Annotated in this window: 37 protein-coding genes, 1 tRNA gene and 4 pseudogenes; 15 read left to right on the forward strand and 27 right to left on the reverse strand. The window is 59.5% G+C overall.

Annotated features, from left to right (window positions below; translation table 11 throughout):
- Nucleotides 1-296: 296 nt before the first annotated feature.
- A complete protein-coding gene (locus IVA92_RS01345) occupies nucleotides 297-950 on the reverse strand; it encodes a histidine phosphotransferase family protein (RefSeq protein ID WP_247275789.1) in 654 nt (217 codons plus the stop codon).
- Between the two features lie 203 nt (nucleotides 951-1,153).
- Here IVA92_RS01345 and IVA92_RS01350 point away from each other — a divergent pair, with 203 nt between their 5' ends.
- A complete protein-coding gene (locus IVA92_RS01350; RefSeq protein ID WP_247275790.1) occupies nucleotides 1,154-1,978 on the forward strand; it encodes a 3'(2'),5'-bisphosphate nucleotidase CysQ in 825 nt (274 codons plus the stop codon).
- Between the two features lie 7 nt (nucleotides 1,979-1,985).
- On the opposite strand, the gene IVA92_RS01355 is transcribed toward IVA92_RS01350, so the two are convergent.
- Nucleotides 1,986-2,480, reverse strand: coding sequence for a YHS domain-containing (seleno)protein (locus IVA92_RS01355; protein ID WP_247275791.1), 495 nt, complete (start codon nucleotides 2,478-2,480; stop codon nucleotides 1,986-1,988).
- Nucleotides 2,481-2,619: 139 nt separating this feature from the next.
- Between IVA92_RS01355 and IVA92_RS01360 the strand changes: the two genes are divergently transcribed.
- From IVA92_RS01360 to IVA92_RS35905, 5 genes are all read left to right on the forward strand, one after another.
- The gene (locus tag IVA92_RS01360) at nucleotides 2,620-3,225 is read left to right on the forward strand and encodes a DUF1134 domain-containing protein (RefSeq protein ID WP_247275792.1); all 606 of its coding nucleotides are present in this window, start codon (nucleotides 2,620-2,622) and stop codon (nucleotides 3,223-3,225) included.
- Between the two features lie 118 nt (nucleotides 3,226-3,343).
- Entirely contained in the window at nucleotides 3,344-4,642 is a 1,299-nt protein-coding gene (locus IVA92_RS01365) for a hypothetical protein (RefSeq protein ID WP_247275793.1), read from the forward strand.
- Nucleotides 4,643-4,799: 157 nt separating this feature from the next.
- Nucleotides 4,800-4,874: transfer RNA gene (locus tag IVA92_RS01370), tRNA-Val, on the forward strand.
- A gap of 1,396 nt (nucleotides 4,875-6,270) precedes the next feature.
- Nucleotides 6,271-7,035, forward strand: a complete 765-nt coding sequence (locus IVA92_RS01375) for an outer membrane beta-barrel protein (RefSeq protein WP_247275794.1) — start codon at nucleotides 6,271-6,273, stop codon at nucleotides 7,033-7,035.
- A gap of 132 nt (nucleotides 7,036-7,167) precedes the next feature.
- Nucleotides 7,168-7,386 (forward strand): hypothetical protein, encoded by a 219-nt coding sequence (locus IVA92_RS35905; protein ID WP_346658109.1) that lies wholly within the window; start codon nucleotides 7,168-7,170, stop codon nucleotides 7,384-7,386.
- Nucleotides 7,387-8,588: 1,202 nt separating this feature from the next.
- Here the strand turns inward: IVA92_RS35905 and IVA92_RS01385 are convergent.
- From IVA92_RS01385 to IVA92_RS01395, 3 genes and pseudogenes are all read right to left on the reverse strand, one after another.
- A pseudogene (locus tag IVA92_RS01385) lies at nucleotides 8,589-9,338 on the reverse strand (IS6 family transposase); the annotation flags it as partial.
- 652 nt (nucleotides 9,339-9,990) lie between these two features.
- A complete protein-coding gene (locus IVA92_RS01390) occupies nucleotides 9,991-12,378 on the reverse strand; it encodes a hypothetical protein (RefSeq protein ID WP_346658110.1) in 2,388 nt (795 codons plus the stop codon).
- A gap of 2,298 nt (nucleotides 12,379-14,676) precedes the next feature.
- A complete protein-coding gene (locus IVA92_RS01395) occupies nucleotides 14,677-15,060 on the reverse strand; it encodes a hypothetical protein (protein ID WP_247275797.1) in 384 nt (127 codons plus the stop codon).
- A 407-nt stretch (nucleotides 15,061-15,467) separates the two neighbouring features.
- Between IVA92_RS01395 and IVA92_RS01400 the strand changes: the two genes are divergently transcribed.
- The 3 genes from IVA92_RS01400 to IVA92_RS01410 are packed head-to-tail and all read left to right on the forward strand — an operon-like array spanning nucleotide 15,468 to nucleotide 18,325.
- Nucleotides 15,468-16,202 carry a response regulator transcription factor gene (locus tag IVA92_RS01400; protein WP_247275798.1) on the forward strand — a complete coding sequence of 245 codons (735 nt, stop codon included), beginning with the start codon at nucleotides 15,468-15,470 and terminating at the stop codon, nucleotides 16,200-16,202.
- 28 nt (nucleotides 16,203-16,230) lie between these two features.
- Entirely contained in the window at nucleotides 16,231-17,652 is a 1,422-nt protein-coding gene (locus tag IVA92_RS01405; RefSeq protein ID WP_247275824.1) for a type II and III secretion system protein family protein, read from the forward strand.
- A gap of 10 nt (nucleotides 17,653-17,662) precedes the next feature.
- Nucleotides 17,663-18,325: a CpaD family pilus assembly lipoprotein gene (locus IVA92_RS01410; RefSeq protein WP_247275799.1), complete on the forward strand. Its 663-nt coding sequence runs from the start codon at nucleotides 17,663-17,665 to the stop codon at nucleotides 18,323-18,325.
- 43 nt (nucleotides 18,326-18,368) lie between these two features.
- On the opposite strand, the gene IVA92_RS01415 is transcribed toward IVA92_RS01410, so the two are convergent.
- From IVA92_RS01415 to IVA92_RS01465, 11 genes are all read right to left on the reverse strand, one after another.
- Nucleotides 18,369-19,406 (reverse strand): EscU/YscU/HrcU family type III secretion system export apparatus switch protein, encoded by a 1,038-nt coding sequence (locus tag IVA92_RS01415; protein ID WP_247275800.1) that lies wholly within the window; start codon nucleotides 19,404-19,406, stop codon nucleotides 18,369-18,371.
- Nucleotides 19,403-20,224, reverse strand: coding sequence for a type III secretion system export apparatus subunit SctT (gene sctT / locus IVA92_RS01420; RefSeq protein WP_247275801.1), 822 nt, complete (start codon nucleotides 20,222-20,224; stop codon nucleotides 19,403-19,405). The genes IVA92_RS01415 and sctT overlap by 4 nt, the downstream gene beginning before the upstream one ends.
- A gap of 12 nt (nucleotides 20,225-20,236) precedes the next feature.
- The gene (locus tag IVA92_RS01425) at nucleotides 20,237-20,512 is read right to left on the reverse strand and encodes an EscS/YscS/HrcS family type III secretion system export apparatus protein (protein WP_247275802.1); all 276 of its coding nucleotides are present in this window, start codon (nucleotides 20,510-20,512) and stop codon (nucleotides 20,237-20,239) included.
- Nucleotides 20,513-20,514: 2 nt separating this feature from the next.
- The gene (gene sctR, locus IVA92_RS01430) at nucleotides 20,515-21,180 is read right to left on the reverse strand and encodes a type III secretion system export apparatus subunit SctR (RefSeq protein ID WP_247275803.1); all 666 of its coding nucleotides are present in this window, start codon (nucleotides 21,178-21,180) and stop codon (nucleotides 20,515-20,517) included.
- The gene (gene sctQ, locus IVA92_RS01435; RefSeq protein WP_346658111.1) at nucleotides 21,173-22,051 is read right to left on the reverse strand and encodes a type III secretion system cytoplasmic ring protein SctQ; all 879 of its coding nucleotides are present in this window, start codon (nucleotides 22,049-22,051) and stop codon (nucleotides 21,173-21,175) included. Before sctQ ends, sctR begins: the two co-directional genes overlap by 8 nt.
- A gap of 233 nt (nucleotides 22,052-22,284) precedes the next feature.
- A complete protein-coding gene (locus tag IVA92_RS01440) occupies nucleotides 22,285-22,818 on the reverse strand; it encodes a hypothetical protein (protein ID WP_247275805.1) in 534 nt (177 codons plus the stop codon).
- A complete protein-coding gene (gene sctN / locus IVA92_RS01445) occupies nucleotides 22,794-24,062 on the reverse strand; it encodes a type III secretion system ATPase SctN (protein ID WP_247275806.1) in 1,269 nt (422 codons plus the stop codon). Before sctN ends, IVA92_RS01440 begins: the two co-directional genes overlap by 25 nt.
- An 89-nt stretch (nucleotides 24,063-24,151) precedes the next feature.
- Nucleotides 24,152-24,772 carry a type III secretion system stator protein SctL gene (sctL, locus tag IVA92_RS01450; RefSeq protein WP_247275807.1) on the reverse strand — a complete coding sequence of 207 codons (621 nt, stop codon included), beginning with the start codon at nucleotides 24,770-24,772 and terminating at the stop codon, nucleotides 24,152-24,154.
- The gene (locus IVA92_RS01455; RefSeq protein WP_247275808.1) at nucleotides 24,769-25,401 is read right to left on the reverse strand and encodes a nodulation protein NolU; all 633 of its coding nucleotides are present in this window, start codon (nucleotides 25,399-25,401) and stop codon (nucleotides 24,769-24,771) included. Before IVA92_RS01455 ends, sctL begins: the two co-directional genes overlap by 4 nt.
- A gap of 13 nt (nucleotides 25,402-25,414) precedes the next feature.
- A complete protein-coding gene (gene sctJ, locus IVA92_RS01460) occupies nucleotides 25,415-26,281 on the reverse strand; it encodes a type III secretion inner membrane ring lipoprotein SctJ (protein ID WP_247275809.1) in 867 nt (288 codons plus the stop codon).
- A 9-nt stretch (nucleotides 26,282-26,290) separates the two neighbouring features.
- Nucleotides 26,291-26,770 carry a nodulation protein NolB gene (locus IVA92_RS01465; RefSeq protein ID WP_247275810.1) on the reverse strand — a complete coding sequence of 160 codons (480 nt, stop codon included), beginning with the start codon at nucleotides 26,768-26,770 and terminating at the stop codon, nucleotides 26,291-26,293.
- A 185-nt stretch (nucleotides 26,771-26,955) separates the two neighbouring features.
- On the opposite strand from IVA92_RS01465, the gene IVA92_RS01470 reads away from it, so the two are divergent.
- Complete coding sequence (locus tag IVA92_RS01470) at nucleotides 26,956-27,651, forward strand: nodulation protein NolW (RefSeq protein WP_247275811.1); 696 nt, start codon at nucleotides 26,956-26,958, stop codon at nucleotides 27,649-27,651.
- Nucleotides 27,652-28,078: 427 nt separating this feature from the next.
- Here the strand turns inward: IVA92_RS01470 and IVA92_RS01475 are convergent, their stop codons facing one another.
- From IVA92_RS01475 to IVA92_RS01505, 7 genes are all read right to left on the reverse strand, one after another.
- Complete coding sequence (locus tag IVA92_RS01475; RefSeq protein ID WP_247275812.1) at nucleotides 28,079-28,222, reverse strand: NEL-type E3 ubiquitin ligase domain-containing protein; 144 nt, start codon at nucleotides 28,220-28,222, stop codon at nucleotides 28,079-28,081.
- Between the two features lie 1,299 nt (nucleotides 28,223-29,521).
- Nucleotides 29,522-31,672 (reverse strand): type III secretion system export apparatus subunit SctV, encoded by a 2,151-nt coding sequence (gene sctV, locus IVA92_RS01480; RefSeq protein WP_247534114.1) that lies wholly within the window; start codon nucleotides 31,670-31,672, stop codon nucleotides 29,522-29,524.
- The gene (locus IVA92_RS01485) at nucleotides 31,653-32,096 is read right to left on the reverse strand and encodes a histidine kinase (RefSeq protein WP_247275814.1); all 444 of its coding nucleotides are present in this window, start codon (nucleotides 32,094-32,096) and stop codon (nucleotides 31,653-31,655) included. The genes sctV and IVA92_RS01485 overlap by 20 nt, the downstream gene beginning before the upstream one ends.
- A 2-nt stretch (nucleotides 32,097-32,098) precedes the next feature.
- Nucleotides 32,099-32,635, reverse strand: a complete 537-nt coding sequence (locus IVA92_RS01490) for a hypothetical protein (RefSeq protein ID WP_247275815.1) — start codon at nucleotides 32,633-32,635, stop codon at nucleotides 32,099-32,101.
- A 36-nt stretch (nucleotides 32,636-32,671) separates the two neighbouring features.
- Nucleotides 32,672-33,562, reverse strand: a complete 891-nt coding sequence (locus IVA92_RS01495; protein ID WP_247275816.1) for a hypothetical protein — start codon at nucleotides 33,560-33,562, stop codon at nucleotides 32,672-32,674.
- Between the two features lie 126 nt (nucleotides 33,563-33,688).
- The gene (locus tag IVA92_RS01500; protein WP_247275817.1) at nucleotides 33,689-33,973 is read right to left on the reverse strand and encodes a hypothetical protein; all 285 of its coding nucleotides are present in this window, start codon (nucleotides 33,971-33,973) and stop codon (nucleotides 33,689-33,691) included.
- A gap of 67 nt (nucleotides 33,974-34,040) precedes the next feature.
- Entirely contained in the window at nucleotides 34,041-34,226 is a 186-nt protein-coding gene (locus IVA92_RS01505; RefSeq protein WP_247275818.1) for a hypothetical protein, read from the reverse strand.
- Between the two features lie 628 nt (nucleotides 34,227-34,854).
- Between IVA92_RS01505 and IVA92_RS01510 the strand changes: the two genes are divergently transcribed.
- Both IVA92_RS01510 and IVA92_RS01515 read left to right on the forward strand, forming a co-directional pair.
- Nucleotides 34,855-36,744 (forward strand): HrpF/NolX family T3SS translocon protein, encoded by a 1,890-nt coding sequence (locus IVA92_RS01510; protein WP_247275819.1) that lies wholly within the window; start codon nucleotides 34,855-34,857, stop codon nucleotides 36,742-36,744.
- A 276-nt stretch (nucleotides 36,745-37,020) separates the two neighbouring features.
- Nucleotides 37,021-37,313: pseudogene (locus IVA92_RS01515) on the forward strand (transposase); the annotation flags it as partial.
- Nucleotides 37,314-37,614: 301 nt separating this feature from the next.
- Here the strand turns inward: IVA92_RS01515 and IVA92_RS01520 are convergent.
- Nucleotides 37,615-37,977 carry a hypothetical protein gene (locus tag IVA92_RS01520; protein WP_247275820.1) on the reverse strand — a complete coding sequence of 121 codons (363 nt, stop codon included), beginning with the start codon at nucleotides 37,975-37,977 and terminating at the stop codon, nucleotides 37,615-37,617.
- A 639-nt stretch (nucleotides 37,978-38,616) separates the two neighbouring features.
- Here IVA92_RS01520 and IVA92_RS01525 point away from each other — a divergent pair.
- Nucleotides 38,617-39,426 (forward strand): effector protein NopP, encoded by an 810-nt coding sequence (locus tag IVA92_RS01525; protein ID WP_247275821.1) that lies wholly within the window; start codon nucleotides 38,617-38,619, stop codon nucleotides 39,424-39,426.
- A gap of 502 nt (nucleotides 39,427-39,928) precedes the next feature.
- Here IVA92_RS01525 and IVA92_RS01530 read toward each other — a convergent pair.
- The 3 genes and pseudogenes from IVA92_RS01530 to IVA92_RS01540 all read right to left on the reverse strand — a co-directional run bounded on the left by IVA92_RS01530 (nucleotide 39,929) and on the right by IVA92_RS01540 (nucleotide 42,704).
- Nucleotides 39,929-41,533: pseudogene (locus IVA92_RS01530) on the reverse strand (hypothetical protein).
- A pseudogene (locus IVA92_RS01535) lies at nucleotides 41,511-42,538 on the reverse strand (recombinase family protein); the annotation flags it as partial. The pseudogenes IVA92_RS01535 and IVA92_RS01530, both read right to left, overlap by 23 nt.
- Nucleotides 42,525-42,704, reverse strand: coding sequence for a hypothetical protein (locus IVA92_RS01540; RefSeq protein ID WP_247275822.1), 180 nt, complete (start codon nucleotides 42,702-42,704; stop codon nucleotides 42,525-42,527). The pseudogene IVA92_RS01535 and the gene IVA92_RS01540, both read right to left, overlap by 14 nt.
- Before the next feature lie 918 nt (nucleotides 42,705-43,622).
- Between IVA92_RS01540 and IVA92_RS01545 the strand changes: the two genes are divergently transcribed.
- Both IVA92_RS01545 and istA read left to right on the forward strand, forming a co-directional pair.
- On the forward strand, nucleotides 43,623-46,733 hold the full coding sequence (locus IVA92_RS01545) for a Ulp1 family isopeptidase (RefSeq protein ID WP_247275825.1): 3,111 nt from the start codon (nucleotides 43,623-43,625) through the stop codon (nucleotides 46,731-46,733).
- Nucleotides 46,734-47,121: 388 nt separating this feature from the next.
- Nucleotides 47,122-47,847 (forward strand): IS21 family transposase (gene istA / locus IVA92_RS01550; RefSeq protein ID WP_247275823.1); only part of this gene is annotated, 726 nt, incomplete at its 3' end.

Genomic DNA, 47,847 nt, shown 5'->3' on the forward strand with positions numbered 1-47,847 from the left:
CGTTGTTCGGCTCCTGCTCGAACTTCACCAATTGATTGTCGACGGTGTCCAGGCTCTCGCTGGTCTCCGTCAAAAACTCCCGCAACAGATCATCCATGAAAAACAGGCCTTCATACAGGAAGGGCGCGCACGAGGCGTGATGCGCCATTTCGGAATGGGGCCAGCTTCACCGCAAAGCGTTTAATATTGGTTGAGTATGTGCAAAAGAACGGAACCAACAAAGAGATAAGGCGCTCCGGACAAGCCGAAGCGCCTCGTCAAGTTTGGATTAATATTCCGAGCGCGAAAAGGCGCGTTTACGAAGCGGTAACGGTGATGGCTTCGCCTTCCGGCGCGAGCTTCACGGTGAGCCCGCAGGCCTGCGCCAACAGCCGCGTATAATAAGGCTGGATCGCATGCGCATCCGCGGCAGGCCCGCGCTCGCCGCTCAGGAGCTCGGAGATGTTCTGCGGCAGGCGCGCATTATGTCCCGTCGCGGTGATGCGGAAGCTCATCGTCTCGCCCTCGCCGATCGGATCGATCGTCAGCATGCCGCCGCGCGGGATCGTGTGCTGGGCAACTACCAGCATATTGAGCAGCAGCTTGACGCGATTCTTCGGCAGCAGCAGCCGCGGCAGATTCCAGGTGATCGAGCACTTGCCGTCCTCGATGTGGCCGCGCGCCATGGTCTGGGCATCACCGAGATCGATCTGTGCGCCGGAGGAGCCGGCGGCGCCGAAGGCAAGGCGGCAGAACTGGAGCCGGGCCGAGGCCGTCTTGGCGCTCTTGCGAATGAGGTCGAGCGCGAACTCGCGGTCCTCGGGCTTCGGATCGTCGTCGAGCACTTCGAGCCCGTTGACGATGGCGCCGACGGGGCTGATGAGATCGTGGCAGACCCGCGAGCACAACAGCGCTGCGAGTTCGAGCATATCTGGAGCAGTAGCGGTCGCGGGCGACGAGGCGTCAGACATATAATGGGGTCCTGGAGGGTTCCTGGAATGCACGGCGTTGGAGCCGCGAATCACGCATGCTTGACGGATGCTGCGGGTTCTAACATTCGCATGGCCGCGGCAGCTAGCTTGCGATCGATGAGAGGTGGCCATAAAGCCCCAACCGAATCAATCGGGGCGAATCAGTCGAGGAGGACGAAATTGCCGATGAATGAGGCATCCAGGTGAAGCGGATCATCGACGGCGCGGCCGCAACCGGCCTGATGGAGCCGCTCACCGCACTGATGGTGAAGGCGGGCGAAGCGATCCTCGCCGTCAACCGTGCGGCGATGCGGGTCGAGGGCAAGCAGGACGGCTCGCCAGTCACCGAGGCCGACCTTGCCGCCGACCGCATCATTGCGGAGGGACTGGCGCAGCTTGCGGCCGACGTGCCGACCCTGTCGGAAGAACGGACCCAGTTCGCCTCGCCGCCGTTTCAGGGCAGCTTCTTCCTGATCGATCCGCTCGACGGCACCAAGGAATTCGTTGCCGGCCGCGACGAATTCACCGTCAACCTCGCCCTGGTGACTGAAGGCGTGCCGCTGCTCGGCATCGTCTCCGCGCCCGCGCTCGGCCTGCTCTGGCGCGGCGTCATCGGCCGCGGCGCCGAGCGCGTGAGCTTCGACGGCACGACCATCGGCGCGGCCGAGCCAATTCACACCCGCAAGTTTCCGGCGCAGGGCGCGCCCTGGATCGCGGCGGTGAGCCGCTCGCACGGCGATCTGAGGAGCGAGGCGTTCATCGATGCCAGACCCAATGCCGTCCGAAGGACGGTCGGCTCGGCCGTGAAATTCGGCCGGATCGCGGAAGGCAGCGCCGACATCTATCCCCGCTTCGGACCGACCTCGGAATGGGACGTCGGGGCCGGCGCGGCGGTGGTAACCGCGGCCGGCGGCAGGGTGACCGACGGCAAGGGAGGCGAGCTCCGCTTCGGCCAGCGCAGCGACAGCGGCTTCATCATCCCGGAGTTCATTGCCTGGGGCGACCCGCAGGCGGTAGATCGCTACTGACCGCCTGTTACTGGCCAAGCTTATCCTGGAGGGCGGGCCAGCGCTTGCCGACCTCATAGAGAAAGCGCTCCGGGTTGGTGACGAAGGCGTCGCGATTGGCTTCCCGGCTGAACAGATAGAGCCGCTGCGCCACGATCGCGAAGAAGCGGGGATTGCCGGCGACGACGACGCCGCGGGCGATATCGGCCGGATCATAGCCGCCGAATTGTGGCCCGTAGATCTCGGGATGGGACAGGAAGGAGGCTCGGTTGCCCTCGTTCCGGAAGCGCCAGACCGCGCCCCAGAGGTTCGCCTCGAACTGCGCCGTCCCTCGTACGGCCGCGCCATCGACGAAATAGGCGACGGGATCGAAGCCCTCGATGGCGACGCCGCTGAAGCGGTTGACGACGATCCGCTCGGTGGTGGCTGCCTCTGCAGGCAACCTCGGGCAGATGATCCAAATGCCCGCCAGCAGGCAGACGAGGCAAACGCGGCGGCCGATCAAGGCAATTCCGGGGCGCAAAGGGCTATCTTCCTGCCGTTGTGCCGTCATAGTTGCTGCGGATAACATCCGAGTCGAGGGGACATCCGGCGCAACCTAGAGCCGTGCCTGTTGGCGTCAGGTTAAGGAAGCGATCGGTTTCGGTACCAGGGGTTCTTTTATGACTTTCGCATCACGCCTTGCTGCGCTCGCGCTCGCCGCGATGATCGGCTGGATCGTGCCGGCCTCCGCCCAGCAGGCGCCCCCGCCCAACCTGCCGCCGCCGCAGCGCGCCCCGACGCCCAACACCTATGGGCCGGACGAGCTCGTGACCGCGGGCCACCGTTTCTTCGGCAACGTCTCGCGCGGGCTCGCCTCGATCATCGAGAAAGCGGTCAGCCAATGGGGTCTGCCGAACGGCTACATTCTGGGTGAGGAAGGTTCCGGCGCTTTCGTCGCCGGCCTGCGCTACGGCGAAGGCACGCTCTACACCAAGAACGCCGGCGATCTGCGCGTCTATTGGCAGGGCCCCTCGCTCGGCTTCGATTGGGGCGGCGACGGCGCCCGCACCATGACGCTGGTCTATAACCTGCCCGCCACCAACGCGATCTACCAGCGCTTCGCCGGCCTCGACGGCTCGGCCTATATCATCGGCGGCTTCGGCATGACGGCGCTCACCGCCAACAACATCGTGCTGGTGCCGATCCGGTCCGGCCTCGGCCTGCGGCTCGGAGCCAATATCGGCTATCTCAAATTCACGCCGAATGCGACCTGGAACCCGTTCTAGGTCTCTTCTCCCAACTGGGTACGGATCAAGGTTAACGACAGAGCGGGGCTGGCTTTTTGCCGGCGCCCCATGCCATTGTCGTTGGTAAATTTTTCCTTAGCTCTGGGAGTTCTGGCCCATGGTCGAACCGATCATGTACCTGGCGATCGGTTTCCTGCTCTCGATGCTGTGCGGGCTTGCCATCGTGCCGCTGGTGCACAACCGCGCGGTGCGCCTGACCACGCGCCGGCTCGAGGCCGCCACCCCGCTCTCGATGGCCGAGATCCAGGCCGACAAGGACCAGCTCCGCGCCGAATTCGCCATGTCGGCGCGGCGGCTCGAGATGAGCGTCGAGCAGCTCAAGAACAAGACCACGAGCCAGCTCGCCGAACTCGGCAAGAAGAGCGATGCCATCAACCGCATGAAGATCGAGTTAGGGGAGAAGAACGCCACGATCTTCGCACTGGAGGCGCGCGAGAAGGCGGTGAAGGAGCAGCTTCGCGCCACTGAGGAGGAGTTCAACGCCAAGACCGAGGCGCTGCGCGCCGCCGGGATTGCGCTGGCCGACAAGCAGGCCGAGCTTGCAAAGATCAACTCTGAACTGTCGGACCGCTCGATGATGGCGGAGAGCCGCCAGGTCGAGCTGGTCGCCGTGCGCGCGCAGATCGAGGAATTGAAGAACCGCGTCGGCGATGCCGAAAAGGAGTTTGCCGCGACGCAAGCGCGCCTCGCGCAAGAGCGGACCGAATCCGAGACCGCCTCGCGCGAACTCGCGGATGCCCGGGGCCGCGTCGAGAATCTGAGCCAGCGTGTCACCGAGCTCGATCGCCAGCTCATCGTGCAGGTCACGGAGGCCGAGATGCTGTCGAGCCGCGTCGCCGACCTCGAGGGGCGCCTTGCCACCCAAGGCAAGCTGCTCGCCGAGCGCGACTATGAGAACAACCAGCTGCGCCAGGCCAACGAGAGCAATGAGCGCATCATCAAGGAGCTGCGCGTCGAGATCGCCGCCTTGAGCGGCGGCAAGTCGTCGGCCCCGTTCGAAGCGCTGCGCGCGGAAAAGACCGCGCTGGAGGAGCAGCTCCGCAGCGCGCGTGACGAGCGCGCCAGACTCCAGCGCGACATCAACGCGATCCAGCAGCAGGCGGAAAGCTCCTGGGCGACCGAGCGGATGGAGAACGCGCTGCTGCGCGAGCGCATCAACGACATCGCCGCCGAGGTCGCCAAGCTGGCGATGCAGCTCGAAGGCCCGAACTCGCCGATCGAGGCGCTGCTCGCGGCCGACGCCAGCCAGGCCGCCAAGCCGGCGCCGCGCCCGGCCAACGATGCTGCCACCAACGGCGCGGCCACGGCCACCCTGCCCGAGGGCGGTGGAACGCTCGCCGAGCGCATCCGCGCCCTCCAGGCCCACGCCTCCCGCGCCCGCCAGCAGGGCGCCTAACCGGGCCGAAACCCGGCCTACCAGCGAATGGCATGGCTTGCGATAGGTTTTCCGGCCCTACGGCGCCTGGAAACTTGACACCTTCGGCCCGCACTTCTAAATCGCGGGCTCCAATGTGCCGGCCGGCCGCAAGTCCGGCCGCCTGCATGATGGTCCCGGGCGCATAGCTCAGCGGGAGAGCGTTCCCTTCACACGGGAGAGGTCCAAGGTTCGATCCCTTGTGCGCCCACCATTAATCCCTTGGAATCAGGCACTTAGCGACGCGGTTCTCCGAGTATGTGCCCCAAAAAAGCTGGGGCACAGCATGGGCACGAAGCGAGCAATGATGGCGCGACGGCCACGGAGCGGCTCGGCTGCTCATCGTGCGACCGTCCGATGTTCTCGCCACCCAACCGGTGTAGGCGACCTCGTTTGTCTCGATGCGCTCTTGTCTGCGACGTTCCTGCACTGTTTCTCTCTGCCTTTAGTGCTTCTCAGGCGGTGAGCGATCACTCTGCCGAGCAGCAGGACTTCGGCTGCGCGCCTAAAGAAAATCCCGCCAGCCACATAGGGCTGACGGGTTCTCGTTTGCCAGTGCGTATCCGCGGTACTCGTCACCCATCCGCGATGGCGCATCGTGCAGCCATAACGGTTGACGTTGGATTACCGCTCACGATCTTAGCGGCTTCGTTCGACGTCGTCCGTAAGACCGATGGCGACGGCAGACAAGTTGAAAGTATACACTTTCCGCCCTCAAAAACCTCACCGAGCGGCGACGCAGGCCGCCGCGTAGTAGCTCGAAGCTCTTCAGAATCATGGACAGTCTCTGATTTGCGTTTGGGTTCTGCGAGCGCACGCAGCTGGCTGACCTCATCGGCCCGGATCTTCACTCGGGGGTCCCGGTGCCAGACATCTCGAATGCGGTTTTCGGACCAACTATCGAGCCTGCGGCTTAATCTGCGAAGCACAGCCTTCAGCGACTCGCCGGCATCGCTCGCCGGCCAACTTTCGAAGAAGGTCTGCGGCCTCGAGCAGAAGATGAAGCCAAGCCGGGCGCGACTGGCCCAGCTGATCGCTCGCCGCAGAAATGTCCGGGCCATAAAGGTCCTCGTCGAGGCGGACTGCACTGGCGGAGGTGCCGACGCGACCACGTCCTCGCTCTGTTGAGGATCACATTTTTAAAATCGAAATGGGCACATGGTGTTTCGTGCCTGGCGAGCTTCAGGCGGATCGGCAGTCCGTCTGGATGGGTAAGCGTGTGGGCGCTCGACTGGATGAGGATTGTCTCCAATTGGAGACAAAATTACCGAGGGGATCGTCAGCCATACCGCGATCACCGGCATCCTAAGTACCTCGCAGATTATCGATTCCTAGTAGCTCGGTCGGAGAGCAAGCTACTGCGTGTCGTGGGCATGGAAACGAAGAACCCGATTCGCTGCGGGGCGTTTTTGCCCGCCCGCCCCCGATGTGCACGCCACCGGGATTTTACTTCCGCAACTAGCTAATAACTATGAAGAATCCCGCCCGTCTTTGACCGCGAGTGTTGCAAGCCGGCTACAGCAACGTAGAGGCGAACGACGTACTCTTAATCGGGCCCGGAGCCAAACGCATCCGATTCATTGAACTCGTATTTCTGGGGAGACACTCGCATGAAAAGGCTTTTAGCGGCTGCAGCCGGAACACTAACTCTGGGGCTGGTCGCTCCCGCCAGTGCGGCGGATCTGGCCGCGCGGCCATATACGAAGGCGCCTCCGATGATTGCTGCTGTTTACGACTGGAGCGGCTTTTACATCGGCATCAACGGCGGCGGCGGTTCAAGCCACAAGTGCTGGGATTTTGTGGATGCAGCCGGCATTTTCGGTGTCCCAGGCGCTCTGGTCGGCGAGGGTTGCCACAATGCTGTCGGGGGCACGGTCGGTGGTCAGATTGGCTATCGCTGGCAGTCGGCAAATTGGGTGTTCGGTTTCGAAGGCCAAGGCAACTGGGCTGACTTCAGAGGCGACAACACGAGCTTGGCGTTTGGCACTGATCGCAATCGCTCTCGCATCGACTCTTTTGGTCTGATTACCGGGCAGGTCGGTTACGCATGGAACAATGTTTTGTTCTACGTCAAGGGCGGCGCCGCGGTCGTCGGCGACAAGTATGATGTGTTTGATATTCCGACTGGCGCGCTCTTGTCGTCGGCGCGTGAAACCCGTTGGGGTGGCACCGTTGGCGCGGGCCTCGAGTATGGCTTTGCTCCGAACTGGTCGGTTGGCATCGAGTACAACCACATCTTCCTGGGCGATCGCACGATCGACTTCACCACGCCGGCTGGAGCCTTCGCAGGTAGCGACCGCATCCGCCAAGACGTTGACATGGGCTTGGTCCGCCTGAACTACAAGTTCGGCGGTCCGACGATCGCGAGGTACTGAGCAGCTTCATAAAAGAACAGGGGCCGGCTCTTAGAGCCGGCCATCTTCTTTGGAAGGCTCGAATGACAAAGACCTTCAGGCCAAACGTCCCTTCGCAGCTCGCCGTTGAGCTCAACGAGGCACTCGCTTCGGGTGAACCTCACACAATTTGCGGAGCATCGGGCAGGCACTCAGACATTTCAACATTTCAGAACTCTCAAAAAAACTGGACTGCAGCGTACAAGCATCTATCGCGCGTTCGGCGACCAACGGCTTCCGAATTTTTCAACAATTCTCAGTGTGCTCACCGCCATGGGCTTGCAGATCAAACTAGTTCCACGCACTGGCGGCAAGAGAGCGTCGAGGACATGATCAGGGCTCTCCAAAACAAGTTCAATCTCGACTGCGCGAGCCCGTTTCGGGACAGCAAAAGCCCCGCCGGTTCGCGCTAGCGGGCCTGTGTGCTAGCAACTTGGCGTGCTGCGCGGATCGTGCGGAACGTCGCGGCACCGGCCGCAGGAGCTGTCATAAGGTAGCACCTGCGGCCTACATATCCGCGGGGGCTCGGACGCCGCCGCACCTGATGGAAGCCCGTTGTTCTCGTTTTGCGGAATGTTCTCATGCTGCCTCGGGTACTGGCCTGTTTCCGAGCGCGGAGGCCTAGTTTGAAAATCACGGTGGCCTGATTTGAGGAACCGGCCCGGAACTTTCGCGTTTGAATTGCCGGTTACGTCATGGAGGAAGGCCATGGGAGCGCGCCGCCGATTTAGCCAGTCTTCGCCCTTGGAAGAACGACTTGCCGAAGAAGCGAAAAGCCTACGCGAGCAAGCCAAGAAGCTCCCGCATGGACCGCAGCGGGAAGCCTTACTGCGTAGAGCCCGACAAAACGAGGTTGGCGCTCACATGACCGAATGGCTTATGTCGCCCGGCTTGCAGCCGCCGGAGTAAAGCGTAAGATTCAGGTGATTTGCGAAACCAAATGGGGGGCAGCGTGACGGCGCCAGACCTCGTTTTCATAATCACCATGGTTGGATTGGGCGCTCTATCCACGGTCCTCGCGTATATGCTGGTGCTGAGCCTCTAAGGCGCCCGTAAATCTCCGAAATGGACAGAGAGTAACGCCGCCTCAATTGGCGGGCCTGTTCTGCGGGTGCAGGTTCGCGCTGGCGGGCCTATCACGTCGTGCTCAAAGGTGACGCCCTCGGGATCGTTCTCATCGAGCCATGCCTGCGCAACCTCTTCGGTCGCGAAGACCTTCAGAACCTCGCCCTGATCGTAAATCCAAACGGTCATAATTCGCGCTGCGGGACGTCCGCTCTTGGTCTTGGATGCACGCGCGCGTCAACCAGGACCTCCGTGATGGCGTCGCGGAGGCTGTCCCGATCAAGGATCTGGATTTCAATGGTGGTTGCCGCGTCGCGCTCGCGCGTGAGATAGTCGGCCAGCGCCTTCATGGTGTCGTCGTAGCTCTGCTCGATCTGCTCGGCGGGGTGAGGCGAGCCATCTTCACGATCCTCCCGCGCTGGACTTCTTCTCCTCTTGCCGCTTCCATTTTTGGAGATAGCCCATGCGCGATCTGGCACTGAACCGAAGAAGGCACTTCTCAGGGTTTGAGAATCGGCGATAGCGCCTATCGCGGAGATCTCGCAGGAAATCGCAAAGGCTGGCTCGCGCGAAGCACGACGGAAGTCGGCAGTGACGGCTCCGGAATAGGGGACGTGGAAAAGGTTTGCGACCGGATCGTGAACTGACAGAAACCGCTGAGTCTGACGGGACGATTTAAGCCGCTTTATGATCCGCTCGCGTCGCCGGGTCGGCGGGTGAGAATTCTCAGCGCGGTGGTTGAGAGCTTTGTGGTGGCGATGGTCGGTCGGTGTGAAAGCCCATCTCGCCCTTGCAGCGCCGTACGAACGGGGTTTGTACGTGATCATGACGCGCGGCGGCGTGCCGCCGAATTTCAAGGGCTTCTTGACAAGCCGCTGCGCAGCGCGCGAGTCTCTTCGGCGCTGGATTAAGACCTCGAGAACGAGGCCATTCTGGTCGACAGCGCGGCAGAGCCAATGTTGTTCGGCCGCGTCGAGATAGCGATTTCGTTCAGATGCCATTTGTCGCCGCGCGCGGAGCGCGCTGGCGGATCCAAAAGGAGAACGCTTTTGCCGAATTTGGTTCCCCACTGGCGCACGGTTTAATAGGTCACGACGATGCCGCGCGCCGCCAGCGACCATGCGCAAGCTTAAGGAAACGGGAAATACATCCAAACGGCATAGCAGATCACTTCCGGTGGGAAACCATGACGGCGAGAAAGAACACCGGGCGGTTGGCATGCCGCTCGTCTGCCCGCTCGGCCGCTCCAATTCGTTAACTTGACCGTGCCTTCTGCCCTCAACCCTCGGCTGCTCCGTCCTGTCAGCGCCATGCAGCTGAAACACTACACTCTTCACGTATTCAAACCGATGCGAACAATTGTTTTCGCGGGCGTCTCCTTTCTTTGAGGTCAGCGACGAGTCCTCATCTTGCCCCCGGAGTAGCGGAAAGGGCCGTCCACCCCAGCACGAGAGCCCGGTGCGGCTGGCCCGCACGCGTTTGGCCCTTTACACCGCATTCTGGTGCTCCAGGCCGGGAAGCCCAATCGTTGTGGGGCGCTAAGCACGGCGCCGCAGACACTTACCGAAGCGATCGGCGATGGGATCTCGAACACAAATGCGCAAAACTGCTTCATTCACGATCTGAAGCATAGCCGGGTCTTAGGCTATTCGGACCCGGCCATCGCAAGCGCGGCGACAAGCGCCGCGATGCTGTTTTTCAAGCGAAAGGAAGTCGGGGTCTCCACGCTCCCGACCGAATTTCAGTCGGACCCCGTTGTCGATCTGTTCGAGGAGCCCGCGCCGGCTTCGAGTTCATCGAGGATTTCCTCTCGGTGGCGGTCTGCTTGATGGTGTCACCACAGCGACGCTCTGGCGCGAGACACTCAGGTAACTACATCCTGAGGCGCGCGAACTGCATCGACGCGTGCTCCGCCTCGGGAAGGGAGTAGCCTGGGGCGATGCTCAACAACGACTTACAGAACGCAGGCGTGAGCTTGCCGCGGTGGATCACGACGTTCTCGTGCCCCGTGGCGGCTTGAGCGCTCTGCCATTGCCGATTGTAGCCGCGCTGTTCATTGGACTTCACGTGGCAAGCGGCGAAGTCGGCGACGCCCAGCGTGGCCAACTGCGAGGCACGTACCGGCAGCTTGGTATGGATGTGCACCCACATCGGATTTGGCATCCTACCACTGCGCAGCGCCTTGGGCTGCAGCTTGATCTCGAACAGCGTCGCTTGCTCGATCTTCTGCAAGGCTTGGGGTGAATACACAGACGCAAGTTCTTCGGCCGCCCGCAACTGTTCAAGGTACTTCTGCGACGGAAACGCATAGGTCTTCATGCAATCGATCGTGATCGCCGCCTTTTGCGCGTTCACTGAGTTTGCCTGTCCCTGAACCTCGGACAACATCGCCTTAAGCCGGACTATTTTGTTGTGCACTTCGGTCATTTGCGCAGGCTTGAGTAGGCCACGTCGGCGGGGCTCCTCCAGCGCGGCTACACAGGTCTTAATCTCGATGGCCTGCGTCTGCAGGCGCTTAAGGACGAGATCCACGACGTGGTCGGCGTCCTCAGGCTTCATCTGGCGCGCTTGCGAGACGGCGCTTTGCTGAGCCGGCAGATCGAACTGCAGCAGCTCGTCCAATCGCTTGAGTAATCCCGTCAGTGCGTTCCTGGAGGGCGGAGCCTCCCACATGTCCAGGTGCCCGGTCGCCGATGACGACGCCCTGGCGCGCGCCTCCTCTGCACTCGCGAGTTTCTTCGTACCCAGATCCGAGAGTACGATAACCGTGGCAGCGTCGGGCCTGGCGAGCTGCGGCTCGCGCAGCCTGGCAGTTGAACTCCCCTCGCCTGCGGCCGGTGCGCGCTTGCCTTTCCCTTTCCTGCGCGCCGCGTGGTTCTCAGCCGCTAAGTCGGTCTTTTCCGATATCGCAGTCTGGGCAGGCGGCTCCACTTGCCTCTTTGGCTGCACTGCCAAAAGTCGCGTGACTTGGTGCGCGGTGACCCATGCACCTTCCACGATCTGGTCCAACTGTTCCAATGGAAGGTCGGCATCCGTTCCAGCATCCCTTAGCCTGGCAACGATGCGTTCCACCCCTGAGGCCAATTCCGAATGCCGTTCCATGACTCCTTCCAGAACGGTGCAGTGCTCTGCGTCGAGTGGCTCTCCGTCCTCGTTCAGAACGGCTTTGTACGTCGAGATGAATGCCGGAAAAGCATCCTGGATATAGGTCCCGAGCAGACGCACCCGCCCGTTCTCATCCATGAGGGCGTCCCTCACGGTTGGTTCAAACGTGCTCGCCTGAGACTCAATCAGAAGCTTCGCGAGCTTAATCCGCGCTTCCAGATGCAAGCACCCATCATAAAGTGCCGAGCCGGTATGCAGGCGTAGTGCGGCCTCGATGGGCTTCCGCATCTCGGGCGTCGTGCTTGGCAACTTGGCAGTGGTCTCGCAGACGGACACCATCCGTTCCGAGCGTAACAGCTTCTTTCCCCACCACTCGATGACAGGCACATGGTCCTTCACCATACCGGAAGCCACTCGGCTCAACTGTTCGGGGGTAGCGTTGGATTTGATCCGCTGGAACAGGTCTGCCGATTTCTTTCTGCGCTCTTGCAAGTCGGAGATAATCGCTCTGCCCACAATCTTGCCTTGATGCCCCGCATCGAGAACGGCATAGCAATATTGACGGGCCTCAGCGTCGGACAGAATGCTCCGCGCCACGGCCGGGCGCAGGCTCGCGTAGTACTCCAGAACTGCCGAGCCTACTTTGACGAACCGATCGGCCAGCTCTAGCGCCTCCTCCGAGTTCTGGGCTTGCATGCCCGCATTACCGCAAGCGGCAAGTTCCTCACGCAGGCGGTCCATGTGTCGCCTTGCTGCGTTGATTTCTTCCTCTGACGAGGAAATGGAGACTGCCACACCGGAAGTTGGCTGGCTGGCGACCGGCGCCGTGTCTCCACCCTCCGACACTGAGGTAAAGCCGCGCCGCCGCGCAGTGACTGCACGTGGCGCAGCGGCTGCACGTGCCGCAGCGCCTAGGATTCGATCTGGGCCAACGGAGGGACCGGAAGACCTGTCGCCAAGGGCATCGTCGGCACCGCGCGCCGTGCTAGCGGAGGGCGTCCCTCTATCTTGGGGCCCAGAGCGCATCCGCTCCACAACGGAATCGAACGATTGACTGCCTTCCCCAGGGGCTAGACTTGAGTGCGAGCGTGAACTGCTCGATCCGGCTCCAGCATCTCCAGTGCGCGATCTTCCAGATCGGCCAATGCCCGTCATATTCCATCTCCAATCAAGTCGAGAATGCGCAGCCTGTCTGGATAGACAGGCTGGCTGACGAGTAGCTGACGAAGGGCGTTTTTCCGGTTGCACAGGAAACCCACATCGCCGTGGATCGTGGTCGAGTAGCTCGGCCATTTGGCGTTGCCCTCACACATCCGGGCAGACGGCTTTGGCGAGTAGGCCGGCGGAATCTCACCGCCGGCCTCAAGGATCCCAGCGTGAGACTCTCGCGTCACTAGGCTCCCATCAGGCGAACGAGCCGCGTATGCCGATCTTCCATTGTGCGAACAACCCGGGACGTTCGCGAGATAGTCGTTCGAGAACGCGGCCGGTCTTGGCCTTGCGACCCCATAAAGCGTTTGAACTTCCGCACCATCCAAGCCTCGATTGTCTGATTGACGTATCGAAGGATTGACCCAGAGGCGCCGGCCTGAATCGACCGTAATACACAATCCCCCCGCAGGAGGGGATTGAGCTGCCGAGCGATGTCAGCCATTGACACATGGGTCCGTTTTCGGAAGTTCAAATCCCGGATTGCCGCCCGCATAAACTTCAGCGCCGAAGCGCTGAGCCGAGGCAGAAAACTGCAAAACACCGAGGCGTTTTTTGAGTTCTTTGCCTGTCGCTGCCGGAAGCAGTAGCCGAGGAAGTCAAACTTGACGTTCGAAACCGGGCATATGTCACGCGCGAGGAGCACGATCCGGCGCGAGCGCTTCCTTCAAGTTCACTTCTGAACCGGCCCCTGCAATAGCGAAATACCAGTCGGTCCCAGCCCGCTCTCATCATTCGAATCGTCTTGTCCCACAGGCAATCTTCGAACAGCGCGCTCCAGGTAATACGACGGATCATCGTCAGACGAATCCGTCTCGCAGCTCTCTTGACTATCGCTATCCTCGACTTTGGAAAGATACTTTGTAGGCCTGTCTACTCGGTGCCACTGGTCGTTCTCGTTCTTCGTCCACACTTTTGGATGCTGTTGAGGATCAAGCACCCAGTTATTGCGACCCACGAACAAAACCCATTTCCGCTAGATGGGGTTCCATACCTCCTACGCCAGGACGTGATAAGACCAGCGGATGATCGCCGTCCATTCGCAGTTCATGCTCCAGCAGGATATCGCCCGCGTTCTCGGCGAGCGGATAAGTAACGCGTAGGTCTACCACGGACGTGATATCGTTACGCCCGAACTGTTGGCGAAAATGGTCTCCCTTGATCCGGACCGAGCCTCCGGCTCCTAAAAGCCCTACAGTTTCGTGACCCAACCTGATAGCTGAAAAATCGCGCGGGCTTATCCGGATCATCGTAAGTACTGGAATAGCCTCCACCCACCGACAGTTGCAGCCCGCTCGGCTTTCTCCGAACAAAATCCGAGTACTCGTGCGGGTTACTGGCGATGTGCATGATTTCACTGGACAAGAATCTCTTCACTTTGCGCATGAAAGATTCTCAGTCGACGATCTTGATAATGGGCGGATTGGAACGCAGGGAGTATGGCGTCGCGCCCGCCGACGACGACCCACCTCGCTCCAGGCCGGCAACCGCTTCCGCAAAACGGAGCCACCGATTCTGCCATACATCAGATCGCTCCCGATCGGCAAAATGCACGCGATTGAGTCGTGCCGCGACAAGCTTTGCCGAGGAGGATATACAACCTAGCTGACCACAACCTGACCAAAGCATCTGTCCGCACTCCGATGCGACTGCCAAGCACTCTGCGGAAGACTTATTGGCCGTCAAGCTCTCTAGGATCGGGGCGCTTCGGCTCAGACGGAACAACTTGCTGACGCGCGGTCGTGCACCATGCGAATTCCGGAGCAAGTCGCCCACCGATTCCGAGATGATGCACCATTCTGATCAGACGTAGAATGACAACAACATTTTTTCCCGCGTCCGGATGGAGCAGAACCGACATTGCTTGGCGAGTGACCATCACGTGGGTTTGCTAGCCCAGAAGAGTCGGCGCCCAATGTGAGCCTTGCAGGAAGACGCCGCCATGCAAATCACCAAAATTATCGCTCGCCCCACCAGAATTGCCAGCGACAGATTGCGTTCGGTCATCAGGGCATCAGGTGCGACTAGGAGACTGAGACACAGACCTCAGACGTGTTGTCACTATCCAGGATGCGAATGCAATCCATCCAAAGAATTGATTTCACACTTCATGTGCTGCCGGGTAGGGAAAGCGCCGTGCATCACGCAACATGGTAGGTTTGCTGTCGGTAAAGCTGCGATGAGTACGTGATCATGGACGCCGCGATCGGATTGTAGGCACGGTTTTGCCCGGTGCGGCCAACTTCATGTCACCCCCCGTCTTTGGATTGTGCGGCCGTTGAGCAGTTCATTCCACAGCGTCTCGGTGATTTTATAAAAGTTAGAAAAAGGAAGGCGCGGCAGGACGGCCTCGTTATGGCGTTCTCCAGCTGAGCGTAGCCGCGCTTGGCCATCACTGTCGCTCCAGTGATCGGAGCACGAAGGAGACTCACCTTCCAGGCCGAATGAGGAAGTTCGTTGCTCAAGCACGGAACGTCTGCGGGCGTGTGAGGCTTTGCAAATTGAGGGCCGCGATGCAAATTGCCTATCATCGCTGCTCCCCATCAAACCTGCGGCCGTGCGGCTGCGCTCGCCATCGGGAGCATCGATCGTGATGAGGAGATTTAGATCCAGACCATGGAACGGCATTGTCACTGCTCCGCCATGTGAATGCATCGGTCCAAACCATCGATTTCACCAATCAATGTGTTCTCGGCAATCATCTCGAACTCAGGATGTCGGCGACAACTACCGGGATTGTTCCGGCGCTGAGCGGGGTGCTGCCCGCCTATCGATGCATTTGATTGATTGCCGCCTATGTCCCGGTGGCGAGAGCACATTCGACGTCACCAAGATGCATGCGCGCCACGTGAGACAGTGAACAACGCCAGTCGAGCTTACAATGGAATCCCGATCCAGTATGCGATTCGCCAGCACCGCTGCTCTTCGTCTATTCCGGATTCCAACGCTTACGCGGAGGCCGGACTGTTCAATTCCGCGCATGCTCGAACCTGACGTGGTGGGTGTCTTGGCGTGACTTAATAGGAGGTCGCGGAATGCGAACGCTACTCGTTGATCATGAGACAGACCCAGCGCGCGTTGTACAAGAAGCGCTCTCCGATTGCGGTTTTGCCGTTGACGTAGCGTGCACCCTGGACGAGGCGGCCGCCGCTTTTTGTTGCGCCAGCTATGACATTCTCTTGCTCGAGTTGGTTCTACCGGATGGGGACGGCTTGGATTGGCTGAAGCAGTTGAGACGTGACGGACATTCGATGCCTGCCGTGATGATGAGTAACTTCAACGAGCTCGGTAGGCGCATAGCGCTATTTAATGGCGGTGCGGACGACTTCCTGCCCAAGCCCGTATCTACTGATGAACTCATCGCACGGATGCGCGCTACTCTGCGCCGATCAACGCAAATGACGGCCCCCATCGTTACCTTTGGCAATCTGCGATTCGATTCGATCGGTCGGCAAGCGTCGGTCAATGGTCGACCGCTGAAGATTGCCCGCCGCGAGGTGTGCATTCTCGAACATCTGCTCAGCCGCGCCGGCCGCACCGTGGCTCGCGCGTCATTGCAGGATAGCCTCTATGCATTTGACGACGAGGTCTCCACCAATGCGCTTGAGGTCGGAATCTATCGTTTGCGCGGTCATTTGAGTCAGTCCGGTGCGTCGCTACGGATCAAAACCGCGCGCGGGATCGGCTACCTCCTTGAATTGAAATGCGCGGCATCGACCGCGCAGCCAATCGAACTTGAAAGAAAAGACCATCTTGAGCATCATTCTTGACAAGCATGCCGGCGTCACTCGAAGATCGATCGCCGCCAACGGCCTTTCGTCCACCTTTCTTCCTTGTCTTTCGCAGCTTTTGTGCGTAATCGTCCTGCTATTCCCGGCTGCTGCCGTAGCTCAGATCAAGCGGGATGATGGAGGTGGGCCGCAGCGTACGGCTGCCGACGGCATTAGCGGAACGCTGACCCTTTCCTCTTCGCTGGGTAAGACGATTCATCTGCCAGCGCCAGCTGCGAGCATCTTTATCGCAGATCCTACGGTCGCGGACTATCAGGCACCTTCGAACAAGACCATCTTCGTTTTCGGCAAAAAATCCGGGCGGACCACCTTGTTCGCACTGAACGAGGGCGGGGAGGCCCTCGCTGAACTGCGTGTTGTCGTCACGCAGCCGATCGAGGATCTGCGCGCCACGCTGAAAGCCCAGGTCGGCGACTATCCCATCCAGGTAAGCTACACCCCGCGCGGGGCCATCCTTAGCGGTACGGCGCCCAATGCGGAGATCGTCGACATAGCGATGAAAGTGACCGAGCAGTTTCTTGGGTCTGGTGCGCTCGTCGTCAACAAGATTCAGGTGGCGGGGTCATTGCAGGTGAATCTGAGCGTGCGGGTGGCGGAGGTCTCCCGGAGCGCTATGAAGGAGCTCGGCGTCAACCTCTCCGCTTCCGGTCAAGCTGGCCCTTTCACTCTCGGCTTGGTCAGTGGCAGTGGTGGTGGATACGGCGCGCCGCAGGGCGGCGGTACGGCGAAGATAGGAGTCAACACTGGCCATGTGAACGTCAGCGCTATGCTCGATGCACTGGCTCACGAGCGCCTCGCTTCCGTACTTGCTGAACCGAACCTCACCGCAATGTCAGGCGAATCCGCCAGCTTCCTCGCCGGCGGCGAATTTCCCATTCCGGTGTTGCAGGACAATCGGCAGGTCTCTGTCGAGTTCCGTCACTTCGGCGTCAGCCTGGAGTTTGTACCGACCGTTCTCAGTAACAATCAGATCAATATCCGCGTGAAGCCTGAAGTCAGCGAACTATCGTCACAAGGTGCTGTCAACATCAACGGCATCTCCGTGCCGGCTCTCTCCACCCGGCGTGCGAACACGGTTGTCGAGCTCGCCAGCGGCCAAAGCTTTGCAATTGGTGGGCTTATCCGGCGCAACTTCAGCACTGAGATCACGACTTTCCCCTGGCTCGGCGACGTTCCGATACTTGGTGCGCTATTTCGCTCATCGTCATTTCAACAGGATGAGACGGAACTCGTGATCATCGTCACGCCTTACGTCGTGCGGCCAAGATCGAACTCGAAGCAGATGAGTGCGCCCACCGACCGCATCGCTCCGCCCTCAGACCTCGCGCGCAGTCTGACGAACACATTGGCAACGCGCTCGCCTGTTCGCAGTGCTCCCCCGATAAGCGTACCAGGCGCGACAAGGGGCACCGGCCACATCATCGAATGAGGATCGACCAATGAGATTACGATTCGTGCGCCCCCTCATCGGTCTGACGGCCAGTCTAGGTGGCTGCACTAGCACCGCGCCGACTTACCTCGAGCCGACCGCGCAAGCGATCCTGGTTGAACAGGAGAAGAACGTCTTACTGTTACAGACCCTTGGAGGGCCCGAACGGCAGCGTCTGCGTTATTTCATAGCAAGCACCAGTCGCGGTCGGTATGACGCGCTGCATCTTGATATCGTCGGCTCACGTCGGCTCGGGGCGCAGATAGCAGCTGAGGCCCGCGCAATGGGCGTCGACGCTGTCAACATCCGCCTGTACGGTCCATTCATCGATAGGCGTGATGGCTCTGCCGCCCGAATCGAGGCGATTACGTACGAGGCGCGCCCTCCCGTTTGTCCGTCGATTGCGATCGTCGGCCCTTCAGTGAACGACAATTCTTTCGATCCGACGCTTGGCTGCTCGATCCGCAACAACTTGGCCGGCATGGTCAACGATCCGCGCGACTTGATTGACAATCAGGCCGTTGTGCCGAGTGATGGCAATCGTGCGGCCATTCCCGTTGCCACATACAAAGCCTTCGCGACCGGCAATAACAGCAACTTGGGTATAGCTAACAACAAGCTGCCATCAGATCCCACGTCTGCCGGCACCCAGACCGTGCAGCCGTCTCGATAGCGAGAACATCAGTCATTCGATGCGACCTCATTCACAACACGAACTAGACTTGGCCGGTGGCAAAGAGTGCTTTTGCGACAGCCTCGAAATACTGGACAGGAATGGAATTGCCAAGGCTAGTGTTGCGGATTAGCTCACCGACCAGGACGTGATCATCGACGATACTGAGACGAAGGCGCCTCGCTTCATCAAGGAGCCGTGAAGCCGCCTCCCCATCGCCGCGGCAAACCAGGACCGGGACGCCCGTTTCGCCACGGATGTAGCGTACCCCGACCAGCAGCTCGCGCCCAGTCAAGATCAATGTCGCGCGACGCACGCCGAGTGGAGACTCGCTCGCCTGCTCCCGCCGAAGGCGTCGGTGTTCGCGTTTCACCTCCGGACTGCCTTGCTGCTCCTTGTCCTCGCGCTTCATATCGCTCTTAGTCATGCGCATGCCGCGCAAAAACAACCAGCGCTGGACGAGGAGGTCGACCAATCCGCCGATCAGAAATGCACCACTTGCAATCCCGATCAACAGTTTCACTTGAATGAACACGAACTCGAAGCAGCCCGTGCCGCAAACCGGCAGATAGACCAGTGTCTTCCACGCGCCGACAACGACGAGGACAAAGATCGCGCCGAGGCAGAAGACTTTGAACAAGGTCTTCCCAAGCTCGATGAGCGAACGCAAAGAGGCGATGCGCTTCAGTCCGTTGATGGGATCAATGTTCTCGAATTTCGGCGTCATCGGCTCGGAGGAGAACACTAATCCACCATTGGCCAGGACCGTCGTCAGAATTGCGCAGATGACCATACTCCCAAGAAGCGGGCCAACAATTCTCAGTGCAAGTTCGGGCAAGACGCCGAGCGCAAGATCGACCGCAATATTGAACGGCTTATCAAGCAGCTTGTCAGTCAGCATGAGCGCTTCACGACATTTGTCGTAGATGGAACTCGCTTCTATCCAGAGATAGCCGAGACCGGCGCAAGCGCTGAGGGCCCTGACTAGATCCGTGCTATGCGGAACCATGCCTTTCTTGCGCGAATCGCTTAGCTTCTTTTCAGTGGGGGCGAGCGTTTTCTCTTCGCTCGTGTCGCTCACTTCAGTTTCCTTTCCAGCCTCTCCAGCTCTCGGCTCGACTGTATGATTTCGGATTGCATGTATTCGATGAGATAGATCGTATAAGTGACCATGACGATCGCAAAGCCTATATTCTTGATCGTCAACGATAGGTCCCGCGGGTTGAATTGCGGCGCAAAGCGCCCGAGCAGGAGCGCGGATATGTCGGCCAGCAAGAGGAACGCTACCACAGGTCCAGAGACCAGGACGGCGGTACGTATGATGCTGTCGAGCACGCCCCACAACTCCAGTGTCCCTTGCATGCTCAGCGTGGGTCCAAGCTGATAAGCCGGCCAAACCAGATAGCTGCCGTAAAGCCCGCTGATCATGGTTTGCAGCCCCCCCGTGACGACGAAGATCGTGATCGCGGTGGTACCGATAAGCAGTCCCGTCGCCGAAGCCTGACTGCGTGTCGCGGGATCGGCGGGAGTGACTACGCTGCTGATGCCCCGTTGCGTGTCGATGAACTCGCCGACGGCCTGAAGACTCCAGAGGGGAATACTGAGCAGGGCGCCGATCAGCAGGCCGACACACGTCTCCTTAAGACCGAGTAGCGGGATCTTGAGCAGACGGGTGTCCGGATCTAGCTCCTTCAGGCCATCGGCGATGTGCGCCAAGTATGGTAGTTCGAGTGCAACGGCCAGGCAACCGCGGATCAGGCCGCCGATCTGCGGACGCGTAAATACCGGAAGCACCAGCATAATGCCCACGGGGCGGGCCGCACCAAGGCCGGCAGCAACGACGAGTTCGATGGTTGCCTGGATCAGACTTTGCGTGTTGGTGGTTGACAGATCATACATGACGGGCGGCTGCTAGTAGCCCGTCGTGAGCGCGGGAAAATCAGTGAAGATCTGCTTGGCTTGTTCGATGAGCGGGGCGCTCAGCACCGGAGCAAACAAACCTATAATCCCAACAATAACCAAAAGCTTCACAGTCAGTGGCAATGTCTGATCCTGGATCTGCGTTGCCGCCTGGATGATGCCGATGACGGTTTCGGCGACAGCCGCTGCAATGAGCGGCGGCAAAACCCAGGTCATGAAAAGCACCAGTGATCGGCTCATATAAGGGAGAATAGTGGCCTCATCCATGCTCACCCTCCAGGTGTTGTATAGCTCAGCACTAGCCCGTGCATAAGCCGCGACCAGCCGTCAATCGCCACGAATAGAAACAGCTTGAAAGGAACTGAGATCACTGTCGGAGACACCATTGACATGCCCATGGCCATCAGAATGGTCGTTACGATCAGATCGATAGTGATAAACGGAAGGTATAGCAAAAACCCGATTTCGAAGGCACGCTTGAGTTCTGAGATTAGAAAAGATGGGACGAGAATGACGAAATCATCGGCTGTGGCTCTGCCGCGCATCTCTTCCGGCCAGACACGTTCGGTCGAGGACAGGAAGAAGCCTCGCTGTTCTTCATTGGTGAAGTTCTTGAGATAACTTCGCAGCGGCTCCTGCCCCTCTTTCGCAGCGGCTACCCAATCCTCAAGCGTTTGATAGCGGAGCTGCAGATCGGCGACCCGATTGTAGCTCTGCTCAAAGACGGGGGCGCTCGTGAAGGCGGTGAGCATCAATGCCGCGCCGTATAGAACGATGTTCGGTGGAATTGACTGGGTCCCAAGCGCATTGCGAACGAGGAAGAGAACGACAGATACCTTTACGAACGCCGTGGTCGTGACGACAGCGAAGACCAACAAGCCGAGCGCGGCCGTGACCGCAAGAAGCGGCAGTATTGCTGGTTCGATGTTAGTCATTGCCTGCTAACCCGCCACGCAGTCTAACGCCGAGCTCGTCCCCAATACGTACTATGTCGCCACTCCCGATACGTACGCCGTTTGCAACGATATCGACCAGGCCATCGACCGGCCGGCCAAGTTCGAATACATATCCTTTGCTGATGCTTCTCAAGGCTCCCAGCGTGATGGGCCAGCGGCCGCATTCAAAGACAAGCGAAATCTCAATATCGTCGAGATCGGCTTCCGAAGGCGGCTGCTGTGAACCGGGTAGTGTCGTCATATGCGCATACTCCAGAGGGCGCGGCCGCAAGCGAAACGGTCCGTGCAGGATCAGGCGGTTGCCAGTGACATCTGCCGCGGTCCATAACCGGCCCGCAGTGAGGATGATCTGACCGCGGGCGAATGGCGTTACATCCGGCAACAAAGCGTCGCCCTTACGCGTTTTGCGAAGAAGCGAGGCTGACGCCCGGAGGGAGCCGACCTCTCCTGCAACTGTAACGGGTAACTGTGCGGGGACCTCACACAACTGTCGCGGCAATTGGCCGAGCAGCTCGCCTAAGGCGCGGAACGCCGGCGGTATCGGTCCATCAAGAGGCGAGAAAAGAAATAGGCGACCTTTGCCCCTGACCGGACCGTAGATGATGTCGAGTTCGATATAAGGCCCGTTCTTCTCGGCCTTTCCAACATGAAGGAGTCGCAGTTGCTGCTCTGTCTCAGTCTCCAGGTGCCCCAGCAACGGTTCAAGTGCAAGTTCGAGAACCAGCGAACGACTTGGCTCGGAAAGTAAAGCTAGGCCACTCTGTACTGTCGAGATCAAGGCCTCGGCAAGCGCATGCGGTATCGACAACACGAGCTCATCATCGCCGAGGCCCCAAACGCAATCGAGCATCGACAGAGCCGGAGGTTCCTCCTGCCACACAAGTCGTTCCAGTCGCACCGACAGCGGCTTGTCACAAAGGTTACTCCGCAAAGAGGCGGAGGGCCGCACGTTTCTGTTGAGCCACGTTACGAGACTCTGCGTTAAACGCTGGGTTGGCTCGTACTTCGCGTATGCGTCCGCGCGAGTTGCAGGAGGCGGCTGTACAGGGCAGCGCATTTGCTTCCCAACTAGACTAGCTGTCATCAAATTGAACCGCCCGCCACCGGCATGGGCAAACCCCTCCCATGGCGAAGCAAGACTTCATCATCAGCCTCTAGCTCGGCTGTTACTTCCGAATGGGTATCGGCCGCACGCCGGACGTCGGTCTCGATTTGTCGCCATTTATGAGTCGCTGCGGAACGCTTCGCCCAGTGCGCACGCCTCTCGGATGCGGCTGTCTCGGCCTGCTTTTGAGCGATACGCGCCTCCTCAAGTGTGCGGCGTTTCGAGGTGATCTCGATCGCGAGCCTCTCAAGGGTGAGCTGGCAATGATCGAGTTCAACGACGGACAAGGTACCGGCCGACATCAACTGTTGGTAAACCTCCGCCTGGGCCTCTGTATGATGCTTTTCAGCAATTGCAAATTCCTGCCATGCGTGCTCCGCGGCCGAGGTCGCGATATGAAGCTTGGCTTCCATATTGGACAACTCACTACGAGCACTACGCTCGCGCATATCCTTTACTTGCCGCAAGCTCGAAACGTGTATGCAACTCATGCGGTCAGATGGCACATCCATGTGACGGTTTCCTCAAAAGTGGACGCATCGTTTTCACCTTGGCGTAAAAACTCGCGCAGATCATCGATCGAAGCGACAGCTCGGTCCGTCAGCGGATCGCTGCCTTGCTTGTATTCACCAACCTTGATCAAAAATTCGGCCTCTGCATGACGGGAGATAAGATCACGGAAGAGGGATGCTGCCTTGCGATGCGGTGCAGATACGACGGCATCCATGACGCGGCTGCGGCTCGACAGTACATCGATGGCGGGGAAATGCGCCCGCGCCGCGAGAGCGCGTGAAAGAACGATATGACCATCGAGAATGCCACGCGTTTCCTCGGCGATTGGATCGCCCGTGCCGTCACCTTCCACAAGCACGGTATAGAAGGCCGTGATTGAGCCACGCTCACTCATACCAGCGCGCTCCAGCAAACCTGGCAACATTGCAAAGACAGAGGGAGGAAAGCCCCGGCGGGTCGGTGGCTCACCGGCAGCAAGCCCGATCTCGCGCATAGCGCGGCTAAATCGCGTCAATGAATCCATCATCAGAACGACGCGCAGGCCTTGATCGCGAAAATATTCGGCGAGCGCGGTTGCCGTATAAGCACATTGCGCCCGCTCCGTCGCTGAGCGATCGGAGGTCTCAACGACGACGACCGTGCGGCGGAGGGCAGTCTCCCCAAGATGCCGCTCGATGAATTCACGCACTTCGCGTCCACGCTCGCCTATCAGCGCAACCACGGTCACGTCAGCGACCGCGCCTTTTACGATCTGCGACAGTAACGTCGACTTGCCGCCACCAGGCTCTCCATAAATGCCGATGCGCTGGCCCTCGCCGCATGTCAGAAGACCATCCAAGGCGCGAACACCGAGTGGTAGAGGGCGATCGATGATGCACCTTGTCATTGGATTTGGCGCTTTGCCGCGCAGCGGACGCGTCTCCACGGTTTTGACTGCGCCCCTGCCATCGAGAGGACGGCCGAAGCTGTCGATCACCCGCCCAAGCAAATTGGGGCCGACCGGCACTTCGTGCATTCGGCCAGTGGCAACGACTTCTGCGCGGCCGGACATGCCTTGCAGGTCACCGATCGGCGTCAGCAACACGCCGTCCGGCAACAGACCGATCACCTCGGCCTCAAGCGACCATCCGGTGCGCGGATCCTTGAGCACACAAACTTCTCCAATACGAGCATCCGGCAAAACTGCATGGATTAACGTGCCGAGCGCCCGCGTGATCCGCCCGCGTACGGCACGCGTGTCCACATGGCTTGCCGTAGTTCGCAGACGCGCCAGCGCCGCGTGCAGAGTCCCGTCTCCATCAGGACAGCTATGGTCTGGTCTCGGCGCCGTCACTATTCGTCTGCCTCATGATCTAAACCAAAGCCCAAACGCAGTGCGCGGAGCTGCGCGTCAAGTCCGAGATGGATATTGCCAAATTCGCTCCACAGCACGCATTCGTTCGCTGACAGCGCCGGGTCCGGAATAATTCGGACCGCCGGCCGGTCCTCCCGTCCGTCACAGGCAGCAAATTCGCGCGTAAGCGCATCAGCATCCATGGGGGACGCATGAAGGGACAGTTTCGCCCCGCCATATCTGTGCGAAATCGTGTGACGAACCGTCCTCACCAACATCTCGCCGGGATCGAAATCGCCCAGTAGATCAGTTACGATGTCCATCACGAGCGCTGACAGTTCCTCCTCCAAAACGGCCTTTCGTCGTGCCACTTCCGAGGCAGCCTGCGCCACCAGCTGTGCCATTTCCTCGGCGCCGGCCCTCACCCCCTCGGCATGGCCGCGCGCACGCTCCTTCTGAAAAGCTCTGCGCGTCCAGCCGCGAACGCGCTTCAGATTTCGCTCGGCCACGGCACGCGCCTCGAGGGCGCTCTGCCAAATCTCGAGATCCCTCGCCTCTATGAGTGGCCCAAGCGGGCGGATGTGCGGAGCGACGGGCGGCGCAGTTTCGTCGGCTGTCATCCCGCTGGGGCCTCCCTCGTCAAATGGGCCAACACCGGTGAAAACAATTGGCCCGCGGCATCGCGGTGTTCAGTCCCCGGATTGTCGGCGGCCGTTCCGACAGCTAGGCGTAGAAGCACGCGGCGGCAATCAAGCCTTGACGCTTCATCGAGCCAAGCGCCGAGGCAGGCATGTCCATCGTCTTCAATCCCTAGCGCGAGTTCTTGAGGATCAGCAATTAATCTGGTCGAAACCGCATGCGCTGCATGTCGGATCCCGAAAGCCTGCACCTCGGTGCCGACGTGCTCGACCAGAACGGCGACATCATGCTTTGAAATCAGCCTTGTCAGCGAACGGGCATGCCAAATGCCGCCGGCGAGCAGGGCAGCCCTGCTCGGATCATGCCCGAGGAGAAGGTCTGGCCCGAAGTCACTTCCGTTCAAGCCCATTTCATCTTCAAGCAGCAACGCTTGCAGTCTTACCTGCAGCCTAGGACTCTTCTGCAGTCGCACCAACGTCGCGGACGAGAGGTTCGCGTCAAGTCGCGCGGCAAGGCGGGTCGGATGAATCGTGGCAGCAAGCTTACGGATACCTACAGAGGCTAGTTTCAGCGGATCATGCCGCTCGGCAGACGGATTCGGTCTCGTCATGTCGGACACCACGCTACGCCGCATTAGGCTTAATCGCTTTGCGAATCATCTCCATAGCAGAGACAGCCGAGCGCCCACCAACAGCGCTAACTTTCTGAGATGATTGCCTGCGCTGGCGCCCACGAGCGCTCAGCAAGACGCAGGACAACACGCCGAATACAGACCCGCCGAGACCCATGCCAACCGCAACCAATGGCGTCGAAATGACTCCAGATGCTTGGGCGAAACCAGCCGCAGCCGCCGGTCGCGGCTCTAGTGCGGGCCGCTCGACTGAGACGAAAACAACAGCCACCTTGTCATAGGATAAGCCCTCGATGCTGTTGGCGACGAGCATTTTAATCTGCGGCAGCAAGATTGAGAGATTTGCCCTTGAGTCATGTCGGATGAAAACCGACGCCGAAGATGGCGTGGTGTCACGTCGCAACAGGTCGTTCTTTGGCAGAACAACGTGGACGCGCGCCGAGAGGACGCCATCGATATCACTGATCGTGCGAGATAGTTCCTCGCTCAGCGCATAGACGTAACGGGCGCGCTCCTCGATTGGCGAAGCAATCAGACCCGCCGCGCTGAACACTTCGCCCAGACTCTTGAAAGCGTGGCGCGGCAACCCTTCGCCATTCAGCAGGTCGATTGCGGAAGCAATCTGAGTCTGCTCGACCTGGATCGTGATAGTCCCGTCCTTAGCAGCAACGCGGAGCGCATCGACCCCGTTCTTGAGGAGGACCGCAAGCATTTCATTGGCCTCACGCTCCTGAACTTTCGTGTAGAGATCGGCTTTGCAACCAACCAGGGCAAGCAGGAGCGGCAGCAGAGCCAGAAGTTGAAGCCGCTTGCGGAATGGGCGCGCCTGACCGCTTTCGCGATCGATTAAACCAATCATTCGCCCCACTCAGCCCGCCGATATCAGCTTATTCAGAGATGAACCGAGGCTACCGATGCCATTTGAAATGAGTGTTACCTGGATGACGCTGTCAGAAACATCCTTCAGATTCGCCAACATCGCCTCGAAGTCACCTGCGCCACTGGGGGCGCCCGGCACACCCGCTCCCGCTTTGCCCGGCTGCAGCAATAGGGGCTCCGACGTCGACCCGGTCTCCGCACCTTTTGGAACTGCATTGACCGGATACATCGCAGAAAGGTTCTGGAGAATGCGATCGCCCAGCGGGCTCGCCTGTGTTGTTGCACGCGATACCTCGGATATCGGCGGAACGGGCGCCGCTCCCGTTACTGGAGGCGCAAGGTCTGGAACCGAAGCCGCTTGCAAGAGGCTCTGCTGAAACTGGACCTGCTCGTCGACCGCTGTTGCCGAACAGGCCTTGGACAGGCCTTCTAGATTGTGAGAGATCGGCGCAGCGCCTAACATCATCATGGAAAGACTCGCTCTCATCGAGATGTGATACGACCAGCCGTTCAAGCCGATTAGCGGCTCAATGTCCTAGACAGGCCAGCTGACGACAAGCTGACGAGTTCGCCCGCACATCGCCATCTAAAGATCACGTTTCGCGTTCACGTACCGAACGTACTCCTGTTAGTTTAAGTCAACGAGAACCATGAATGCATATCCGATCCATAATCCCGCTCGTTTTGAACGGAGTTCTGTGTGTCGCCGTTTTCATTTCCGGCGGAACACAGATCGCGCGCGGCGCTCCCCTGTCGCTGCCCTCGACCCCTTATCGGTATACGGTTCTGGATCAGGAGCTTTCTGCCGCGCTGCAGGAATTCGGCAACAACCTCAATATTAAAGTCACCATCAGCGCCGAGGTGAAGGGTCGGATTCGCGGGCACATGCCGGACCTGCCACCGCGCGCCTTCCTTGATCATCTGACTCAACTCTACAATCTTCAATGGTATTACGATGGGCTCGTGCTTTACGTCTCTACCGCAAAGGAAGCGCAAACTCGTCTGCTTGTCTTAACTTCAATCAGCTGCGACGCGCTCAAGGCAACCCTCGATGCGCTCGCCATTTCCGACGAACGCTACATCATGAGATCGGCTCCGGGAAATGGCCTAGTCCTTGCGTCCGGTCCACCACGGTTCATCGCACTCGTGGATCAGACGCTCAATGGTCTTGTGGCGGAGACGCAGGCGCGACCTCGCTCCGTCGAGATGCCGTCCCGGGAATCTGTGCTGATGTTATATCGCGGCGCCTCCGCGACGATCGTTCGGGATGGGCGAACTGAAGGCCCGTACTCTTCAGACATGCCGCGCCAGGAGGGTGCCTTGCCTGCGCAAGGGCCGGGCCCAAGATGATACAGCTCAATCAGCCGTTACGCGGGTTGTGCAAGGAGCCTGGACCGATCGTCCGGTCAGACGCCGCACAAGCACGGCGAGACGTGCGTGCCGTAAATCGGCTCCAGAACACGAGAATTGCCGCTGCGCCACCTTGTCCACCAGTATCCGGATGTCCGGTGGTAGTGTGCGGGAGGTTCTGCAAAACCTGAGCGGCTGAAGCGGTCACAGTAAATCCGGTATTTGCGAAGATCACCGCCCATAGCGGAGCAAGGACCATCACGACCGTGACGAAGATTAGGACGGATGGCTCTGCCGTCAAACAGCTTATTGCGTCGGACAGGGATCCTGAAACCCCTGATCCGGGGTGCGGTGCAGGAAGCTATCGAAGCCGCGATGGCGGAGGCGCTGGGCGCGGCGAGGCGCGGCTGGGCTATCGCTCCGGCTACTATACCCGCTCGCTGACCGTCTCCCAGGGTTGCCACCGAGTTGCCAGATAGTCGGCCAACCCCGTCTCCTCCTCGTCGCGCACCCGCATCTCAGCCGTGCTGAGGTCGTACTCAGTGACCCAGGATACGCCGAAGAAGCGCATGCTGACCAGCCTGCCGACACTCTACCGCCCGAACTCCAAGAACACCGGGAATGTCGTCATTCGGGGTCCGTCCAGATTTGCACCTTGCCTCCTTGGCAGCTTTCTTCCGCCGGAGAGTTCTGAAGATTAGGTTTTCAGCATTGCAGGCGGCGCATGATAGATGCCGCCTCTGACCAGCAGGGCCCAGATGGTGCGCGCAAGTTATTGCCACCTTTCGCAACATCGACCGGCTGCCGCCATCGCTTACGTAATCTGCCGCCAGGCAATCAGGCTGTTCCATCCGGGGTGAGACGAGGACTGGTTGACTGGCTCATCGCATAGGCGTTCGGAATTTCCTTTGTACCTCCTGACGAGCCCAGCGGGTGCCGAGTCGCTCGGCGGCATAACGATGCGGCAAATCCCTGCATCACACCTGGTATCGGCCATGGCGTATGCAGGAAAACCCCAATCAGCCGATCAATTGGAGTTCACGCTGAGTGCTATGCCGGGTAACGCGTGACGTGAGACTTCCTGCCCACGAGCAAGCCGGGAGACGAACACAGGGATCTTACGAGCGGGTTTCGACACCCCTTTTCCAAGCACCACGCTTGCCGCACGCGACGGGGCTAGCGCAAGAGAGGCGCGTCGCAAATCAAACTGTATCACATCTCTTATGCCGCAGCAGTTCCCTGCCGCACTTAGCATCCACGGGGGGTTCCCAAAACGGCCCTGCTCACCTAGTTGGTAATCGAGACAACAGAACCAATACGTCCGCTACTATTAGCTATGCCGGGTCACTTCTGTAGGGCGGCACGCCAGCGCAGCGGGCGGGTGCTTGCATTGCGCGATATCTCGCACCGATCGTTGCGGACCACGTGATTTGGTCCGCGCAATCGGAATACGCTGCGCTGTCGCCATTGCTTGTATTGCGGTTGTGGCTCACCAAGCGTCCCACGTTGTCGAGTTAACGCATTTAGTCTTGAGCGCATATTAATCGCAGGTCCAGGCAGACGTTGGCGAGCACTCAATGCGAGGCGCTTTCGCATCGACACGCAACACCGATCCGCTGCATTGATCTTCCGAGCATTTTTGCTTCAACGCGTCGCGCAAAGCTCCTGGTCAGGAGTCCGGCCGATCGCGCACTCAATGCGTTCGCGCATAGCTGGATCGATATCTTTGGCGCCGAGCAACTTTGGCGCCGGCGGCTCTTGCATTTGAAGAGCTGGTCTATCCCAGCTAGCGCAACTGCAGAGCCCCAGAGTAGCGAAGAGAGCCGAGCACGAAAGCACACAAAATGAACCCAAGCGCCACCGCACTGACTTACGAGGTGAATTCATGCGGTCCTTCTTGGATTGACTGCTGCGCCTGTGAATCGGCTGCAAGGAACGTGTTGCTGAGTTCCTCGGACGGCGCGTCGTCGTCCTTTGCAGCTGCGAGTGTAATGGATCCAACAGGCTGGATTGTGAAGTCCGAGGCAAGGTCCTGATAGGATAGAACAGCAAGATCGATCCCATTACGGGTGAGAAAGCCGCGGACAAAGCGTCGTATATCCATCGAAGCAAGGATAACGGGCCGGATCTGCCCCCGAACTACGTTCGAATGGATCTGACGCATTTTTGAAAGCAGCGCCTCGCTTTGCTCGTCGCTCAAAACCAGGTAGGGTCCTTTGGCAGTCTCTCGAACCGCGCTGCGCACGATATCCTCGGTTTGACGTTCGATGATAAAGACCGGAACGACGCGGTGTGCGTTGGCATACCGGTGGCAGATTTGCCGTCTCAGACCGGAGCGAACATGTTCCGTGAGCAAGACGACGTTTTGTTCACGTCCGCTCCATTCGGCCAATGCTTCCAAGACCAGCCGTGTGTTCCGGATCGGAATACCCTCCTCCAGGAGGCGCCGCAAGACGTCGGCTACTTTAGGGATCGGCGTCATACGCAACACCTCCTTGACCAGATCGGAATATTCCGTCTCCATGCGAGCCAGCAACTGGCGCGTCTCCTGGATACCGACCAAGCACTGTGCATAGCGGGTCAACGCCGAATGGACGCGTAAGGCCAGGATTTCAATGGGACGGTGGTGCCCGATGCCGGCTGCTTTGAGAGCCGGTGCATTGCTCTGTTCAATCCAGATTTGATCCGTCTCCCGGTCATGCCGAAACGGGATGCCACTCAATTCAATGTTGGCCGGATCGTCGCGGAGTGCGAGCTGCGTTGGATCAATTAACTCCTGCTCGACGGGCACGCCCTCGACATCCACCCTGTACTGCAAGTCTGGCAAGCGCTCGTCGACCTCGATTGGGATGCGCGGAATTGTGATGCCGAGATCAGACGAGATCAGTCCCGAAACGCGTGCAATGTGCTGTTGCAATTCCTCTTTGTCGATCGCCCGTGTCAGACTTGACGCAAGGAACAATGCGATGGGAAGCGCCTCCGCAGGCACGATATCCTTGTTAGACTGTGTGGGAGCCGGGCGAGAGATATCAGCGCTTTTCTTGCCGCTTTGGGTCGCACCGTCGGCAAAGCTCGCTGCCGCAAAGACTGCAGCCAAGACGAGAAAGACAGGGAGCGGAAAACCCGGAATAGCCCCCATTACAACGAGTACGCCGGCAGACAGCCGCAATGCGTGCGAGTTTGCTGTGAGCTGGTTAACGATGTCGGTCCCAAGATTGAGCCTTACAACCCCATTTACTCGAGTGATGATTGTCGCAGCTGTAATCGAGAGCAGCAGCGAGGGAATTTGTGAGATTAACGCATCACCTATGGTCAGCAGGGTATATTGATGCAGCGCCGCCTGGAAAGACATTCCCTTGGAGAGCAGGCCGATGGTGATCCCGCCCAGCATGTTGACGCAGATAACCACCAATCCTGCGATGGCGTCGCCCTTCACGAATTTCATGGCGCCATCCATAGCCCCGTAAAGCTGACTTTCTTTCTCCAATGTAGCGCGCCGGCTGCGGGCTTCATTCTGATCGATATGGCCATTGCGCAATTCCGCATCGATTCCCATCTGCTTGCCTGGCAGAGCATCGAGCGTGAACCGCGCCGCCACCTCGGCCACGCGTTCAGCCCCCTTGGCCACGACGATGAACTGCACCATGGTCACGACTAAAAATATGACAATGCCGACGACGATATTTCCCGATATGACGAAATCACCGAATGTGCGAATGATGCTGCCCGCATCCCCCTCAGCCAAGATCAGCCGCGTCGTTGAGACGGTGAGCGCCAGACGGAATACCGTGGAAATCAGAATGACGCTCGGCAAGGACGAGAAATCAAGTGGAGTGCTAATATAGAGAGCGACCATCAGCAGCAATATGGCCAAGCCCAGATTGAAGCCGACGAGCGTATCAATCGCCACTATCGGGATCGGCATGATCATCATGCCGACCGTCAGAAGCAGCATCAACGCGACCATCAAATCGGAGCTGGCCGACGCGCGCGCAATGATCTTACGCAGGACGCTGGTCATGGGGACCTTCCGATCGTTGATTGATCAGGCCAGTGCTCTCACGCAACGAGACATAGCGTTGGAAAGCGGCGAGCGCCTCGTCTATGAGGCCGGCCCGCCGCAGGGCGTGGCTACGCAACAGCATCAAAGAGATACGCGCCGAGGGTTCGTCATCAAGTGCGTTCAGTCTATCTAGGACCTGCAACGCCTCACCTCCGAGGCCTTCCAAGATGAGGGCATAGGCGAGAATCCGTAATAGATCGACATCTCGCGAGTCGTTGCCGACGATGAGTCGCAAGAGAGCCACGCATTCTGCGCTCTGCCCACATGCAAGGTGAAGATAGGAAAGTGTACAGAGCAAATCGCGCTCCTGCCCGGAACTCAGTGAGACGTTATCGGATTGGGAAACGTTGGTCGTCCGTTGCGCTCCATCGGAGTTGAACATTGTTAGGCTTCGATCAAGCTATTCCGATTCTGGCGAAGCAGCGCTAGCCAGTGCAGTCCCTGCCGTAGGACGACGATACCGTCCCCCGCCATCGAATCCGCAGGCGCGGCCGCCAGTTTATGGACGAGACGTTCCAGAACAATGCTATACCGCTCTGCCCGCAGCATGTCCGGATGACGTAGGCTTGGAGTGACGAAGGAGAGTAGATCGTGCGCGATATCGCGCCCGTAGAGCGATGCCACCCCAGCGGGCTGCTCGATCTCATAAATGCGAGTGCGCATCTCATTGAGACTGACACGCCAGACTGCATCAATATCTTTGGCCTCCGATGCGGCTTCGATCGCTACATCCAGCGACATAGAAGGCGTGTTCAGCTCGCCCCAGATCGACGCACGCTCCTTCTCGCCATTTGCACGAGCACCGTCCGCCTCACCTTTATTGGGTTGGATGGTCGGCCCTATCACTGGTTCATGATGGTCCTCGCTGAGTGTCTGCGAAGCAGTGCCAGGCCCGACATCGTAGCGGGAAACCTTTGACATGACGATCTCCTTATCCTTCCTTCGGGCCAGGAAAGCCTAATACGGAACGGCAACAACGCGGCCATTGCGGCTTAGCAGCACACGCCCATCCTCGATTCGAGTGACCGCCCATCCCTCGGCCAAGAGAGCGCCGACGAAATACTTCTGCCCACCGACAAGCAGATAGGGCTGGGATCCGCGCGAAACAGCTTCGATCGCGATTGAGGATGGCTGCTTTTCCTCTTTGACGATCACTCCGTTCACCAGTGTGACCGCACCGTATGTACGACCATCGAACCATTGCTGGAGCTCCTGCCATTTCGCAACGGTTGCAGGCGTGACTTTTCCCTCAGCGCTAACAAAACCCGGCCCGGAACCAACCCTGATATCGAGCAGGCCCGCCTTATCAATTTCCTGTTTCAGCACTTCGGCTGCAGCCTGAGCTCGCCGATCGTCAGGCCGGTTCGTGCCCAGCTTGGGTACAAGCTCTGCGGCAGGCGGCGCAATGCCGGTCGGTGCACTTCCGGTGGCTTTGAAGAAAATGGTCGAGAGACCGCCTACACCAAGAAAGCTGAGGAGCACGAGGGCGAGAGCTGAGATCCAAACGCGCGAGAGGCTGATCGACCGAGCCTCAACTGCATTCTGCATCGACCAGCGAATAGACATGGCGCCCGCACGAATGACGGCGGGAAGAAAAAGAACAACACGTTCACCTGCGGCAATATCCCCTTCGCCCTCTGGGGTGCTTACGGCTGCAAGAGCCTCAAGCTCGATTGAATTGCCAACGAGGGTGATACGTAGGTGATGCGGCTCAAGCCCTTGTTCGACGAAAACCATATCCGCGTCGAGGCCGCTACCGATAAGGCTCGTTCCGGCAGCCGCCTTCCCGCTTAGCCCGACATAAGGTCCCGACAGTACCTCGAAATGTAAGGAGGCGGCCTCATTCACGGACAATTCTCCGAACCATGACGAGCACGGCAGGGCGATTGGTCGCACGACTCATTCCTAGGCCGCACCACTCACATCACCCGATGACGGGAAAGGCGGAGCGACGATTCGCCCCGCCTTTGACCGTTATCCGTTGACGCGCTCGCTGGCCGCCTTCCTCTCACTCGAGAGCTCGGTCGTCAGTGCACGCAACCGTATGTCCTGCACCATGGCCTGCTGGTTAACCGCCTTCAATTCGTCGATCAGTTTCTCGAAAGTACCCGTCCCACCAACGTTATCGGCCGCCGAGCTACCGACGCTGGAACTCGTGGACTTGCTATCAGTCTTGCTATCAGTCTTGCTATTTGCCTTGCTGTCATGGGTGTCGTGGGTACCACCAGTAGAAGAGCTAGTAGAACTTGTTTTGGTCATATCGCTTCACCTTCCGTTTTTTTGCCGCCATCAATGGCAACACTCCACTGACGTCGAAGAACCGGCGTCAGGTATCCTCTTCTGTTTCAGCTATAGCTTCGCGAAGATTTGACATGTTTCGCTCCATCGCCTGCATCGCGACGCTGGCAAGAACCGAACCGAAAGCCGATTCGAACTTCTGACGATCAGTTACCGACTGCGAGCTGCCACTGTCAGAATTGGTATGGATGACGCCTTCGATTGCCCCGGCCATCTGGTGCCTCTCACTTCAGTTCCGCCAAAACGGTGGTATCACCACCGAGCGATTCACATTGCTTACGCTACTGGGACTAGCTGTCGAGAAGCTGACGAGAATGAGAACAACCTCACTATCGTCAACGTCAACCCAGCTGAGAGCGCGCATTCGCAGGTACATGCCGCGACTGCCACCGCGCGAATTTCTCGGCCCCACTTTCAATCTCTACATTATGCCGACGAGCGCCAGATCGCGGCGCCTTCCCAACGCACCTCATCACATTGCTCGATCAGCAATGGTGTGATGGCAAGTCAGAGGCAAAACCGCGCGCAGTTGGAAATGCTGCCGCGGGAATCGGCGGTGATGTTGTTTCGTGGCTCCACAGCGATCGTCACTCGGGACTGACGACCGCAGGCACCTGCTTTGCGAAAGCGTCAGAACAGCGTCGTGCTTGCACATGCTCTGAGCCGGAGATGAGTTTCATGAGCACGATGACGCCTCTCCGGGATGTTAAGACGACCGACATTGGCTCGTCCTGCTCCGTCTAAAAGTCGTCAGCTTCTCGAAAGCTCGCCCCCTTAATATGAAAGCTCGATCTTACGACGCCGACGTCAAGTATTTACCGCAATGGAATGGAATGAACCTAATGCAGCTCAACAGCATTTCGCTGCCCGCCAGTGCAGATCCAGCTCAGTTCGGGCTTGTTCCGGGGGCTTCGTCGGCCTTGGGATCATCCGCGCAGACCCCCGGCCAGATTCGGCAAGGCGAACCTTCGATGTTCGAGGCAATGGTGTCCATCTGCTCGCGGGAAGAGAAATCCGGCGTTCCCTCCACGCCGCCGGATCTGCTGCAATCAGAGCTACAGATCCCGCAGGATTCGCTGGACCAGTTGTCAGCGCACGCGAAGGCGGCGATCGAGGCGGTGATGAAGGATCCGTTTCTTTCTTCCTCGGTCGATTCCTCCTCGGTCGATTCCTCCTCGGTCGATTCCTCGTCGGTCGACTCCCCTAGTGCAGACGCATCGGCGACAGCTGCTCCATCGCCTGACGTTCCGAGCACTCCGGTGCCAAGCTCTAGGATCACGTGGGACGGCGGCACGCTGACCAATGCCGAGTTGCAGATCGTGGCAGTGTTGAACCGGCACAAAGACCAATGCCCACTCAGCTGGGACTCGCTGGCAGCCAAGGCCAGCGATCCCTCGACGCCCCCGGATCTGAAGGAGGCGATCGACGGACTGCGACGCGATCCAGAGCTCTTCTATGCGATTGGCTCCCAGGGGGACGGCCGCTGCGGCGGCAAGATCAAGGCCAAGGATCTGTCAGAGTTTTCCGCCAGCCATTCGCAGGTTGCTACATTCCAGCAGCAGCAAGCGCATAGCTACGAGCAGAACTATATTCCATCCGACGGCACCTCGAATGGACAAGCGTCGGTCATGACCTTGAATGATGCATTGCGCGAGCTTTACAAGTATTCTGACTACCTGCCCAAGAGTTTGAGCCTTGACGATTTCAAGCGGATCGTCGACGGCAACGCCGACATCGGTAAGTGTCCGCCTCAGCTGATCGCGGCGGCTCAACACTTCCTCGATCACCCGGACGCCTGGAAGCAGTTGTGCGGTGGTGCGACTGATAAAATGCACAAGGAAGACTTCTTGCAAGTCGCCTCGTCGTCGATGAATTCCACGCAAAGCGAGCTGAACACGCTCGACACGATCAACAAGAATCAGAATGCCTTCTTCGGGGACGGCGACCTGACACGACACAAGTTGGCGAGTATGGTGGATGACAAGACTCTCGACCCGAAGATACGAGAAGCGGCATCGCAACTGCTCTCGGACCCGCTCTTGTTCCGTTTGCTAAACAATTCGATTACGGGCTACAAAACCCATCAGGAGTTCTTCGACTTAGGCGGCGGGCATACGGTCGACTCTGGTAATATCAGCAACAACGACTTCAAGCACTTCTATAGCAACATGTCACCTGCGAACCATACCGTTCAGCAGATCAAGACCCATGTCCCCAAGACCGCGGCTGAACAAAATGCAGTCACAGATATGGTGATGGGGGTATCCGACCAACCCGATGTCGCGTCTCCGAAGAAGAATGGCGGGGTCCTCATGCATGCGGTCGATGACGTAGCCAAGGTGGGCTCGAAGGTGCTCGACTGGGAGGCCACGGCAGTAGGCCTGCTCGGCGTCATTCCGGGACTGGGCGAGTTGGCCGATGGCGTATCGATGGTGCTCGAGCTCGAGTCGCAAGCATTGAGCCTTCTGCATACGGGCATTAGCGGGGGTGATATGAAACAGGCCCTCAAAGAGGCTGGCCTTAATCTTGCGGGGCAGGCCATTAGCTTTGTCGCTGGGCCCGAGGTCAAATTCGCGCTGCGCGAGGGCCTCGCAAAGGAGATGCTCGAACAGACCGTGCAGTTCGGCCTCGATACGGCGATCTCGAAAGTGCAGTCCTATGCGGAGGACCATTTGGACGACCTGAAGGCACGCCTTACCGAGCCCACGCAAGCCGCAGGCGTTCCGAGTTAGGTCGCTACGCCGTCGTCGTCTCAGACGGTGGTCTGAAAGGCCAGTTTTGCGGGTAAGGTGCGGATGGGTACCTACCTTTTCAGGGACGGGTGCAACTTCTGCGCCGCTCTCAGTACGGCCTCGAGAAACTCGGTATGTGCCACGTCATCAGAAAGCCGCCGCTCGGCAAGCGGCGGCGGAAGAACGCGCGCTGCACTCGAGGCGCACCCCAAGCACCTGGCGCCACTCTTCTGAGAAGCCGGGTCCGCAATTTGAACAGGTCGATAATTGGAGTTTCTGCCTGAAAGCGGCGATGATCGCCGCGAACAGGAGAGACCAAGAACAGACGAACCGCGCAGGAATCACAGCCCGGCTTTCAAGGCGAAGGTGGCGCTTGCCGCCGTCAACCGACCGGACGACAGGCCAATTGGCCGAGCACTTCGACGTCTACCCCCTCAGGTGACGGCCCGGAAAGCTCAGCTTGAGGGGGCTTCTGACGTGTTCGGCGCGGGGCCTCCGCGACGGTTGCGGCCGCGGCCGACGTAAAGTCACTGCACGCGAAGATCGGCGAGCTGACGCTGGAGAACGATTCCTAAGAATAGGCAGCACCTACTTTCGGCTCCAACGGCTGGAGAACGAAGCCGAATGCCTTGGCATGCGGATGCAAATTATTGACCACTCGCGTCCGGTAACGCGTCTAGTAAGACGAGGCCCGGGATAGACATAGTCCATTCCATATCGCATAGCGTTGTAGAACAGAACTGCGATCTTGCGGGCCGTGGCGGTCACGTCCTTGGCTTTGCCGATGCGCGCTGAGAGCCGCCAAAGGCGCCGAGCGCGGTGTCTGTACCGCCCACGGTCACGGCAGCAAGGCGCAGAAGTGCCGCCGCCCTACCGCCGAATCCGCGCGTTCTTGTGCATATGCTTGATGTGGGAGGCCGCGTACCCAATCAGACGCTCGCGCTGGCGCACGTAGGATCGCAGCTCCGCAATCTGTCCTTTGGGCCGAAAGCTGGCTCGCGACAGCCCAAACGAATGGAGCCGCTGCAGCCACTGCGCATCGGTGATATCGGGCTGCCTCGAGCATCGGCACCACTTCTGACTCATGGCCCAAATCGTCCGAGCCATCTTGGTCGCGAAGGCGATCGCCACGAGGATGCGCGGCTTCCGCGAGAGCGCTTCGGCGAGGACAAGAGCTGCGTTTGCGCTCAGGCAATCTACCACTTCGCCGGCGGCCAGACCGTCGTCCGCCAATAATCCCAGCAGAGCTGGCTCGAGACCGGAAGACGAGCCGCGGGCATGTAGTCGATGGCTCAGCTCCGGCTGCCTGTTTTTCCGACTCGGCTTCGGAAGGCGGAGCTTCCATGAGTTCGGGCGCGGCGCGCCCCTTCCTACGCCAACCGCCGATCAGGCGCTCGTCGAACGGCAGTGCCACGTAGCAGGTGACGTCATCCGGAGTCACTCTCGCGATCGCGTTGCGCGCCACGCGCCCACCCGAATATCCGGTCGACACTGCGTGCAGTTCGCTGCCTCACGGACTGGGAGTGCCACCAGGTCGAGCAAGCCATCCAGCGCACGAGACGCTCGGGCGGTGGAAGTCGCTTTCCTCGCGGCGCGCTCGACGCCTCGGCGGGTCCGAGTGTCCCGCATCGTGTTCCCCTTGCGACGCGCCGCTTGCACCAGTCCAGCACCTCCGCGCCTCGTTCTGGGTGGATAACGTGGAAGCCTGCATCGCGCAACGCCTCGACGATACGCGGTCGAGCTGCCCAAAGGCGTGGCGGGATTTTTCCTTTATGCGCTGGCGTCAGCTTACGGACAGCTAAGCTGTCTATCAAGCGGGTAAGGTCTAACGACCTGAAGCAATGCAAGACGTATGATCCAGGTGCAGTCGTCATGTACGGTCGAGTTAACAATTGGCCCGATATTCCGGCCGAAGAAAGATATCATCGGGCAGCCAACGCTGAGGAAGCGGGTGCCGAAAGCCAGGGCTTCGCCGATGCGTTCGCTAGAACGCGATTGCAGGAGTCTGTTGGCAGCTCACCTTCGCAACCGAGTTATTCCCTCGTTCGAAAACCTCCTGTGGTCGAGATCGACAGAGCTACCTTCAGGACAGAAGTGAGGACCTTTCATGGCGACGCAATCAACCGCATCGCCAACAATCCACACGAGTACTCGGAATTTGTATCCGCAAGAGCTAAGCGCACAGCAGAGGTCGCTAAGGAATACGGTATCAGAAGAGATTCAGAAGACGCCCGATATTACAGCTACCAATTAGGAAATGTGAGCGTCGGCCTCCAAAGAACGGAGGCCGGATTCAACATGACTGAGTTCGAAAGCGATAAGTGGCGAGAACAGTTCCCTGGACGAAGTGAAGTCACCTCAATTGTGGATTTTCAGGTTGCTCATCCGCTTGTCGCAAACGCCGGCGATATTCTGCTCGAACATCAACTTCGGCAAGACGGCGAACGACCATTGGTGAACTGGCGTCCTGCTAATGCAGAAGCGAAGGCCCGCGCAAAGACAATGGGCTTCGTTGAAGTGGATGAGGACGACATGGTACTTGACCCCACTCAGTCCGCCCAGTGGACAAAAAACAGCCTTGGTGAATGGCAGCGCGCAACTAAATCTCAGCTTTATCTCTCCAAGGTCGACAGTGATACTGAGGTTGCAGCAGATTCCGAAGAGGATGGTGACTTCATGTAATGCCCAGATGGGCTGGCATTCATGTGTTTGGGCAGGCGGTGGAGCAAGGAGCGAAGGCAAACGGACAGCTGCGGCAAAGGTCAAGCCTCAGCCGAGCGAAACCGACAATTCGACTGGATCGGCGAGGTGCTTTGTAACAAGGCACCAATGTTCACGATCAGGCCGGTCCGAAGTGATTTCGCCGTTTGATGCGCCAATCTGAGGGAGATAAGGTGTCTCCGGCCAATTCGGTCGAAGACACCAAATCAGGAGAGATGTCGAGCGAATTGAGCCACAGCAGCCATGCGCTCTGATCCTGGCGCTAAGCTCTGCGCCGCTGCCGCCGACCTTAAGGACGGATGTGTTGACCGACGCGATGTGGCCCGTCCTGAACCAGCTTAATGCCAGATGCGATCTCGACAAGCTTGTGTGCGGCGGCTTCGGAGCCGAGATAGCTTGATCGCGGTAATCTCATCAGGCTCGGACTGACTCGCTGCCGCCAAGTATCGTGGAATCGTCGCCGCTAAGAAGGCGGTTTGAGCGCCTGCGATCGGACACCTGCTTGCCAGAGGATGATCAGGATTGATGTCAGCAAATCCCTCCGCCAGGCGATTAGGCGGCGGAGGTTGTGGCCGACGGCGGTGAGGATGACGTTGCTGGCGTCGCTCTCACGCCCCTTGGGATGGCAGCGGCCGAGGTGGCCGTCGCTCTTCATGTGGCCAATGATGGGCTCGATGGCTGAATGGCGGCGGAGCTCGCGCTCGATGACGCCCAAGACGCCCCGTTTCTGCCCGGAGATGAAGGCGCGGCGCGGTATATCGGTGTTGCGGCCGCATGGCCCTTGTCGACATAAGCGCGCTCGACCGCGCAGCCGGTTAGCGTTTCCGTCGCCTCGATGATGGTGCCGAGCGAGTGTCCGTCATAGCGATTGCCGGGCAGTGCGCGAGCGTGCAGCACGAACTGGCCCCGGCGCGCGGCCGTTGGTGGTGGCGACAGAGGCCTTGATGCCGGGCTCGTAAGGCGCTGCCGCCTTGCCTTTGCGGATGTACTCGACCTCGGGCGCATGGAAGGAATAGAGCTTCCTGCGCTGCCGCTGCTGTTGCGATCCGCGGGCGACCGGGTCCAAGCTGAAGCAGATTTCCTGCGGTCGGGCCAGAGCCGCATCGGACATATGTGGTCAGCTGCCAGCCGCTGATGCGGCGGCGTCGGTGCACTATAAGATTTACGGAGGCGACCGCCATCGCGCTATCAGCTTGAACGACGGCTGCAAGAAGTTCACGAACAGGCGCACTGAGCGATAGAGTTCTGCGAGCAACGCAGCCGCCTCAAGTCCATCAACCGCCGATAGCCGACTATGCGTCGGACCGCGGCTCCGTTCTTCTGTTCGACAAACGTCTGGTCGTTCTTGCGGTAGGTCGGCAACGCGTGAACTCGATGTTCGTCTGCTCACATGCCCTGCAGCGAGAGCGGCAGCTGTCGGCGAACTCTGTCATCACGGTGCACAGGAGCGTTTGCTCGCGCACCAGCAACGGCGCACGCTCCTCCAACAGGTCGCAATATCGTGAGCACCAGCGTCTGTATAAAACTGGCGCGCGCCGAGGGGCCCACTGTGAGCGACTAGATCGGCTTCGATAAGCCCGGCCCCGGATCCTTCCAGCCGGCGGACGTCCGTACCGGGATTCCGTCGCAATGCGCTCGCCACCGGGCGGCGCCGCTGGCGTCCACCTTCCTCTCGAATCTTGCTCAGCGCCCCATCGATCATCGACGCGCTCCCCGCCAGCAGCTTCGCACGGATTTCAGGCGCCAGGCCCATGTGACCGTTCCGTTCCATCGACTCGATCAGGAGCGGCAGCAGCGCTTTCAGCCTCTTGCCGCAGATCCGGCCGCATGCCTCACAGAGCACTACCAGCGCATTTCGTTCAGCTCCCTCGTAAATCCGGCGACGGGTGCGCCGAACCGAGGATTGCCTCATCTCGCCTCGGAGCAGGCGCATCGCATGCTTTCAATGCAAGCCCGTCACAAGCACAAGCTGGTCCAGAATTCGCGCCCTCTCCGCGCGGCTCGCCTCTCTGTAGCGCTGTCCCACAGCGACGTGTAGTTTACCGTAAGCGACGGCCGCAACGGCCACAGACGATAAGCCCGACGAGAAGGGCTCGGCCGCCACGACCGGACTTGGCGCCGTCTGGGCAGCGATAGGCGTTGCGGCGAGTTGCTTCTGGTTGCGTTCAAACTCCGTCCAGTCAATGTACCCCTCGTGGTGTCCTCTCAGGAAAATCTCGCAGTCTCCTACAGCCGGCGATAGTGGCCATAGGTCTTGCGGGCGCGGCCATCGACGATCTCGGCGCGATGCTCGCTCTTACCGCAGGCGTACGCGCCTGCGTAGAACGGGTTCTTCAAGATCGAGATGACGTTGCGATAGCGGATCGGCACCCACTCAAAGGACGTCATCTTCTTGCCGTCCGAGGGATGCGGAAAATGGACGCCCTCGGCCTTAAGTGAGAGGTGCGCCTGCCGAGCGCTTCCGAGCTGGCGAAATCGGCTGAAGATCAGCCGTGTCGCTTCCTGGACCCTTCGCGTCTGGATCGAGACCCAAGCCGATCTCCCGATGCCAGATGTAGCCGATGGGCACTGAAATCCGTAGTTCGCCCCGCCGGGCCTTCGAACGGGCGGCGTCGAGCATGCGCGCGCAGGACGCCGAGTTCGAACTCGCTGATGCTGCCCTTCATGCCGAGAAGAAGTCGGTCATTGGGCCGCCAGGGATTATAGACGCCGTCGAGATCGATGACCCGGGCCTTTACGAGCCCGCAGAGCTCGAGCAGGTGGTGCCAGTCCCGACCATTCCTGGTCAGGCGAGAGGGTCGAAACAGAAGACGGCTCCCACGCCGCCGGCGCACAGCCATGCGACAAGCTTCTCAAACCCCAGCCTGGCCAGTGCGCCGCTCGCCGAGCGGCCAAGGTCGTCATCGATGACCTCGACATCCCGAAACCCACGTCGTCGGGCCTCATCAACAAGCTCGTACTGGCGCCGCTGGCTCTCGAGGTTGACCCGCACTTGGACCTGGGTGGACTGGCGGATGTAGTGGACGGCCTTTCTCTTCAGGAGCGCCGGGGGAAGGATCTCACCGTCCATCATCGGCTCCCTCCTCGACTCCGGCCGCTTCCATCAGCAGGCGAGCCAAGCGCAAGAACACGGCGCTTCGCTCCGGAACGCTGAGCCCGTTCATCTGCATAGCCTCCGGCGCTATGGTCAGTTGGCGTGGTAACCTTACCTCGGTGACCGGCAGTAATGCGTTCTTCATTGCTTGCCTCCGCGATGACATCTTGGTCATCTGAGGACCCTCGCCTGAGTCTATATTCCAACAAAAGCCGGCCGAGATCACACAGAGCGGGGACAGAGACTTGGGGCTCACCGACGGTCAGCGCCGCGCACGCGGCGGGATCCAGCATCCACGCCGCGACGACTATGCCGGCGCCATGCTCCCTCAACGAGGACGACATAAGCTGCCAACACGTTTTTGGTATTCATCGGCGGCGGCGCCTCGCTCAATTAAGGTCGCTTGAAAGCGGGGGTAGATCACCAAGCTGCGAGGATTTGCCGCATCCTGAAACGGGTATGAAAGCCAGCCAGGCTCGACGCGACAGCGATGGGGCTTGAAGTCTACGTAGCGTCAGGTTGTACACACTGAATCATACACGGCCATCTCTGAAGCTTCATGATCCCTCGGAGAGGCTCGTTTGGTTGTAGGAAATGTGAGGACTTGAACTGAAGAACTGATGAGGAAGCAGAGCTTGCAGTGCAAGTATCGAAACCCGGACGCCTTCCAACAGCAATGGGGCGGCCCAATTTCGATCGCGATGTGCCTGACGCCATCTTGCCCTGAAGGAGGGCGGCAACAGGTGGGTTTTTGGATCGTGCGAGTATTTGGGTTTCGGTTTTCCTGGATTGTTTTGAGGTTTGGCTAGCGGTCACCTGTTGCCCAGGAAGCCCGGGCGCTCTTCTGCAGCAGCCAAGGCTGGGCAGGTGTGAGTAATGCACGACCTCGGAGCGGCGCTAACGGTCCCTTTTTGTTTAATTTGGCCAATCTTGACGATCCGGCTTTTTGAATCCGGAGTCCCTGTGGTCAGCGCACCGGAGTGTGGCTGCGGGGCAGCTATGAAGAGTCATCTGATCTAGGGAGAGCCGTGTGGAACCCGTCTATAACAATCCGGACGATTGGATGCGCTGGTACGCCGAGCTGCAGCGGCAACAGACCGACGTTGACCCTGCAGATCAAGCTGGCTTCGAGCAGCAATTGGGCGAGCTGCAACTCCGCTCTCCTGAGGAGAGTTCCGAGGTTAGTTCCCCCGACAGTCCAGCCGCACGGTCGCATGAAAACATCCAGCGTACGGACGTTGGTGGTTCGATGCGAATGCGGCCAAGGTCCAACCTTCGGGACAATTCGTTCAGCAGCACGCGTCACAGTGTCGATGTTCCGCACGCTCATCATGGTTCGGCTGCAAATAATTACCGGTCTGACTTGCGGGACAGGCCATTCAGCAGCATGCGTTACGCAGCGCCCTCGGAGGAACAACCTACGGCGCGGACGAAGGACAACAAGCCGCGTGGACTGTTCTCTCGGGTCAAATCAGGATTAAGCAAAGTCTTTGGAGGAAATCACCGTGAGAAGTGGTCCGGCGACCCAGCGTCTGATGACGTCTACTCGGAGCTTCGCATCGACTTTGCAAAGCGCAGTCGCCCGTCCGAAGCAGACCTGGAGCTGATTGAAGAGTTCAAGACGACATTGGGCAGCGCGAACCGTAAGACGAAGACCATCGAGAATTATGTGATGGCTCTTCGAATGTTCAGCGAATTCCTCCAACCCAAAGGCGTCACTCTGAACGACCTGCTTGGCAATGCTGATCTGCTGACAGCCTATAAAGATGAATTTAAGAAGGTGGCGAGCGCCAATAGCAGGAACTATGTGGGTGGAGCCTTGGATACACTCCAGAATTTCCAGGCTGGAAATCCCATATCCGCTCCAGCTGGGGTGGGTACGCGAGAGCAGCCGATGCACCCCCAAGACGAGCGGATGATCCGCCAGTTCGTGGAAAACGTCAAAGACTACAGAGTTACTCCCGATGGTACTAGAGGCCGCGGGACTGGTAAGGTCCCGCTTGCTACGATCAAGGGCAATGTGCAGGCGCTCAACGCGTTTGCTCGTTGGCTCCGAGCGCAGAACAAGGAGCCCCTGGCTCCTCGGGCATTCAACGAGCCAATGTCGCTCGCCGACGACATCGAGCAGTACTTCGTAGCTGGCGGCGATGATCGTGACCGCTTCAGCGCGGCTTTGTCTCATCTCCGCAGGATCGGCGCTGACGGGCTCCAAGCTGTCGGTGCCGGGCCCCGCCTGATGGGGCGCGAAACATTGTCGGCTCATCCGGGGGACGTCTCCATCATCAATGACTTTTTGACGGACGCACTATCCAAGCTTGGCTCCGACGCGACTCGCAAGGAGAAAGGCGGCGCTTCGGCGATGGTTTCCAAGCTACGCTCCTTTAGTGATTGGCTTCAAAGAGAGGGCAGGCCGAGCATCATGGACCGTATCAAGGGCAATGCTGAGCAGCAGTCGTCATTGAGCGCAGATCTTGCGGCGTTCAGCATAGCCACAAAGCGGACAGCCCCACTCGATCTCCTTCGACAATACCTGGGTCTGGAGCCCCAACAAGGACTTCGTGCTTATGACGATGACGCCAGCCTGATCGAGAGGCTGGCCAAGGAAGAGCTGAGGAACCTCGACCCAGCTTCCGAACCGAGAAGAAAAACAATTCGTAATACTGCTTCTGCCCAACGCAAGTTCAGTGATTGGCTCCGCACACAGGGTAGGGAGAGCATCGCGAGCCGAATCAACGGCAATAGTGAGCAGCGACGCTCGCTGGACGTAGACCACCAGGCTTTCACGGAAGCCAAAGGAAAACTTGGCCTGAGTCTCAAGAAACTCAGGCAGTATCTGCAACTCGTTGAGGCAAACCGAGCGCTGGGTGTGACCGTCCCTCAGCAGAGGGCTAGCTCGAACTCAACCTCAACCTGGGTGCGAGATTTGCCGACTCCGCCGTCCGAAAGTGAGTGGCCGCCGCTGCTAGGTCCGTTTGGGCAGGCCGGCTTGCAGGAACCGGCTAGGTCGAGCTCGACCTGGTCCCCGCGCGTGCCGTCCGACTTTGATCCAAGTGAGTGGCCGGCGCCGCAAGGCCCGGTTGGACCGGGCGGTTGGCAGGACCCGGCCGGGTCGAGCTTTACCTGGTCTCCACGGGTGCCGTCCGACTTCGAGTGGCCAACTCCGGAGGGCGCGCCAGCTCGGTCCTCAGACATCTACCGCGATCTAACTTCTTTCGCTGATCTGCCGTCCACACCCCAGGAAATGCGTGACGATGCGCAGTCAAGGCCCGTGCTCAGCCCCGCCGGCAGACCGCCGTTCTTCATCGGTCCATCAGGCACGCCGCAAGAGCTCGAGGATATCGGATATCTCGTCGGCGAGGATTGGCGGCATGGCTCACAGGCGGTGCCGGAGTTCCTGCTCGATGTACTGGACAATAAAATGCTGTTGCCGAGTTCGCAAATGGCTCCCCAGCCGGTCTCTATCAACGGTGAGACCTACTCCATCGCATTGGGGCCGCGAGGACGCCGCGATGCCCAACTGATCCATCACCCTGGCCCATCCTCAGTTCCTGATCCCCGGATCGGCGCTTCAAGGGCGAGTGTCTCTGCCGGCGACCGCAGCGGACGGGTGCTCGGAGCCGACGAATGGCTGGGTGATGCGCATATCCAGCGGGACTACGAGCTGCTGTCGCAGGAGTTGCAGCAAAACAATCCAAACCTCGCCGCCCGGACCCGGTTCGTCGATCCTCTGATCGCCTTTCAGGTGGGCCATGGTACGGACGGCGACGCCCTGAACGCATTCCATCGCATTGTCAACGATCGGAATGGCAACGATACGGCCGACTTCCTGTTCCTGCCGGTGAGTGATGCGAGTGCTACGGACGTCCTTCGCCGCGGCTCCCATTGGTCGTTGCTGCTGGTAGATCGCCGCGATCGCGACAGGCCGGTTGCCTATCATTACGACTCCTTCAAGCCATACAATTCCGGACCTGCAGCAATGCTCGCATCGCGGGTGGGAGCCCATTTGCAAGATGCCAACATGCGCAGGCAGAGCAACGGCCATGATTGCGGAGTCTTTGTGGTCGACGGTACCCGGGCGCTGGTCAGACGGCTCGCGGGAAGACGACGGGCAGACCTGAGCCTCCTCTACCTCGTCGTCGATCGGCAGGCACTGCAAAACCGGCTAAGTGGGTGATGTCGGCTTCAACTGAATAGCGCGTGCAGCTGGTTGAAGTGTATCCATCCGAGATAAGTTGCAGACAGTGGATTGCGCGTTCGCGGGATCGTGAGCACGGATTTCAGCGCATCGTGAGCAACGATTTCAGAGGATCGTGAGCAGCGATTTCAGGCATCGTGAGCAACGTTTGGCGGTGCCGGACGCTTCAACCGAAAACTCAACCGGGCTACGGATTCCGCATTCAACCAATGAGGAAGCCTGATGCCTACCGAGAGATTGTCGATGCGCCGGATGTCATTCGGCCTGCAATATTGCCCCCCTAAGCCGGGGGATCGGCGTCCAAAATTGACCCCCTACAGTTAGGTCTGTTGCGCTGCCTGCTTTGGAACGAAGCAGGTGGTGGGGGATGCTGATCGTGGAGACGATTGCCCGGATACGGCGCGAGCACTTCATCAAAGGCAAGACGATCAAGGAGATCGCCCGTGACCTGAAGGTGTCGCGGAACACGGTTCGGAAGGTGCTGAGGTCGGGAGAGACCTCCTTCGAGTATGAGCGGCAGGTGCAGCCGCGGCCAAAGCTGGGGCGATGGGCAGTAGAGCTTGACGGATTGCTGGCGGCGAACGCGGCTAAATCGGCTCGTGAACAGCTGACGTTGATCCGGATCTTCGAAGAGCTGCGCAGCCGCGGCTACGACGGCGGTTACGATGCGGTGCGGCGTTACGCCAGGCGGTGGAGCAAAGAACGCGGGCAATCGACCGCAGCCGCTTATGTCCCGCTGAGCTTTGCCCCAGGCGAAGCCTACCAGTTCGACTGGAGCCACGAGGTGGTCCTGCTGAGCGGCACCACGGTGATGGTGAAGGCCGCCCGTGTCCGGCTCTGTCACAGCCGCATGCTGTTCGTGCGGGCCTATCCGCGGGAGACGCAGGAGATGGTGTTCGACGCCCACGACCGGGCGTTCGCCCTGTTCAAAGGCACCTGCACCCGCGGCATCTACGACAACATGAAGACCGCGGTGGAGACGATCTTTGTCGGCAAAGGCCGTCTCTACAATCGCCGCTTCCTGCAGATGTGCAGCCACTATCTGGTCGATCCGGTCGCCTGTACGCCAGCGTCGGGCTGGGAGAAGGGGCAG

Origin of the sequence: Bradyrhizobium sp. 154 (genome assembly GCF_023073875.1) — a bacterium.
In the GTDB taxonomy this organism is placed as follows: Bacteria; Pseudomonadota; Alphaproteobacteria; order Rhizobiales; family Xanthobacteraceae; genus Bradyrhizobium.

Bases quoted from the DNA above. Each gene is read 5' to 3' on its own strand.
- IVA92_RS01400 (WP_247275798.1), top strand. From the start codon at position 15,468: ATGCGAACGCTACTCGTTGATCATGAGACAGACCCAGCGCGCGTTGTA.
- sctL (WP_247275807.1), bottom strand. From the start codon at position 24,772: ATGACAGCCGACGAAACTGCGCCGCCCGTCGCTCCGCACATCCGCCCG.
- sctJ (WP_247275809.1), bottom strand. From the start codon at position 26,281: ATGATTGGTTTAATCGATCGCGAAAGCGGTCAGGCGCGCCCATTCCGC.
- IVA92_RS01465 (WP_247275810.1), bottom strand. From the start codon at position 26,770: ATGATGATGTTAGGCGCTGCGCCGATCTCTCACAATCTAGAAGGCCTG.
- IVA92_RS01455 (WP_247275808.1), bottom strand. From the start codon at position 25,401: ATGACGAGACCGAATCCGTCTGCCGAGCGGCATGATCCGCTGAAACTA.
- IVA92_RS01525 (WP_247275821.1), top strand. From the start codon at position 38,617: ATGTACGGTCGAGTTAACAATTGGCCCGATATTCCGGCCGAAGAAAGA.
- IVA92_RS01545 (WP_247275825.1), top strand. From the start codon at position 43,623: ATGCGCTGGTACGCCGAGCTGCAGCGGCAACAGACCGACGTTGACCCT.
- IVA92_RS01375 (WP_247275794.1), top strand. From the start codon at position 6,271: ATGAAAAGGCTTTTAGCGGCTGCAGCCGGAACACTAACTCTGGGGCTG.
- IVA92_RS01485 (WP_247275814.1), bottom strand. From the start codon at position 32,096: ATGTTCAACTCCGATGGAGCGCAACGGACGACCAACGTTTCCCAATCC.
- IVA92_RS01360 (WP_247275792.1), top strand. From the start codon at position 2,620: ATGACTTTCGCATCACGCCTTGCTGCGCTCGCGCTCGCCGCGATGATC.
- IVA92_RS01440 (WP_247275805.1), bottom strand. From the start codon at position 22,818: ATGGATGTGCCATCTGACCGCATGAGTTGCATACACGTTTCGAGCTTG.
- sctQ (WP_346658111.1), bottom strand. From the start codon at position 22,051: ATGCTCGATTGCGTTTGGGGCCTCGGCGATGATGAGCTCGTGTTGTCG.
- IVA92_RS01365 (WP_247275793.1), top strand. From the start codon at position 3,344: ATGGTCGAACCGATCATGTACCTGGCGATCGGTTTCCTGCTCTCGATG.
- IVA92_RS01390 (WP_346658110.1), bottom strand. From the start codon at position 12,378: ATGACGGGCATTGGCCGATCTGGAAGATCGCGCACTGGAGATGCTGGA.
- IVA92_RS01475 (WP_247275812.1), bottom strand. From the start codon at position 28,222: ATGCGCTTCTTCGGCGTATCCTGGGTCACTGAGTACGACCTCAGCACG.
- IVA92_RS01505 (WP_247275818.1), bottom strand. From the start codon at position 34,226: ATGGCCGGGGCAATCGAAGGCGTCATCCATACCAATTCTGACAGTGGC.
- sctR (WP_247275803.1), bottom strand. From the start codon at position 21,180: ATGACTAACATCGAACCAGCAATACTGCCGCTTCTTGCGGTCACGGCC.
- IVA92_RS01345 (WP_247275789.1), bottom strand. From the start codon at position 950: ATGTCTGACGCCTCGTCGCCCGCGACCGCTACTGCTCCAGATATGCTC.
- IVA92_RS01410 (WP_247275799.1), top strand. From the start codon at position 17,663: ATGAGATTACGATTCGTGCGCCCCCTCATCGGTCTGACGGCCAGTCTA.
- IVA92_RS01540 (WP_247275822.1), bottom strand. From the start codon at position 42,704: ATGAAGAACGCATTACTGCCGGTCACCGAGGTAAGGTTACCACGCCAA.
- IVA92_RS01395 (WP_247275797.1), bottom strand. From the start codon at position 15,060: ATGCCGTTCCATGGTCTGGATCTAAATCTCCTCATCACGATCGATGCT.
- IVA92_RS01490 (WP_247275815.1), bottom strand. From the start codon at position 32,635: ATGTCAAAGGTTTCCCGCTACGATGTCGGGCCTGGCACTGCTTCGCAG.
- sctV (WP_247534114.1), bottom strand. From the start codon at position 31,672: ATGACCAGCGTCCTGCGTAAGATCATTGCGCGCGCGTCGGCCAGCTCC.
- IVA92_RS01470 (WP_247275811.1), top strand. From the start codon at position 26,956: ATGCATATCCGATCCATAATCCCGCTCGTTTTGAACGGAGTTCTGTGT.
- IVA92_RS01510 (WP_247275819.1), top strand. From the start codon at position 34,855: ATGCAGCTCAACAGCATTTCGCTGCCCGCCAGTGCAGATCCAGCTCAG.
- IVA92_RS01425 (WP_247275802.1), bottom strand. From the start codon at position 20,512: ATGGATGAGGCCACTATTCTCCCTTATATGAGCCGATCACTGGTGCTT.
- sctT (WP_247275801.1), bottom strand. From the start codon at position 20,224: ATGTATGATCTGTCAACCACCAACACGCAAAGTCTGATCCAGGCAACC.
- IVA92_RS01500 (WP_247275817.1), bottom strand. From the start codon at position 33,973: ATGACCAAAACAAGTTCTACTAGCTCTTCTACTGGTGGTACCCACGAC.